The organism is Pseudomonas sp. NPDC087612 (genome assembly GCF_044743505.1).
GTDB lineage: Bacteria > Pseudomonadota > Gammaproteobacteria > Pseudomonadales > Pseudomonadaceae > Aquipseudomonas.
On the sequence record NZ_JBIUWO010000017.1, the window covers coordinates 4,700 to 60,007 of the forward strand.

Below are 55,308 nucleotides of genomic sequence, written 5' to 3' on the forward strand. Positions count from 1 at the left end.
CACCCCCCCCCGCTGCGCTTAAAACTATGGGGGGGCAACGTCGTGCGGGCCCCCCCCCCCCCCCCCGGGGGGGGGGGGGGGGCGGCGACCCGACTTGCCCCGCGATAGGGTCTCAGCCGCGCTGGAACGCCTGGTGCAGTTGCGCCAAGGTCGCAAAGTGGTAGGCCGGCTGCTCCGCCGTCAGCTCTTCATGGCTACCAAAGCCATACCCCACCGCTACCGCTTCCAGGCCGTTGCTGCGGGCGCCGATCAGGTCGTGCTTGCGGTCGCCGATCATCAGGGTGTGGGCCGGGTCCAGGGCTTCTTCGGCCAGCAGGTGGCGAATCAGCTCGACCTTGTTGGTACGGGTGCCATCCAGCTCGCTGCCGTAGATCACCTTGAAGTGCTTGGCGAAGTCGAAATGGCGGGCGATCTTGCGGGCAAACTCCCAAGGTTTGGAGGTGGCGATATACAGGGTGCGGCCCTGCCCTTGCAGGGTTTCGAGCATTTCGCTGACGCCGTCGAACACCTGGTTTTCGTATAGGCCGGTGACCTTGAAGCGTTCGCGATAGAAATTCACCGCGTCCCAGGCCTTGGCCTCATCAAAATCATAGAACTGCATGAAGGCCTGCAGCAGCGGCGGGCCGATGAAGTGTTCCAGGCGCGTCCGGTCCGGCTCGTCGATGCCCAGCTTGGCCAGTGCGTACTGGATCGAGCGGGTGATACCCAGGCGCGGGTCGGTCAGGGTACCGTCGAGGTCAAAGAGGATGTTTTGCTGGTGCATGGCGGTCTCGAATAAGGCGGTGGACAGGTTCACTCGGGCAGGTGATAGCCTTCGGCCAGGTGTTGGTCCTTGAGTTTGACGTAGTTGCCGGCGCTGTAGGGGAAGAACGCGCGCTCCTTCTCGCTCAGGGCGCGGGCCTGCTTGACCGGGCTGCCGACGTACAGAAACCCGCTTTCCAGGCGCTTGCCCGGCGGTACCAGGCTGCCAGCGCCGATGATCACTTCGTCTTCGACGACGGCGCCATCCATGATGGTACTGCCCATGCCGACCAGGATGCGGTTGCCCAGGGTGCAGCCGTGGAGCATGACTTTGTGACCAATGGTTACCTCATCGCCGATCAGCAGCGGGAAGCCGTCCGGGTTGAACGGCCCGGCATGGGTGATGTGCAGCACGCTGCCATCCTGCACGCTGGTGCGCGCACCGATGCGGATGCGGTGCATATCGCCGCGGATCACCGTCAATGGCCACACCGAGCTGTCGGCACCGATCTCGACATCACCCAGTACCACGGCACTGCGGTCGACAAAGGCGCGTTCGCCAAGCCTGGGAGTGTGATGCTGGAAGCTACGGATGGCCATGATAGGAATTCTCTTTGGTATGGATAGGGCTGCGGTCGGCGTCGATTGTAATTAAGATGGGGAAGTGTTTCTTCTGCCAAGGTGTTTAACCGTGAGTGCGAACAACCCGCTTCTGCAGTCTTATGACTTGCCGCCCTTCTCGGCGATCCGTGCCGAGCATGTGCAGCCGGCGATTGAACAGATCCTGGCCGACAACCGTACAGCCATTGCCGACATCCTCAAGGCCCAGGGCAAGAGCCCGAGCTGGGCCGGCCTGATCCTGGCCATGGACGAACTCAACGACCGCCTGGGCGCCGCCTGGAGCCCGGTCAGCCACCTCAATGCCGTGTGCAACAGCGCCGAACTGCGCGAAGCCTACGAGGCTTGCTTGCCGGCGTTGAGCGCGTATGCCACCGAAATGGGCCAGAACCGCGAGCTGTTTCAGGCCTATGAGGCATTGATCGCCAGCCCCGAAGCTGCCGGCTTCGATGTGGCACAAAAAACTATTCTTGAACACGCCCTGCGAGACTTCCGCCTGTCGGGTATCGACCTGCCGGCCGAAAAGCAGCAGCGTTACGCGCAAGTGCAGAGCAAGCTCAGCGAGCTGGGCAGCCGTTTCTCCAACCAGCTGCTAGACGCCACCCAGGCCTGGACCAAGCATGTCAGCGACGAAGCGGCGCTTGCCGGCCTGACTGATTCGGCCAAAGCACAAATGGCCGCCGCGGCGCAGGCCAAGGGCCTCGACGGCTGGCTGATCAGCCTGGAGTTCCCCAGCTACTACGCGGTAATGACCTACGCCGAAGACCGCGCCCTGCGCGAAGAAATCTACGCCGCCTACTGCACTCGCGCCTCCGACCAGGGCCCGAATGCCGGCCAGTTCGACAACGGCCCGGTGATGGCCGAGATTCTCGACCTGCGTCAGGAGCTGGCCGAGCTGCTCGGTTACGCCAACTTCGCCGAGCTGAGCCTGGCGACCAAGATGGCCGAGTCCAGCGACCAGGTGCTGAGCTTTCTGCGTGACCTGGCCAAGCGCAGCAAGCCGTTTGCCACCCAGGACCTGGCCCAGCTCAAGGCCTATGCCGCCGAGCAGGGTTGCCCGGACCTGCAGAGTTGGGACAGCGGCTTCTACGGGGAAAAACTCCGTGAACAGCGCTACAGCGTTTCCCAGGAAACCCTGCGCGCCTACTTCCCGATCGACAAGGTGCTGAGCGGCCTGTTCACCATCGTCCAGCGCCTGTACGGCATCGAGATTGCCGAACTCAAGGGCTTCGACAGCTGGCACCCGGACGTGCGCCTGTTCGAAATCAAGGAGCACGGCCAGCACGTCGGGCGCTTCTTCTTCGACCTCTATGCCCGCGCCAACAAGCGTGGCGGTGCCTGGATGGACGGCGCCCGCGACCGTCGCCTGACCGCTGACGGCCAGCTGCAGAGCCCGGTGGCCAACCTGGTGTGCAACTTCACCCCGGCCGCCCCCGGCAAGCCGGCGTTGCTGACCCACGACGAAGTCACCACCCTGTTCCATGAATTCGGCCATGGCCTGCATCACCTGCTGACCCGCATCGAGCATGCCGGTGTCTCCGGTATCAACGGCGTGGCCTGGGACGCGGTCGAGCTGCCGAGCCAGTTCATGGAAAACTGGTGCTGGGAGCCTGAAGGCCTGGCGCTGATTTCTGGCCACTACGAAACTGGCGCAGCCCTGCCCCAGGATTTGCTGGAGAAGATGCTGGCGGCGAAGAACTTCCAGTCCGGGCTGATGATGGTTCGCCAGCTGGAATTCTCGCTGTTCGACTTCGAACTGCATGCCAGCCACGGCGACGGCCGCAGCGTGCTGCAAGTGCTCGAAGGCGTGCGCGACGAGGTTTCGGTCATGCGCCCACCGGCGTACAACCGCTTCCCTAACAGCTTTGCGCATATCTTTGCCGGTGGCTACGCAGCCGGTTACTACAGCTACAAGTGGGCGGAAGTGCTGTCGGCCGACGCCTTCTCGCGCTTCGAAGAAGAAGGCGTGCTCAATGCCGACACCGGCCGCGCCTTTCGCGAAGCGATCCTGGCCCGTGGCGGTTCCCAGGAGCCGATGCTGCTGTTCGTCGACTTCCGTGGCCGCGAGCCGTCAATCGATGCACTCTTGCGCCACAGTGGCCTGAGTGAGGAAGTGGCGGCATGAGTGATGGGCCTGTGGTAACGAAAAAGCGCTTTATCGCCGGGGCGGTCTGCCCGGCGTGCAGCGAGCCGGACAAACTGATGATGTGGAGCGAAGACAGCGTTCCGCACCGGGAATGTGTGGCCTGCGGTTTTTCTGACACCCTTAACGAGCAAGGGCTGTCGGTGCCCAAGGAACTGGGTACGCGGGTCAACAAGGTCGAGGTGAAACCTGCCGCGACCACGGTGCAGACGGTGCAGTTCTTCCCCAATCCGAAGTTGAAGAAGACAACCGAGTAAACGCGCCAGCGCCAGTATTTTCGGCTGGCGCCCAGCGGTACTGGAATCGAACACTAGCCCCGTGTACTGTATATAAAAACAGTATCCGGGGTTTTTCATGTTCAATCCTCAAGGGCCGGTGCGGGGTCGTGGCACCGCGAGCAATCCCCATAACCGCTTCGCCCCGAATCGCTCGGTGGCCGAGGATGACGGTTGGTACCAGGAAGTGCCCCTGACCCAGGGTACCGAAGTACGCATCGAAACCGCCAAGACCATCATCACCCGCAACAACTCGCCCGACCTGCCCTTCGATCGCTCGATCAATCCTTATCGCGGCTGCGAGCACGGCTGTATCTACTGCTATGCCCGGCCCAGCCACGCTTATTGGGATCTGTCGCCGGGGCTCGACTTCGAAACCAAGCTGATTGCCAAGACCAACGCTGCCGCCGTGCTCGAACAGCAACTGAGCAAGCCTGGCTATGTGTGCGCACCGATCAACCTGGGCTCCAACACCGACCCCTACCAGCCCATCGAACGCGAGCAACAACTGACCCGGCGCCTGCTCGAAGTGCTGTTGCGCTACCGGCACCCGGTCACCATCGTCACCAAGGGCTCACTGATTCTGCGCGACCTGGACCTGCTCGCCGAGCTTGCCCGGCAGAATCTGGTACAGGTGATGATCAGCCTGACCACCCTGGACGACGAGCTCAAGCGTACGCTGGAGCCACGGGCAGCGGCGCCCAAGGCACGTCTGCGGGCGATCCGGGTGCTGACCGAGGCCGGTGTGCCGGTGGGTGTGCTGTGTTCGCCGATGATCCCGATGATCAACGACAGCGAGCTTGAGCACTTGCTCGAGGCGGCCAAGGCCAGCGGCGCCCTGAACGCGGCCTACATGATGCTGCGCCTGCCGCTGGAGGTGGCACCGCTGTTCGAGCAATGGCTGCTGGACCATTACCCCCAACGGGCCAATCATGTCCTTAGCCTGATTCGCCAGAGCCGCGGTGGTGAGTTGTACGACAGCCGCTTCGGTGCGCGCATGCGCGGCGAGGGGGTATTTGCCGAGTTGCTGGCGCAACGCTTCAGCAAGGCGATCCGCCGCCTGGGGCTGAATCGGCGCGAAGGCTACGCGCTTGATTGCACAGCGTTTTGTCCTCCAGGCGGGCAGATGTCGCTGCTCTGATTTCATTAATGGGTATTGGCCATTAATGTTTTTTTGCTATTATCCAGACACCTCTTTGAATCTCTGGAACGCCCGTTCTAGAGCCTCGCAATTCAGTTTGAGTTAAGTTTCGCCGAGTAGCGTAGGAATTCAGTCAACAACTGATGTGATGGTTGGCGCGCGTATTTCATCCAACTGTCATACGCCGTTTGAATCATCAACCCGGTAAAATGGACTTAACCCAAAACCGTCAAAGAGGATGAATCATGCCCGTCAAGGACCCATCCAAGGTTGTCCCGCAAGCCCCAGCCGAGAGCGCCGATGCCGCTCTGAAGCATATCGTCGACGGCTTCCTGCGCTTCCATCATGACGTTTTTCCCGAGCAGCAAGAGCTGTTCAAGAAACTCGCCACCGCGCAAAAGCCCCGTGCGATGTTCATCACCTGTGCCGATTCACGCATTGTGCCCGAGCTGATTACCCAGAGCTCCCCTGGCGACCTGTTCGTGACCCGCAACGTCGGTAACGTCGTGCCTCCTTACGGGCAGATGAACGGCGGTGTGTCCACCGCCATTGAGTATGCGGTGCTGGCCCTGGGCGTTCACCACATCATCGTCTGCGGTCACTCCGATTGCGGCGCCATGCGCGCGGTGCTCAACCCGCAGAGCCTGGAGAAAATGCCGACGGTCAAAGCCTGGCTGCGCCATGCCGAGGTCGCCCGCACGGTGGTCGAAGACAACTGCTCCTGTGGCAGCGAGCATGAAAGCATGCAGGTGCTGACCAAAGAAAACGTCATCGCCCAGCTGCACCACTTGCGCACTCACCCGTCTGTGGCTTCGCGCCTGGCAGCCGGCCAGCTGTATATCCATGGCTGGATCTACGACATCGAAACCAGCCAGATCGAGGCCTATGACGCCGCCAGCGACAGCTTCCTGCCGCTAGCCCAAGGCCAGCCGATCCCCTGCGCCACCCCAAAAGGCCGCTACTAAGCGTCCCTGACACCCCCGCGAATCGCTGATTGACGGCTGCACCTGCCTGGTGCGGCCTGGTCATCGGCTGCCTTGAATCTCCCTGATTGCCGTGCCGGCGCCCGCTGGCGGTATGCGGCTGCGCGTAAGTCAGGGGTTGTGCCAGCGGCCATTGGAATGGCCATGAAACGTGAGAGAAGGAGTAACAGGGTGAACAAGACACAAGTGAAAGCGGCCTTGCCGCGTGAATTACTGGCGTCAGTAGTCGTGTTTCTGGTCGCCCTGCCCTTGTGCATGGGCATCGCTATCGCCTCGGGCATGCCACCGGCCAAGGGCCTGATCACCGGGATCATCGGCGGTATCGTCGTTGGTTGGCTGGCCGGCTCGCCGTTGCAGGTCAGCGGTCCGGCCGCCGGCCTGGCGGTGCTGGTGTTCGAACTGGTGCGCCAGCATGGCGTGGCGATGCTCGGCCCGATCCTGCTGTTGGCCGGCCTGCTGCAACTGCTCGCCGGCCGTTTGCGCCTGGGCTGCTGGTTCCGGGTCACGGCGCCGGCGGTGGTGTACGGCATGCTCGCCGGTATCGGCGTGCTGATTGTCTTGTCCCAGGTGCATGTGATGTTCGACAGCGCCCCGCAACCTTCGGGCCTGGCCAACCTGCTGGGCTTTCCGGCGACCCTGGCCCAGGCGTTGCCGCTGGAAAATCCGGGCAACGGCTGGCAGGCCGGTGCGCTCGGGCTCGGCACCATCGCCATCATGTGGGGGTGGGAGCGCTTGCGCCCGCAGTCGCTGCGCTTCGTGCCTGGGGCTTTGCTAGGCGTGGCCTTGATGACCGCGATCAGCATCTGGCTGGCATTGCCGGTGAACCGCGTCGAAGTGCCGGCTAACCTCAGCGAAGCCATCGACTGGCTGAGCCCGGCCGACCTGCTCCACTTGGCCGACCCCAACCTGCTGGTCGCCGCCTTTGCCCTGGCCTTTATCGCCAGCGCCGAAACCTTGCTATCTGCAGCCGCTGTCGATCGCATGCACAACGGCCAGCGCTCGGACTTTGACCGCGAACTGTCGGCCCAGGGCCTGGGCAATATGCTCTGTGGCGTTCTGGGGGCACTGCCAATGACCGGGGTTATCGTGCGCAGCTCGGCCAACGTCCAGGCCGGGGCGCAAACGCGCCTGTCGGCGATCCTGCATGGGGTCTGGTTATTGGCTTTCGTGGTGGTGCTCAGCAGCGTGCTGCAGCAGATTCCGGTGGCTAGCCTGGCGGGTGTGCTGGTCTACACCGGGATCAAGCTGGTCGACTTCAAGGCCTTTCGCGGGCTGGGGCGGTATGGCCGGATGCCGATGTTCACCTATGCGGCGACAGCGTTGGCGATCATCTTCACCGACCTGCTGACCGGCGTACTGCTCGGTTTTGCCCTGACCCTGCTGAAGCTTGCGCTCAAGGCCGCACGCCTGAAAATCAGCGTGGCCAGCCTTGATCAACCGGGCCATATGCAACTGCGCCTGAGCGGTGCGGCGACCTTTCTCAAGGTGCCGGCACTGGCCCAGGTGCTGGAAGGCATTCCGCCCGGGACCACCCTGCACGTGCCGTTGGCCAACCTCAGCTACATCGACCACTCCTGCCTGGAGCTGCTCGAGGACTGGGGCCGGGCCAATTCCGGCAAGGGCTCGCGGCTGCTGATCGAGCAGCAGCGGCTCAAGCGCCGGGTCGAAGGGCGGGTGCGGACAACCGCCGGGTTGGGGGCTTGAACCGAATCAGCCTTAAGCCGACTGATCCAGCTCCAGGCCCACACCCAGCTGACGCGACAGGCACGGCCAGCGCTTCCAGGCTTCGCCGGTGTTCGGGCTGCTGAGCTTGTCGCGGTACTGCTCGACCGACTCCAGGGCAAAGCTTTCTTCGTTGAGCATCTCGTCCACCGAGTGGTGCACCACTTCATCCAGCTGGTTGGCAAACTGCTCGCCGATCAGCTGGTGGGCGATCAGGTTGGCCACAGTGGTGTCGAGCGGGATCAGCGGCTGGTTGAAGTGCTTGATGTACAAGTCGTTAACTTCTTCCACCAGGCGATGGGCCAGGTAGGCCTCATCCAGCAGGCAGCCCAGGCCGAGGTGGGTATCGGTGATGGCGGGCGGTTGCAGGAAGTACTGCTCGGCGATTTTCAGCACCGGTTTGATCTGCGACTCGATGCCGGCTTCGCGGGCAACCTCGTTGGCCGCCTCCAGCAGTTCCGGTACCTGATCGATATAGGCGTCGACGAAGCGCACCAGGGCGCCTTGGGCATCGGCCTTTGGCAGATGGATCGAAGGGTGCAGGTGGGGTAGCTGGTTTTCCAGTTGAGTTTTCAGTTGGCCGGTTTCGGTCTCATGTTGACGGGCACGGGTAATCTGCTCGCGCAAAGCGGCGATGTTCATGACAACTCCAGGGTAAAGGCGTGACAAACGGAAGACATAAGGTAGCTCGGTTCTGAAAATGCCTAAGACGCATTTGGCATAACCATTAACAACTTAATATTCGCCAATTATATCTAAATGCCATCATTGTGCCTCAAGCCAGGTAATTAGCGGCTTTGCGCGCAAACGTTCAACTTCTGCCGATGTTTTCCCTGTGCGCATTGCGGCGCCGGGGTCGCTGTCTATACTCCGGTTTGAAAGTGATTCGCTGATGAGGCCCGACTGCAGTTCGCAGGGGCTCGGTCGTCGAAGTTCGCAGTCTTGGCCGCCGTACCCTTAGCCGTAGGTCCACGCCTCCGGGATAACAAGAACGATAAGGGGAACCCGCAATGATGCGACATCCACATGTCTGGATGGGCCTCCTGTTGTGGTCGGTATTCGGTCAGGCGCACGCCGCCTGGACCGTGAACATGGCGCCAGGGGCGACTGAAGTCAGCAACGCAGTGTTCGACCTGCACATGACCATTTTCTGGATTTGCGTGATCATCGGCCTGGTGGTCTTTGGCGCAATGTTCTGGTCGATGATCATCCACCGTCGTTCCACCGGCCAGCAGCCCGCGCATTTTCACGAGCACACCTGGGTCGAGATCATGTGGACGGTGGTGCCGTTCCTGATCCTGGTGGCCATGGCCATTCCGGCGACCAAGACCCTGATCGATATCTACGATGCCAGCGAGTCGGACGTCGATATCCAGGTCACCGGCTACCAGTGGAAATGGCATTACAAATACCTGGGCCAGGATGTCGAGTTCTTCAGCAACCTGGCTACCCCCGCCGATCAAATCCACAACAAAGCGCCCAAGGACGAGCACTACCTGCTCGAAGTCGACCAGCCGCTGGTGCTGCCGGTGGGTGCCAAGGTGCGCTTCCTGGTCACCGCCGCCGACGTTATCCATTCCTGGTGGGTGCCGGCCTTTGCGGTCAAGCGCGATGCCATTCCAGGCTTCGTCAACGAAGCCTGGACCCGGGTCGAGAAGCCCGGCATCTACCGCGGCCAGTGCACCGAGCTGTGCGGCAAGGACCACGGCTTCATGCCGGTGGTGGTCGAAGTCAAGTCCAAGGCCGACTACGACACCTGGCTCGGCGAGCGCAAGGCCGAGGCGGCCAAGCTCAAGGAGCTGACCAGCAAGGAATGGACCCTGCAAGAGCTGGTCGAGCGCGGCGACAAGGTTTATCACACCACCTGCGTGGCCTGTCACCAGGCCGAAGGTCAGGGCCTGCCGCCGATGTTTCCGGCGCTCAAGGGCTCGAAAATTGCCACCGGGCCGAAGGAAGACCACCTGAGCATCGTCTTCCACGGCAAGCCGGGCACGGCCATGGCCGCTTTCGGCAAGCAGCTCTCGGAAGTCGATATCGCCGCCGTAGTGACCTACGAACGCAACGCCTGGGGCAACAACAAGGGCGATATGGTCACGCCAAAAGACGTGCTGGCGATCAAACAGGCAGAAAGCAAATGAGCCGGGTTGATGCCTATCCGCGCCCCAGCCACCGGACTGCAGGAGACAGGACATGAGCGCAGTGATCGACGACCACAGCCACGGTCATGAGCACGCCCACGGGCCGGCCAAGGGCCTGATGCGCTGGGTGCTGACGACCAACCACAAAGACATCGGCACCATGTACCTGTGGTTCAGTTTCATGATGTTCCTGCTCGGCGGCTCGTTCGCCATGGTCATCCGCGCCGAGCTGTTCCAGCCCGGGCTGCAGATCGTCCAGCCGGAGTTCTTCAACCAGATGACCACCATGCACGGCCTGGTGATGGTCTTCGGCGCGGTGATGCCGGCCTTCGTTGGCCTCGCCAACTGGATGATCCCGCTGATGATCGGCGCGCCGGACATGGCCCTGCCACGCATGAACAACTTCAGCTTCTGGCTGTTGCCGGCCGCGTTCCTGCTGCTGGTCTCGACCCTGTTCATGCCCGGTGGCGGACCGAACTTCGGCTGGACCTTCTACGCTCCGCTGTCGACCACCTACGCGCCGGAAAGCGTGACCTTCTTCATCTTCGCCATCCACCTGATGGGCATCAGCTCAATCATGGGCGCGATCAACGTCATCGCCACCATCCTCAACCTGCGTGCCCCGGGCATGACCCTGATGAAAATGCCGCTGTTCGTCTGGACCTGGCTGATCACCGCCTTCCTGCTGATCGCGGTGATGCCGGTACTGGCGGGCGTGGTGACCATGATGCTGATGGACATCCACTTTGGCACCAGCTTCTTCAGCGCTGCCGGCGGTGGTGACCCGGTATTGTTCCAGCATGTGTTCTGGTTCTTCGGCCACCCCGAGGTGTACATCATGATCCTGCCGGCCTTCGGCGCGGTCAGCTCGATCATCCCGGCGTTCTCGCGCAAGCCGCTGTTCGGCTACACCTCGATGGTCTATGCCACCGGCGCGATTGCCTTCCTGTCGTTTATCGTCTGGGCCCACCACATGTTCGTGGTCGGCATTCCGGTGGTCGGCGAGCTGTTCTTCATGTACGCGACCATGCTGATCGCGGTGCCCACCGGGGTGAAGGTGTTCAACTGGGTGAGCACCATGTGGGAAGGCTCGCTGACCTTCGAGACCCCGATGCTGTTCGCCATCGCCTTCGTCATTCTCTTCACCATCGGTGGCTTCTCCGGATTGATGCTGGCGATTGCTCCGGCGGACTTCCAGTACCACGACACCTACTTCGTGGTGGCTCACTTCCACTACGTGCTGGTGCCCGGGGCGATCTTCGGCATCTTCGCCTCGGCCTACTACTGGCTGCCGAAGTGGACCGGGCACATGTACGACGAAACCCTGGGCAAGCTGCACTTCTGGTTGTCGTTCATCGGCATGAACATGGCCTTCTTCCCCATGCACTTCGTCGGCCTGGCCGGCATGCCGCGCAGGATCCCCGACTACAACCTGCAGTTCGCCGACTTCAACATGATCTCCTCGATTGGCGCCTTCACCTTCGGCGCCACGCAGATCTTCTTCCTGTTCATCGTCATCAAGTGCATTCGCGGCGGCGCTCCGGCGCCGGCCAAACCCTGGGATGGCGCCGAAGGGCTGGAATGGTCGGTGCCGTCACCGGCGCCTTACCACACCTTCCAGACTCCACCGGAAGTGAAATGAACCGCTTCGGCCTGAGGATGCAGCCATGAGTGAAGGGACCTCGCTCAAGCGCCTGGTGTGGCGGCTGATGCTGCTGACCGTGGTGATGTTCGCCTTCGGTTTTGCCCTGGTGCCGATCTACGACGTGATGTGCAAGGCGTTCGGCATCAACGGCAAGACCGGCGGCCAGTACGAAGGCACCCAGGTCAGCGACCTGAACCGCACGGTGAAGGTGCAGTTCATGTCGACCAACGCCAGCGACATGGTCTGGGATTTTTATTCCACCGCCGACCAGATCGACGTCAACCCGGGGGCGGTCAACCAGATGGTGTTCATCGCTCGCAACCCGACCGACAAACCCATGAGCGCCCAGGCCATCCCCAGCATTACCCCGGCCGAGGCGGCGGCGTATTTCCACAAGACCGAATGCTTCTGCTTTACCCAGCAGGTGCTGCAGCCGGGGGAGCGCATCGAAATGCCGGTGCGTTTCATCGTCGACCGCGACCTGCCCAAGGATGTGAAACACCTGACGCTGGCTTACACGCTGTTCGATATCACCGCTCGCCACCCGCCGGTCGCACACCTGGCGGACCCGGTTGCACAGGGCGCCCGATAAGGAGAACACCACGATGGCTTCCCATGAGCACTATTACGTACCGGCGCAAAGCAAGTGGCCGATCATTGCCACGGTCGGCATGTTCATCACTGTGTTCGGCCTCGGCACCTGGTTCAACGACCTCAAGGCCGGGCGGCCGGAGTCCCACGGGCCGTGGATCTTTTTCTTCGGTGCCTTGTGCCTGGCCTACATGTTGTTCGGCTGGTTCGGCGCGGTGGTCAAGGAAAGCCGCGCCGGGCTCTACAGTCCGCAGTTGGACCGCTCGTTCCGCTGGGGCATGTCGTGGTTCATCTTTTCCGAGGTGATGTTTTTCATCGCCTTCTTTGGCGCGCTGTTCTACGTGCGCAACCTGGCCGGACCCTGGCTTGGTGGTGACGGCGCCAAGGGCGTGGCGCACATGCTGTGGCCGAACTTCGAGTTCTCCTGGCCGCTACTGAACACGCCAGACCCGAAACTGTTTCCGCCGCCCAAAGACATCATCGACCCCTGGCACTTGCCGCTGATCAACACCATTTTGCTGGTCAGCTCCAGTGTCACTATCACCATCGCCCACCATGCCCTGCGCAAGAACCATCGCGGGCCACTCAAGGCCTGGCTGGCGCTGACCATCCTCCTTGGCCTGGCCTTCCTGGTGCTGCAGGCCTACGAGTATCACGAAGCCTATACCGAACTGGGGCTGACCCTGGGTTCGGGTATCTATGGCGCAACCTTCTTCATGCTCACCGGGTTCCACGGCGCCCACGTGACCATGGGCACCCTGATTCTGATCGTGATGCTGGTGCGCATCCTGCGCGGGCACTTCAACGCCGACAAACACTTCGGTTTCGAGGCGGCCAGCTGGTACTGGCACTTCGTCGATGTGGTCTGGGTGGGGCTGTTTATCTTCGTTTACGTGCTGTAGCCGGGTTCAGAACGGCGCGTGAGAAACCAACTGGCCGCTGTAGAAACCCCAGGTCACCAGGGCCAGGGTCAAGGCGGCCAGGGTGACACGAATAGTCAGGGCTTTGAGCAGGCGAGTCGACTGTCCGTCGTCCTTGACCAGAAAGAACAGGCCGCTGAACAGGCTGGCAATGGTCGCCAACAGCATCAGGACAATCGCGGCTTTGAGCATGGCGAAACTCCGGGGGGATGCAGTGATGAGTACAAGTATAGCGACTGACCTTTCGAGGGCCCGGTGAAGCGCTTTCGCCCCGGCATCGTGCCGACCCTGGTGGTGCTCCTGCTGCTGCCGGGGTTGATCGCGCTGGGCTGCTGGCAGCTGGCACGCGCCGAACAGAAGCGCCAGTTGCTGCAGGTGTATGCCGAACGCAGTGCCGGCGACGCGGTGGGCAGTACGCAATTGCTGCAGATCGCCGATCCGGCCTATCGCCGGGTGCATCTCTATGGCCAATTCGATAGCCAGCACAGCCTGTTGCTGGATAACCGCATGCGCGATGGCCAGGTTGGCGTCGAGCTGCTGCAACCCTTTCTCGACCAGGCCAGCGGCCTGTGGCTGTTGATCAATCGCGGCTGGCTGCCGTGGCCGGACCGGCGCATCCCGGTGCAGTTCAGCACCCCTGGGCAAGCCTTGAGCCTGGACGCCTCGGTGTATCTCGCCCCGGGCGCCACCTTCCAGCTGCATGCCGACCCGCAAGGCGGCAGCTGGCCGCGGCTGATCACGGCGATTGACGCCGGTGCACTGTGGCCGCAACTGGGCCGCGAAGGTTTTGCCCATGAGTTACGCCTGGAACCGGGCCCGGCCAGTTACCGGCTGGACTGGCCGGTGGTCGCCTTGGGCCCGGAAAAACACTTGGGTTACGCCGTGCAGTGGTTCGCCCTGGCGTTGGCCCTGGTGCTGCTCTACCTCTACTTCGGCTGGCATAACAACAAGGAGAAACAGCATGGGAGCCGCCACAAGTCCACTCAACATGTCTGAGGGCAGGCAACCGCGTAATCGTGCGCGTGGGCGCCTGCAACTGCTGCTGATCCTGCTGGTGGTCCTCGGCCCGATGATCCTCGCCACCAGCATGTACAAACTCAAATTCTGGGTGCCCGACAGCCGCAGCTACCACGGCGAAATGATTGGCAACGGCCAGACCCTCGCCGACCTTGGCGTCAGCGCTGAGGAAGGACGCTGGCAACTGCTGGTGAGCACGCCCAAAGAGTGCGGGCTGGACTGCCAACAGTTGGTGTACCTGGCCCGGCAGATCCAGATCGGCCTGGGCCGCGATGCCAGCCGTGCCAGTCATGCCCTGGCCACCGCCCAGCCACTGACGGCGGACTACCAGGCCAAGCTCGAGCGCGAGTACCCGCAACTGCAACGCTACCCCCTGGACCTGCCGCGCTATGGCGCGCTCAGCCAGGGCAAACAGGATGCCCAGCTGTGGATCGTCGACCCGCACGGCAACCTGGTGCTGCGCTACGACGCCAGGGTCAAGGGCAAGGACTTGCTCAATGACCTGCGCCACCTGTTGAAGCTGTCCAATATCGGGTAGGACATTGCCATGGCCAGACCTGGATTTCGCCTCGCTGTCTTCGCCACCCTGCTGGCACTGGTTGTCGTGTTGCTCGGTGCCTACACCCGTCTGACCCATGCCGGCCTGGGCTGCCCTGACTGGCCGGGCTGCTATGGCTTTATCAGCGTGCCCAAGACCGAAGCGCAACTGGCTCACGCCGAGCGGCACTTCCCCGACACTCCGGTGGAAGCGCACAAGGGCCGCAACGAAATGGTCCATCGCTACTTTGCCGGCACCCTGGCCCTGGTGATCACCCTGCTCGCCCTGCAAGCCTGGCGCCGCCATGGTCGCGACGGCCAGCCCTATCGCCTGCCGCTGCTGTTGCTCGGCGTGGTGTTCGCCCAAGCGGCCTTCGGCATGTGGACGGTGACCCTCAAGCTCTGGCCGCAGGTGGTCACGGCACATCTATTGGGCGGTTTTGCCACCTTGAGCCTGTTGTTTTTGCTCAGCCTGCGCCTGTCACGGGCCTTTGCGCCGTTGCCCAAGCTGCCTTTGAGCGTGCGCCGGGTGGCGGCGCTGGGCTTGCTGGTGGTGATCGGCCAGATTGCCCTGGGCGGCTGGGTCAGCGCCAACTACGCAGCTGTGGCCTGTATCGACCTGCCGACCTGCCATGGCCAGTGGTGGCCGCAAGCGGACTTCGCCAACGGCTTTCACCTGACTCAACATATCGGCCCCAATTACCTCGGTGGCCAGCTCGACAGCGACGCGCGCACGGCGATCCACATGAGTCACCGCCTGGGCGCCCTGCTGGTGACGGCGGTGATGCTGATCCTCAGCTGGAAGCTGCACCGTCATGGCTTGAGCAGGCTGGCCGGGTTGGTGCTGGCGGCGCTGGCCGTGCAGGTGAGCCTGGGCATCAGCAATGTGCTGTTCCATCTGCCGCTGGCCGTGGCCGTAGCCCACAACGCCGGTGGCGCCCTGCTGTTGCTGAGCATGGTGCTGGTCAATTACCGCATTCGCCTGGTTGCCCAGGCCAAAGTCCGCCGGGTCAGCCAGGGCTGGCGCCTGACCCCGCTGGCGAGTGGCGGGGTCGTTCATTATCTGGGAGATAATTCATGGCGACGCTTCTGAGCGAGCGCAGGTTGCAGGCAGGCTGGCGTGATTACCTGGAACTGACCAAACCCAAGGTGGTGGTGCTGATGCTGATCACCTCGCTGGTCGGCATGTTCCTCGCCACCCGTGCCGGGGTGCCGTGGACCATCTTGCTGTTCGGCAACCTGGGCATTGCCTGTTGCGCCGGGGGGGCGGCGGTGGTCAACCATGTGGTCGACCGGCGCATCGATGCTTTGATGGCGCGCACCCATAAGCGCCCGATTGCCGAGGGCCGCGTGGCTCCGGCGGCGGCGCTGACCTTTGCCCTGTTGCTGGCGAGCCTGGGCATGGCTTTGCTGCTGGTGTTCACCAACGCCCTGACCGCCTGGCTGACCCTGGCCTCGCTGCTTGGCTACGCGGTGATCTACACCGGCTTTCTCAAGCGCGCCACACCGCAGAACATCGTCATTGGCGGCCTGGCCGGCGCTGCGCCGCCGTTGCTGGGCTGGGTGGCGATCAGCGGGCATATCAGCGCCGAGCCATTGCTGCTGGTGCTGATCATCTTCGCCTGGACCCCGCCGCACTTCTGGGCCCTGGCCATTCACCGCAAGCAAGAGTACGCCAAGGCTGATATTCCGATGCTGCCGGTGACCCACGGCGAGCACTACACCAAGGTGCATATCCTCCTGTACACCCTGATTCTGCTGGCGGTCAGCCTGTTGCCCTACGCCATCCACATGAGCGGGCCGTTGTACCTGGCCTGCGCCCTGGCCCTGGGCGGGCGCTTCCTGCAGTGGGCCTGGGTGTTGTACCGTGGCAGTCGGCCGCACGCGGCGATCAAGACCTTCAAGTACTCTATCTGGTACCTGTTGCTGCTGTTCATCGCGCTGCTTGTTGACCACTACCTACTGTTGAACCTATGACTCGAACCCAGAAAACCGTCTTTATTCTCGTTGCCCTGGTCGCCGTGATCCTCGGGCTTACCGTCAACAAGGTGCTCAATGGCCGCAGCGAAGGCAACCCGACCGAGCTGATCGATGCCGGCATTATCCTGCTGCCGCAGAGCCGCACCGTGCCTGCCGTGCAAATGACCGACGAACAGGGCCAGCCTGTGGTGATGGACGAGCTCAAGGGCAAGTGGTCGCTGCTGTTCTTCGGCTACACCTTTTGCCCGGACATCTGCCCGACCACCCTCGCCCAGCTGCGTCAGGTGAAAAGCGAGCTGCCCAAGGAAGCGGTAGACCGTTTGCAGGTGGTGTTGGTCAGCGTCGACCCGAACCGCGACACCCCGGCACAGCTGAAGCAGTACCTGGGTTATTTCGACAAGGATTTTCGCGGGGTGACCGGCTCGCTGGAAAACATCCAGAAGCTGGCCAATGCGGTGAGCATTCCGTTCATTCCGGCCGATACCAGCAAGCCGAACTACACGGTCGATCACAGCGGCAACCTGGCGCTGCTGGGGCCGGACGGCAAGCAGCGCGGGTTTATCCGCGCGCCGTTCAACAACCAGAAGCTGGTTGCGCAGTTGCCTGGGCTGGTTAAGCGCGACTGAAAAGCATCGCTGGCAAGCCAGCTCCCACAAGGTCCGGCTTCGCACCTGAACCTGTGGGAGCTGGCTTGCCAGCGATGAGGGCGATGCGGCTTATCAGAACGCCGGCTTGACCGCGCCCTTGTACTTCTCTTCGATGAACTTCTTCACCTCAGGCGAGTGCAGCGCAGCCGCCAGCTTCTTCATGTCTTCCGAGTCCTTGTTGTCCGGGCGGGCAACAAGGATGTTCACGTAAGGCGAATCGCTGCCTTCGATGACCAGTGCGTCCTTCTCAGGGCTGAGCTTGGCTTCCAGCGCGTAGTTGGTGTTGATCAGCGCCAGGTCGACCTGGGTCAGCACCCGCGGGATGGTTGCCGCTTCCAGTTCACGGAACTTCAGGTTCTTAGGGTTCTCAACGATGTCTTTGACGCTCGAGAGGATGTTGCTGTTGTCTTTGAGCTTGATCACACCGGCCTTGTCCAGCAGCAGCAAGGCGCGACCGCCGTTGGTGGCGTCGTTGGGGATGACCACGGTAGCGGTCGATGGCAGCTCGTCGAGCTTCTTGTACTTGCTCGAGTAGGCGCCCAGCGGCTCCAGGTGCACGCCGGCAACGCTGACCAGATGGGTGCCCTTGGCCTTGTTGAACTCATCCAGGTACGGCTGGTGCTGGAAGAAGTTGGCGTCCAGGCGCTTCTCGGCCACTTGCACGTTCGGCTGGATGTAGTCGGTGAACACCTTCACCTTCAAGTCCACGCCTTCTTTGGCCAGGGCCGGTTTGACGAACTCGAGGATCTCGGCGTGCGGCACCGGGGTGGCGGCGACGGTCAGGGTCTCGGCCTGGGCCGAGAAGGCCGCGACGGCGGCGACAACAGCAAGCAGCTTTTTCATCAAATCACTCCTTGTGAGGGCCAGTCCGGCCCCCGGTGCGTCGGCAGTGCCGACCCATGGGGTTACTTACGGGAAAAATGCACAACCAGTTTGTCGCCCACGCTCTGCAGGACTTGAACCAGTACCAGCAGCAGGACCACGGTGACCACCATCACGTCGGTCTGGAAACGTTGGTAACCGAAGCGGATCGCCAGGTCACCGAGGCCGCCAGCGCCCACCACACCGGCCATCGCGGTGTACGACACCAGGGTAATGGCGGTGACGGTAATGGCCGCGAAGATGCCCGGACGGGCCTCGGGCAGCAAGGCATTGGTGATGATCTGGCGAGTGGTGGCGCCCATCGACTGGGTGGCTTCGATGATGCCGCGGTCGACTTCACGCAGCGCGGTTTCCACCAGGCGCGCGAAGAACGGCGTGGCTCCGACCACCAGGGGCGGGATGGCCCCGGCGACGCCCAGCGAGGTGCCGGTGATCAGCACGGTGAACGGAATCATCACGATCAGCAGGATGATGAACGGCAGCGAGCGCAGGACGTTTACCACCAGCGACAGCAGCGCGTACACGCCCTTCTGCTCGAACAGCTGGCGCGGGCCGCAAAGAAACAGCAACACGCCCAGCGGCAGGCCGAGCAGCACGGTGAAGAACAGCGAGCCGAACAGCATGATCATGGTGTCGATGGTAGCCAGCCAGATTTCGGCCCAGTCGACGTTGGCAAAGAAACTCAAGGCGTCCATCAACGCAGTACCTCCATATGAACATCAGCCGCAGTGAAGCGGGCGAACGCCGCTTCCATGTCGCCGCCAGTGACGGCCAGGGTCAGCTGCCCATACGGGGTGTCCTTGATGCGATCGATGCGGCCAGCGAGGATGCTGTAGTCCACACCGGTTTCCCGGGCGACGGTGCCCAGCAGCGGCGCGTAGGTCGAATCGCCCTGGAAGGTCAGGCGCACGATGCGTCCTGGCACATGGGCGAAGTCGTCGCGCTGTTCGTTTTCGTCGATCTGCTCGTCTTCCTGGACGAAGCGCTTGGTGGTCGGGTGCTGCGGGTGCAGGAATACATCGGCCACCGGGCCGTGCTCGACAATCTGCCCGGCATCCATCACCGCCACGCGGTCGCAGACCCGGCGGATCACGTCCATCTCGTGGGTGATCAGCACGATGGTCAGCATCAGTTCGCGGTTGATCTCGGCCAGCAGTTGCAACACCGAGGCGGTGGTCTGCGGGTCGAGGGCGCTGGTGGCTTCGTCACACAGCAGGATTTTCGGCTTGGTGGCCAGGGCGCGGGCAATGCCGACGCGCTGTTTCTGGCCGCCGGAAAGCTGTGCCGGGTATTTCTTCGCGTGATCGGCCAGGCCGACGCGGGCCAGCAGCTCGTTGACGCGGGTGTCGATTTCCTTGCGTGACAGCTCGCCGGCCAGGGTCAGCGGCAAGGCCACGTTATCGGCAACGGTCTTGGAGGCCAGCAGGTTGAAGTGCTGGAAGATCATCCCGACTTGCTGGCGGAATCGACGCAGGTCGTTAGCGTTGAACGCAGTGACGTCTTCGCCGTCGACGATGATCTTGCCGCCGCTCGGCGCTTCCAGGCGGTTGATCAGGCGCAGCAGGGTACTTTTACCGGCGCCGGAATGGCCGATCAGCCCGAACACCTGGCCGTCTTCGACGCTCAGGTTGGTCGGGTGCAGTGCGGGGATATCCCTACCGGCTACGCGGTAGGTTTTATGAACATTTTGAAACTCGATCACGTAGCGAACCTTGTGGGGCGCATGGGAATGGGGTCAGCGGTTAGCCGGGCGCGCATTTTAGCCTGTTCGTATAGAGGTTCTTAGCATTTATTTCGCAATTGACCAATGCTACTGGAATAACGCGATCAGTGGTCAATCCGAAGGAACGCCTGCGGGGGCCATCAGTCACTACTGAATAGGGCCCGCCGTGGGGTCGAACCGTAGGACTGATTGAGTGAGGAGAGCACACTGATGCCCAGCAAGAAGAACCCACCCAAGGAAAGCCAACTCGCCGGTACCCAGACCCCGGACCGCGCCAATACCAACGCCAAGCTGCAAAGCCTGGAAACATTTCGCAGTGACGCCACCGGCCAGGCGCTGCGCACCAACCAGGGGGTCAAGGTTGCCGACAACCAGAACACCCTGAAAGCCGGTGACCGTGGCCCGTCGCTGCTGGAAGACTTCATCATGCGTGAAAAGATCACGCATTTTGACCATGAGCGCATCCCCGAGCGCATCGTCCATGCCCGCGGTACCGGGGCCCATGGCTATTTCCAGGCCTATGAATCGCATGCCGCGCTGACCAAGGCCGGTTTTCTCCAGGACCCGGAGAAAATCACCCCGGTGTTCGTGCGCTTTTCCACCGTTCAGGGCCCGCGTGGCTCGGGTGATACCGTGCGCGATGTGCGCGGTTTTGCCGTGAAGTTCTTCACCGACGAAGGCAACTTCGACCTGGTCGGCAATAACATGCCAGTGTTTTTCATCCAGGATGCGATCAAGTTCCCCGACTTCGTCCATGCAGTAAAACCTGAACCGCACAACGAAATGCCCACCGGCGGCTCGGCCCACGACACCTTCTGGGACTTCGTCTCGCTGGTGCCGGAGTCGGCGCACATGGTGATCTGGGCGATGTCCGACCGCGCCATTCCTAAAAGCCTGCGGACCATGCAGGGCTTCGGCGTGCATACCTTTCGCCTAATCAATGCCGAGGGCAAATCCAGCTTCGTCAAATTCCACTGGAAGCCCAAGGCCGGCGTGTGTTCGCTGTTGTGGGACGAAGCGCAGAAGCTGGCGGGCAAAGACACCGATTACCACCGCCGCGATCTGTGGGAAGCGATTGAAACCGGTAATTACCCGGAATGGGAGTTCGGCGTGCAGATCGTCGCCGAAGAGGACGAGCACAAGTTCGACTTCGACCTGCTCGACCCGACCAAGATCATCCCCGAAGAGCTGGTACCGGTGACGCCGCTGGGCAAGATGGTGCTTAACCGCAACCCGGACAATTTCTTTGCTGAAACCGAACAGGTTGCCTTCTGCCCTGGGCATATCGTCCCCGGCATCGACTTCTCCAACGACCCGCTGCTGCAGGGCCGGTTGTTTTCCTACACCGATACCCAAATCAGCCGGCTAGGCGGGCCGAACTTTCACGAGATCCCGATTAACCGTCCGCTAGCCCCTAACCACAACGGCCAGCGCGATGCGCAGCACCGCACCACGCTGGACAAGGGCCGTGCCTCTTACGAGCCCAACTCGATCGACGGTGGCTGGCCCAAGGAGACTGCGCCGGCAGCCAGCGATGGTGGTTTCGAGTCGTATCCGGAGCGCATCGAGGCGCACAAAGTGCGCCAGCGCAGCCCGTCGTTCGCCGACCATTTCTCCCAGGCGCGATTGTTCTTCCAGAGCATGAGCCCGACCGAGCAGGAGCACATCATCAGCGCCTACAGCTTCGAACTGGGCAAAGTTGAGCGGGAGTTCATCCGCGCCCGTGAGGTCAATGAAATTCTTGCCAACATCGACCTTAAGCTGGCGGCGCGGGTGGCCGCCAACCTTGGCCTGCCGGCGCCGAAGAAAGGTACGGTGGATGTGCCCCAAACCAGCCTCAAGGAGTCACCGGCGTTGAGCCAGATGAACCTGCTCGGCGAAGGCATCAAGGGCCGCAAGGTTGCAGTGCTGGTGGCTGATGGCGTGGATGGCGACAGTGTCGATAGCCTGGTCAAGGCGCTGGAAGCCGAGAGCGCGCAGATCAAGATCCTTGGCCCGAGCTCGGCGCCGGTAAAAACCGCCCAGGGCAAGGCGCTGGCCGTGGATGCCTCGATGGAAGGCATGCCGTCGGTGATCTTCGATGCGGCCTGGGTGCCGGGCGGCAAGGCTTCGCTACAGGCCCTGGCCGGTGACGGCGTGGCGCTGCACTTTCTGCTTGAAGCCTACAAGCACCTCAAGCCGATTGGCCTGGCCAGCGAGGCGCAAGCCGTGCTCGACAAGCTGGGGCTCAAGGCCGACAGCGGCTTGCTGCTGGGCAATGATGACAAAGCCTACAAGGCCTTCATCACGGCAATCAGCAAGCATCGGGTGTGGGAGCGTGAGGCCGCGGCGAAAGCCATTCCGGCGTGATGCACAAACAGGGTGCCCATCAGGGCACCCTGTTTCGTCATGGGCGGCGTGGGATCAGCACCGCCTGGGCAGGTTGGTTGCGGTGTATCTCGTGGCTTTGCTGCAAGGCAAAATCACCGTCGAGTTTTTTAACGCGTTTGCCCAGCAAGGTTTGCAGCCAGGGTGCGTCCTGCTTGCGCGGCACCTGGAACACCACATCGCACTGGTAATTGATCACATCACTGGCGATGTCATCGAGTTGCTTGCGCATTTCGCGAATATTGGTGGTTTTCAACGCAACCACGGTGCTTGGCGCGGTCGGGTCGATCAGCTTGGCGGCAGGGCGGGCTTCGGCGGCTTTCAGGGCGGCCTCGGCTTTGTCGAGCTCGGCCTTGCGCGCCTGGGCGATAGCACCGTTGACGCCGCCCGTCAGCGCCGGCGCCTTGGGCATCAGCGCACGGGCGCGGGCCAGGGCGGTGGCCGCCGCGTTCACATCGCCCTTTTGCAGGACGATCTGGCTGCGTTGCAGATAGGCTTCGGCCAATTGACGCTGGTACTGCTCGATCCGGCTGTCATTCGGCGCCTGGCTTTGCAGGGTGGCGAGTTGATCTTCGGCAGTGGCCAGCTCGCTGCTGGCGATGCTTTGCTCCAACTGCTGCCAGGCATCAGGCTGGGCAGGCACGGCAGCGTTGTCGGCCGGGGTGCTGGAGCACGCGGCGAGGATCAGTGAAAACGCGGCAAGGAGCAGATAACGGGAGGCGAACGGCTTCATTCCTGCGACTCTCTATTTGCGCAAAAAGCGAGCAAGTCTACACCCAGTCCGCAGACTCGAAAATAACTCTTCAGGACCCCGCGCGTTTTTAAATGTCGCAGGGTGCAACCGCTTTGGCTGCACCCCACGTCTTCAGCGCCGGGGCAGTGCCAGGCTCAGCAAGAATAGCACTGCGGCGCAGACCACGATGGACGGCCCGGCCGGCGTGTCCTTGAACCACGACAACGCCAGGCCGCCGCACACCGCGGTAACCCCCAGCAGGCTGGCGCCCAGGGCCATTTGTTCCGGCGAGCGGGCGTGACGTTGCGCCGCAGCGGCGGGAATAATCAATAGCGAGGTAATCAGCAGGACGCCGACGATCTTCATCGCCACGGCAATCACCACCGCGATCAGCAGCATCAGCGCCAGGCGCAGCGCGGCAACCGGCAAGCCTTCGACCATGGCCAGCTCTTCGTGCACGGTGACTGCCAATAGCGGGCGCCACAGCACCACCAGCAACAGCAGCACCGCAGCGCTGCCGCCGAGAATCCAGGCCAGATCCCCCGGGCTGATCGCCAGCAGGTCGCCGAACAGGTAGGCCATCAGGTCGATGCGCACATCGTGCATGAAGCTCAGCACCACCAGGCCAAGGGAAAGCGTGCTCGGTGCCAGAATCCCCAGCAGAGTGTCGGAGGCCAGCGGCTGGCGTTGTTGCAAGGTCACCAGCAAGATCGCCAGCAACAGGCAGCCGACAGTCACCGCCAGCGCCGGGCTGACATCCAGCACGAAACCCAGGGCGACGCCGAGCAACGCAGCGTGGGACAGGGTGTCGCCAAAATAGGCCATGCGCCGCCAGACCACGAAGGATCCCAGAGGGCCGGCGACCAGTGCCAGGGCCAAACCTGCGAGCAGGGCGTAAAGCAGAAAATCAGCCATGCTTGCAGTGATCTCCATGAACGTGGCCGCCTTTGGCCGGGGCAACCACCGAGCCGTGCAGGTCGTGGGCGTGGTCGTGATGGTGGTGATAGATCGCCAGGCTCGGCGCGTTGCTGCCGAACAGCTCGACGAACGCCGGGTCGCCGCTGACCTGCTCGGGGTGGCCGGAGCAGCAGACATGGCGGTTGAGGCAGACCACCTGGTCGGTGGTGCTCATGACCAGATGCAGGTCATGGGAAACCATCAGCACGCCGCAGCCATGGCGGTCGCGCAGACGGGTGATCAGGCTGTACAGCTCGGACTGGCCGGCGACGTCGACGCCCTGCACCGGCTCATCGAGCACCAGCAGCTCGGGCTCGCGCAGCAGTGCGCGGGCCAGCAGCACGCGCTGCATCTCGCCGCCGGAAATCCCCTGGATCGGGCTGTCGATGACCTTTTCGGCGCCGACTTCCATGAGTGCCGACAACGCTGCGGCGCGATCAACACCGGGCACCAGGCGCAAGAAGCGCAGTACCGAAAGCGGCAAGGTGGCATCGACCTGAAGCTTTTGCGGCATGTAGCCGATGCGCAGCCGCGGCTTGCGCCAGACCGTACCGGTATGCGGCTTGAGCAGGCCGAGCACGGCGCGTACCAAGGTGGTCTTGCCGGCGCCGTTGGGGCCGATCAGGGTGACGATCTGCCCCGGTTCCACGGCCAGGTCGATGCTGTCGAGCACCGCTTGGCCGGCGAAACTCACGCCCACCTGCTCGAGGCGAATCAGCGCATTGCTCATCAGGCGCTCCGGCAGTTGCTGCACAGGCCGACCACTTCGACCGTTTGTGCTTCGACGCTGAAGCCGACGTCTTTAGCGCTGGCGACGATGGCGTCGCTGATGCTGCGCTGCTCAAGCTCGATGGCCACGTGGCATTCGCGGCAAATCAGGAACTGGCCCTGGTGCGCGTGCTCGGGGTGGCTGCAGCCGATAAAGGCGTTGAGCGAGGCAATGCGGTGCACCAGGCTGTTTTCCAGGAGGAAATCCAGCGCCCGGTACACGGTCGGCGGCGCGGCCCGGCGACCGTCCTGCTCGCTCAGCACGGCGAGGATGTCGTAGGCGCCCAGCGGCTTGTGGCTCTGCCACACCAGCTCCAGCACGCGGCGGCGCAAAGCGGTCAGGCGCACACCCTGGCGTGCGCACAGCGCATCGGCCTCGGCCAGGGCGCTGTGTACGCAATGGGAGTGGTCGTGGGGGCGGTTGGCCAGCGGGGTTTTAGGCATGAGCGGCGACGGTTCTGATTGGAGACGTTATTATGTTACCTGTTTCAGCCCCTGTGAGTGGTCATCGTGTCCCGAATTTTTGCCCTTTTTGTCGCTTTTATCGCCACTCTGGTGATGGCCCAGGCACAGGCCGAAGTGCGTGTGCTGACCAGCATCAAGCCCCTGCAACAGATCGCTGCGGCGGTTCAGGACGGCGTCGGTACGCCTGAAGTGCTGCTGCCGCCAGGCGCCTCGCCGCACCATTACGCCCTGCGTCCTTCCGACGTACGGCGGGTGGCCGACGTCGACCTGCTGTACTGGATCGGCCCGGACATGGAGGGCTTTCTGCCGCGTGTGCTCAAAGGCCGCAGCAAGCCAAGCGTTGCCGTGCAGGAACTGCCCGGCCTGCACCTGCGCCATTTTGGCGAAGATAGCCACTCCCATGACGAAGATGGCGACGATCATGACCATGATCACCGCCCCGGCAGTCTCGATGCCCACCTCTGGCTGTCATCGGTCAACGCCCGGGTGATCGCCGCCAGGATCGCCGCAGACCTCAGCACTGCCGATCCGGCCAATGCCGCGCGCTACCAGAGCAACCTCAAGGCCTTCGGCGAGCGTCTGGATGCGCTGGACGGGCGCCTGAAAAAGCGCTTGAGCGGTGTCAGCGGCAAACCGTTCTTCGTTTTTCACGAGGCATTTGACTACTTCGAGTCGGCCTATGGTCTGAAACACACCGGGGTGTTCAGCGTGGCCGCCGAAGTGCAGCCGGGTGCCCAACACGTGGCGGCGATGCGCAAGCGCCTGCAGGAAGTGGGCAAGACCTGTGTGTTCAGCGAGCCGCCACTGCGCCCACGTTTGGCTGAGACGCTGACGGCGGGGCTGCCGGTGACCCTGGCGGAGCTGGACGCGCTGGGTGGTACGGCGCCGGCCAGTGCCCAGGGCTACGAGCAGTTGCTGGAGACGCTGGGGAATGATCTGGCGGGGTGCCTGGAGAAGTTGTGACGCCCCGATCGCAGGGGCAAGCCCGCTCCAACCTATTGTAGGAGCGGGCTTGCCCCGCGATGTTTCACAGCGCGAACGGCAACGCTATCTCTACCTGCTGGCGCGCCGCCAGGCGTACTTCGAAGTCGGCCGGGTCGTGAATCAGCACGTCCATCCCGGCAAACGATTCGGCGGCAATCAGGCGCGACAGCCAGAAGCGCACGCAGGCAATGCGCAGCATCACCGGCCACAGGTTGGCCTCGGCCGAGGTGAACGGTCGCAGCGCTGCATAAGCGCCGAGCAACGCCCGCGCCCGTGGGCCGTCGATGATGCCGGCGTCGTCGCAGCACCAGTCGTTCAGGGTAATCGCCAGGTCGTAGAGCATCGGCCCCGAGCAGGCGTTGTAGAAGTCGATCAGGCCGGTCAGGTGGGTGCCTTCGAACAGCACGTTGTCGCGGAACAGGTCGGCATGCAGGTTGGCCCGCGGCAGGGCCATGATCTGCGCCTTGTGCTCGACAACTTCGTCCAGGCACGCCTGCAGCAACTGGCGTTGTTCGGCGTTCAGGCGCGGCATCAGTTCGGCGCCGGTTTCCAGCATCCAGTCCAGGCCGCGGTCGGTCTTGCGTTCCAGGACCTTGTCGCGGGTGGCCAGGTGCAGGTGCCCGAGCAGTTCGCCAACCTGTACGCAGTGCTGATTATTGGCGCTCTTGATGTGCTTGCCCGGCAGCCGTGGTTGCAGCAGCGCAGGTTTGCCGGCCAGTTCGCGCAGGGCTACGCCGTCGTTGCCACGCAAGGCGTAGGGCACCGGCAGGTCGGCCTCATGCAGTACGTCGAGCAGTTCGATGAAGAACGGCAGGTCCTGGATCGGCCCGCGTTCGACCAGCGTCAGCACGTACTCGCCCTGTTCCAGACTGACAAAGAAGTTGCTGTTCTCGGTACCGGCGGCAATGCCCTGGAAGTCCCGCAGGCGGCCCAGGCCGTACGGCGCCAGAAAGGTTTCCAGCTCAGGCCGGGTCAGGGGGGTGAAGACTGACATGATCAAAAATTGCCCATACGGGCACTTCAGCAGGGAAGTGCCAGGTTGATGTAAAGGGTACGGCCTACTTCCACTCGAAGATTTTCCACGACGGGATCAGCATGTCCGGCTGGTCGGAGCGGACGAAATTGCCGTCCGAGCCATCGGCACGTACCAGGAAATAAGGTTTGCCGCCTTTGGGCGTCACCTTGATTGCATACAGGAAGCCATTTTGCCGGTATTCCTGGATGGTTTTGTCGCCTTCCGTGCGAATGGTTACCTCTGGATCAGCCGATGGCGCGTCATCCGCTGCCACGGCGACGACCGGAGTGACTGCCAACAGGCTGAGCAGCAACAGGCGATTTAGTGTACGCATGATAACCTTGTCCCTTTGTCGTCAATGTTCCGGACATTCTAGCGCCGGGCCCGTCGAAAAGGTTGATTCTGCACATGAGCCAAGCTCCCCTCGTCCTGGTGGACGGTTCCTCGTACCTGTACCGCGCCTTTCACGCGCTGCCACCACTGACTACCTCCAAGGGCCTGCCGACCGGCGCGGTCAAGGGCGTGCTGAACATGCTCAAGAGCCTGCGCAAGCAGTATCCGGACAGCCTGTTCGCGGTGGTCTTCGACGCCAAGGGCGGCACTTTCCGCGACGAAATGTTTGCCGAGTACAAGGCCAACCGGCCGAGCATGCCCGACGACCTGCGCGTGCAGATCGAGCCGCTGCACGCCAGCGTGCGAGCCCTGGGCTATCCGCTGCTGTGCGTCGAAGGCGTAGAAGCCGACGACGTGATTGGCACCCTGGCGCGCAGCAGCGCCGCGGCCGGGCGCCCGGTGATCATCTCCACCGGCGACAAGGACATGGCCCAGCTGGTCGACGGCCACATTACGCTGGTCAACACCATGACCGGTACCGTGCTCGACGTCGCTGGCGTGCACGAGAAATTCGGCGTCGGTCCTGAACACATCATCGACTTCCTCGCCCTGATGGGCGACAAGGTCGACAACATCCCAGGCGTACCGGGCGTGGGTGAAAAGACCGCGGTGGGCCTGCTGACCGGTATCGGTGGCGGCCTGAGCGACCTGTACCAGAACCTCGACAAGGTGCCGACCCTGGCCATTCGCGGCGCCAAGACCCTGCCGGCCAAGCTGGAAGAACACCGCGACGCGGCGTTCCTGTCCTACGAGCTGGCCACCATCAAGATCGACGTGCCCCTGGACGTCGAAGTCGATGCGCTGGTGTGCGGCGAGCCTGATCGTGACGCGCTGCTGGCGCTGTACACCGAGATGGAGTTCAAGAGCTGGGTCGACGAAGTTCAGCGCGACGCCAAGCGCGCCGGCCAGGAAGTGGTGGTCGAAGCGCCGCAGGAAGTGGTCGAGGCCCGGTACGAAACCATCCTCGACCAGGCCCGTTTCGATGCCTGGCTGAAAAAGCTGCGCCAGGCGCCGCTGTTTGCCTTCGACACCGAAACCACCGGCCTCGATGCCCAGCAGGCGCAACTGGTCGGTGTGTCGTTCGCGGTCCAGGCCCATGAAGGCGCTTATGTGCCGCTGACTCACTCCTACATGGGCGTGCCCGAGCAGCTTGACCGCGACAGCGTGCTGCTGGCGCTCAAGCCGCTGCTGGAAGACCCGGCCAAGGTCAAGGTGGCGCAGAACGCCAAGTACGACATGAACATCCTGGCCAACTGCGCCATCGGTGGCGACATTGCCAATGGCATCCAGATGCAGGGCGTGGCCTACGACACCATGCTCGAGTCCTACGTGCTTGACTCCACCGCCACCCGTCACGACATGGACAGCCTGGCGCTCAAGTACCTGAACCACACCACCATCGGCTTTACCGACATCGCCGGCAAAGGTGCCAAGCAACTGACCTTCGATCAGATCAGCCTGGAACAGGCCGGCCCGTATGCCGCCGAAGACGCTGATGTCACCCTGCGCCTGCATCAGACCCTGCAGCAGAAGCTGGCGAGCATTCCGAGCCTGCAGTCGGTACTGACCGACATCGAAATGCCGCTGGTGCCGGTGCTGGCCAAGATCGAGCGCCAGGGTGCGCTGGTCGATGCCAAGCTGCTGGGCGTGCAGAGCATCGAGTTGGGCGAGAAAATGGCCGAGCTGGAGCGCCAGGCCTTCGAAATCGCTGGCGAAGAATTCAACCTCGGTTCGCCCAAGCAGCTTGGTGTGATCCTCTACGACAAGCTCGGCATGCCGGTGCTCAACAAGACCGCCAAGGGCCAGGCTTCCACTGCCGAAGCGGTGCTGGCGGAACTGGCCGACATGGACTTCCCGCTGCCCAAGGTGCTGATGCAGTACCGCTCCCTGAGCAAGCTCAAGAGCACCTACACCGACCGCCTGCCGGAGCAGATCAACCCGCGCACCGGGCGTATCCACACCTCCTACCACCAGGCGGTGGCGGCCACCGGGCGCCTGTCGTCCAGCGACCCGAACCTGCAGAACATCCCGATCCGTACCGCTGAAGGCCGGCGTATTCGCCAGGCCTTCGTCGCTGCGCCGGGCTACAAACTGCTGGCGGCGGACTATTCGCAGATCGAACTGCGGATCATGGCCCACCTGGCCCAGGACGAAGGCCTGCTGCACGCGTTTCGCAACGACCTGGACGTGCACCGCGCCACCGCTGCCGAGGTTTTCGGCGTCGAGCTGGAGCAGGTCACTACTGATCAGCGCCGCAGTGCCAAGGCCATCAACTTTGGCCTGATCTACGGCATGAGCGCCTTTGGCCTGGCCAAGCAGATCGGCGTCGACCGCAAACAGTCCCAAGCCTACATCGATCGTTACTTCGCCCGTTACCCGGGCGTGCTGGCCTATATGGAGCGCACCCGCGCCCAGGCTGCCGAGCAAGGCTATGTCGAAACCCTGTTTGGCCGGCGCCTGTACCTGCCGGAGATCAACGCCAAGAACCCGGCCCTGCGCAAAGGTGCCGAGCGCACGGCGATCAACGCGCCGATGCAGGGCACGGCAGCCGACATCATCAAGCGCGCGATGGTCGCTGTGGATAACTGGCTGAGCGATTCGGGGCTGGATGCCCGGGTGATCCTCCAGGTGCACGACGAATTGGTGCTAGAGGTGCGCGAAGACCTGATCGAGCAAGTGCGCGAGCAAATTCGTCCACACATGAGCGGTGCCGCGCAGTTGGACGTTCCGCTGCTGGTTGAGGCCGGTGTGGGGTCAAATTGGGACGAAGCACACTAAAAATGCGCTGAAATTCGGGGAAAAGCTGCGGCATATCGTCGCGGCTTTTTAGCTGGCCTGATGCCATTAGCGCCGGAAATTTCCCATCTATCGCAAATAGTTTTTAAACGTCAGGAACTAAACCGGTGAACCGCGACTCAGAGTAACTGAATGGCTGGTGAAGCCCTTCGATGCTCCTATGTTGTGTTAAGTGTTGGCAGATATCTGGACCCCGCCCTAGCGGTCCGGAACTTGGACCCCGAACTTCCCCCTCCCCATACGAAGTCCGGGGTTTTTTTTGCCCGGCGTTTGCCGGGCAGCCCTTATTCTGCGGGCTTGTCCGCCAGTTCCATCCAGCGTGCCAAAACGCCGTAAGCCTCTTCCAGGCCCTGGCGCTTGGGCGCCGAGAACAGCTGGATCGAGACGCTGTCGCCCCAGCCTTTGCGAATTTCCGCCTGCACCTTGAGCAGGGTGTTCTTGGCCGCGCCGAAGGTCAGTTTGTCGGCCTTGGTCAGCAGGATGTGCATCGGCATGCCCGAAGCGCGCGACCAGTCGAGCATCATCATGTCGAAGTCGGTCATCGGATGGCGCACGTCCATCATCAAGATCAAGCCCTTCAAGGCCTCGCGGCTGCCCAGGTAGGCCTCCAGGTGGCGCTGCCAGTGCTGCTTGAGCGGGATCGGCACCTTGGCATAACCGTAGCCCGGCAAGTCGACCAAACGCCGTTCATCGTCCAGACTGAAGAAGTTCAACAGCTGGGTGCGCCCCGGGGTTTTCGAGGTGCGCGCCAGGCTGGCGTGGGTCAGGGTGTTCAGGGCACTGGACTTGCCAGCGTTGGAGCGGCCGGCGAAAGCCACTTCATAGCCCTGGTCGGGCGGACACTGGTCGACCTTGGCAGCACTGATGGCGAATTTGGCCTGTTGGCAGAGGCCGAGGATGGGGTTTTTGACTTGCATGGGATATCCGGTGTGGGCGTTGCCAGAGGCGGGCTCGGCAAGCGGTGTCGTTTCCGTTTCAGTAACGGGAGTATATAATGCCCCAGATTTTGTGTGCGCATTATCCCAGCGTAGGAGGATGTGCACGGGGGCATCGGATTCAAGCTTGCGCATTAGAACGCAGTGCAGCCCCCAACCCTGAAAGGTCGTTCGCATGACGAAATGGATGCTTGTTGTCGGTGTCTTGATACCGTTATTCAGCGCTCAGGCTACACAGGATCCCGAGGCGTTGTACAACCGCACGTGTGCGGCTTGTCACGCCGGGCAGCTGCCACAGGCACCGAAAGCGGGTGATCGTGCGGCTTGGGAGCCAAGACTGGCGAAGGGTATGGAGATACTGGTGGTGCATGTCACCCAGGGTTTCAAGGCTATGCCAATGCGTGGATTGTGCATGGACTGCAGTGCCGAGGACTACCAGGCGATCATCCAGTGGATGAGCCGGAGTCCCGATACATAACTCTTTCACCCTTAGCCGTAGTTGGATTAGCTGATGAACAAACTACTCGTGAGTCTGCTGTTGACCTTGGGCATCACCGGTGCAGCCAATGCCGCAGAGCCTATCAAAGGGGATGCCGCTGCTGGTCAGGCCAAAACTGCTGTATGTGGCGCTTGTCACAATCCGGACGGCAATAGCCTGGCGCCGAACTTCCCGAAACTTGCAGGCCAGGGTGAGAAGTACCTGGAAAAACAATTGCACGACATCAAGTCGGGCAAGCGCACCGTGCTGGAAATGACCGGCATGCTGGCCGCCTTCAGCGACCAGGACCTGGCCGACATCGCCGCCTACTTCTCCAGTCAGAAAGGCAGCGTTGGCGCGGCTGATCCGAAGCTGGTCGAGCGCGGTCGCGCGCTGTTCAATGGCGGCGACGTCGAAAAAGGCCTGCCGGCCTGCACCGGCTGCCATTCGCCTAATGGCGCAGGCATCGCCCTGGCCGGTTTCCCGCACCTGGGTGGCCAGCACGCCAGCTATGTAGCCAAGCAGCTGACCGACTTCCGCGAAGGCAACCGCACCAACGATGGCGATGCCACGACCATGCGCACCATCGCCGCCAAACTGAGCAACAAGGACATCGAAGCACTGTCCAGCTACATCCAGGGTCTGCACTGATCCGCGCTTTAACGCTGGGTTAATACTGCGGCGCAAAGATGAAAAGGGTGGCTTCGGCCGCCCTTTTTTGTGCCCGCTGCCGTTACACTAACGAACTCGGGCCAGCCTCGGCCTGTCCTACGACCGGTCGCGCCAAGGCGACTCAATAGACTGCTCAGGAGTAAAGCATGCGTAATCTGATTCTCGGCGCCGCGCTGGTCACCGCCAGCCTCTTCGGCATGACTGCCCAGGCCGCCGAACCGGTAGCCTTTGACCAGTATACCGAGCTGAGCAACCCGGTTCCGGTGTCGGTCCCTGGCAAAATCGAGGTGGTCGAGCTGTTCTGGTATGGCTGCCCGCACTGCTACAGCTTCGAGCCAGTGGTCAACCCGTGGGTCGAGAAGCTGCCGAAAGACGTCAACTTCAAGCGTATCCCGGCCATGTTCGGCGGCCCTTGGGATGCTCACGGGCAGATGTTCCTGACTCTCGAAGCCATGGGTGTCGAACACAAGGTTCATGCTGCCGTGTTCGAGGCGATCCAGGTTCAGCGCAAGCGCCTGACCAAGCCGGAAGAGATGGCTGACTTCCTCGAAACCCAAGGCGTTGATCGCGCCAAGTTCCTCGCCACCTTCAACTCTTTTGCCATCAAGGGCCAGGTGAAGCAGGCCAAAGAGCTGGCGAAGAAGTACGGCATCACCGGCGTTCCGAGCATGGTCGTCAACGGCAAGTACCGCTTTGACCTGGGCACCGCCAAAGGTCCGCAGGGCGTGCTGAATGTCGCTGACTACCTGATCAAGAAGGAGCGCGCCGCTAAGTAAGCGGCGCCAGCCATGCGCCGCTGGAGAACCGAGCGAGGCGTTGGCCTGTGTGATCCGCAGGTCAATGAACATCACCTGCAGGCTAACGGCCTGCCAGAGGACGGCCGGCTGCGGCTGCTCAGTTTCAACATCCAGGTCGGCATCAGCACCGAGCGTTACCGCCATTACCTGACCCGTGGCTGGCAGCACCTGCTGCCGCACACCGGGCGGGCCGGCAACCTGCAAAAGATCGGCGACCTGCTCGCCGACTTCGACCTGGTTGCCCTGCAAGAGGCCGATGGCGGCAGCCTGCGCTCAGGCTACGTCAATCAGGTTGAGCACCTGGCCCAGCTTGGCGCCTTCCCCTACTGGTACCAGCAGCTCAACCGCAACCTCGGGCGCCTGGCCCAGCACAGCAACGGTGTGCTCAGCCGCCTGAAGCCGCAACTGCTTGAAGACCACCCGCTACCCGGCCCGGCTGGCCGCGGGGCGATCCTGGTGCGTTTCGGCGAGGGTGAAGACGCCCTGGTGGTGGTAATGATGCACCTGGCCCTGGGGTCCAAGACCCGCGCCCGGCAGCTTGCCTACATTCGCGAACTGATCGGCGGCTACCGCCATCAGGTTTTGATGGGCGACATGAACACCCATGCCACCGACCTGCTAGAGCACTCGCCGCTGCGCGACCTGGGCCTGATCGCGCCCCAGGTTCAAGCCACCTTCCCCAGTTGGCGGCCGCAACGCTGCCTTGATCATATTCTGCTCAGCCCGAGCCTGACCCTGGAGCGGGTCGAGGTTCTGGCCCAGCCTATTTCCGATCATCTACCGGTCGCGGTTGAGATTCGTTTGCCTGATGCCCTTGCTGTGGATACGCTGCCCGCTTTGAGCTAATTGCCATTACCCTCTGCGGACCCAGGCATGACCGACGAAGCCCAGCGCTGGAAAGAAAAATACCTCAAGAGTATCGAACAGCAAGAGAAGCTGGAGCGCCGTTGGGAGGCTCGTCTCGACCTGTTGCGCCGTGGCCTTGTGCGCAGCACGCTGGCCGCCGAAGGCAGCGACCGCGCGGTTGACCAGTGCATGAAGGAAATGCGCGAGGTGATCCGCACCGACAACATGGACGCCGCCCTCGCCGGTTTGATTCCGCGCCTGGAAAAGGCCGTGCTCGATTCCGAGCAGCGCCGGGAAACCCGGATCGCCCAGGTCACCACCGCCCTCACCTCACTGGTCAGCCAACTGCAGACCCTGCCCTTGCCCAGCGACGTCAGCCGGCCGCTGAAAAAGTTCGCCAAGCAGGTCGAGGCCCGCGCCAGCCAGTCGCGCGAGATGCCCCTGCTGCTGGGAGAGTTGAGCGGCTTGCAGGGCCAGGCGCTGTCGGCGCTGGAGCGGCCTGAAGAAGCGCAACGCCCGGGTTTGTTGCAGCGCCTGTTCGGTAATCGCGACGGCGAGCCGGAAGAAGCCCTGCAACCGGCTCTCGCCGTTGCGGTACCGGCGGCAACTGAGGTCAGAGAACAGCCCGTGGCCGTGGCGCCCGAACCCGCCGCTGTCGATGTTGATGAGCTGCAGCCCTTGCCGGTTGCTGCAGAGGTCGTTGCCGAGGCGTATGAGTCTGCAGCCGTGGAGCCCCAAGCCAGCGCGCAGCCGCAGTTTGAAGGTACATCCGAGCCTGAGCCGGTTGCCGAGCTGCCAATCGAGCCAGCAGCTGAAGCTGAACTGCCAGCGCTAGCCGAGCCGGTCACACTGGACTCCGAGCAGGATGTACTGGCCTTGCTCGAGCACAGCCCGGACGAGCCGCAGGCTGACCTGGCAGAAGCAGAGCCGGTAGATGACGAAGAGGCCCAGTTCGCCCTGCCCGACGGCACCGAGCCCACCTATAGCTCGGTCGCGGCGCATATCGAAGACACCCTGCTCGGCCTGCTCGACGACCTGACCCTGCCCGAACGCCACAAGGCCCAGGCGCAGTCGATGCGCGAGCGCCTGGAGCACGGCCTGAACTGGTACGAGCTGCTGCCGGTGCTGGATGACCTGGCGGTGCTGATGCTGGCAATCAACGACAGCGGCCAGCACGAGTTCGAAGCCTACCTGCAGCAACTCAACGAACGCCTGGAGTCATTCCAGAGCCACCTGCACGAAGCCAGCGCAGGCCATGCCGACAACACCTCGGCCGCCCGCGACCTCGACAGCCAGCTGCGCGAACAGGTCGATGGCCTGCAAAGCAGTGTGCAGGGCGCGGCCGACCTGGGCAGCCTCAAGCACATCCTGGAAAACCGCCTCGAAGGTTTGCTCGGCACCATGGACGAGCACCAGCAGCAGCGTGACCAGCGCGAGCAGGACATGGCCAGCCGTCTGCAAGGCCTGGCCGAGCGGGTGGCGAGCATGGAGCAGGAAGCCCTGGGCTACCGCGAGCACCTTGAAGAGCAGCGCCAGAAAGCCCTGATTGATCCGCTCACCGGGCTGCCCAACCGCGCCGCCTGGTCGGAGCGGGTTGATCAGGAAGTACTGCAATGGCAGGAAAGCGGCGGCCATCTGTTGATGGCGATCCTCGACCTCGACCATTTCAAGCGTATCAACGACAGCTATGGCCACCTGGCCGGTGACAAGGTTTTGAAAATAGTCGCCAGCGTGCTGCGCAAGCGCCTGCGCGGTCAGGATTTCATCGCCCGCTTTGGTGGTGAGGAGTTTGTCCTGCTGATCCCGCAAACCTCGCTGCCAGCTGGCTGTCAGCTGGCGGAAGCTCTGCGGGCAGCCATCGAAGCCTGCCCGTTCCACTTCAAGGGCGAGCGGGTGACCATTACCCTGTCGATCGGCATCAGCGCGTTTCGCAGCGGTGAGCGCAGCGAGGTGGTGCTCAAGCGGGCAGACGAAGCGCTGTACCGGGCGAAACATCTTGGTCGAAATCGCGTCGAACAGGGCTGAGTGGCAAGGGCGAGGATACGTTAAGCTTACGCTTTGCAGACTCTCATCACAGTGCCCTCTTCATGAAAGCGTTTTTCACCGCCCTCCTGCTGCTGACGCTGGCAGGTTGCACCAGCGGTTTGCGGATCGACCGCAGCCATACTTCGGTCAACCAGGACGAACGTATCCAGTTCGTCGTCCTGCATTACACCAATGCTTCGCTGGAGCGTTCGCTGAACTTGCTCACCCACGGCGAAGTCAGCAGCCACTACCTGATCGGCGACTCGCCGGCGACCGTCTACCAGCTGGTGGACGAGAGCCGTCGTGCCTGGCACGCCGGTGACAGCCAGTGGGATGGCCGCACCTGGCTCAACTCCACCTCTATCGGCATCGAGATCGTCAACCCCGGCTATACCGACACGCCGACCGGGCGGGTCTGGCACCCCTACACCGAGGCGCAGGTCGAGGCGCTGATCGTCCTGCTCAAGGACATCGTCAAGCGCAACAACATCAAGCCGCGCTACATCATCGGCCACAGCGACATCGCCCCGCTGCGCAAGCTCGACCCGGGGCCGATGTTCCCCTGGAAGCGTCTGGCGGACGCAGGCCTTGGGGTCTGGCCGAATGCCCAGGCCGTGGCCCAGCAGCAGGCGTACTTCAGCGTCAATCCACCGAGCATCAGCTGGTATCAGCAGCAGTTGAAGCGCTTCGGCTACGCCATCGAGCAAACCGGCGAGAATGATGTCAGCACCAAGCACGTGCTGGCAGCCTTCCAGATGCGCTTTCGCCCGCAGCGTTTCGATGGCGTGCCCGATGCCCAGACGGCGGCCATGTTGCAGGTGCTCAACAGCCGTCGTTGAGCCCCCACCGCCCAGCGGGCAGGCTGACTTGACTGGCAGTTGCTATACCTCTTGGTATTCAACTGGATAATTATTGATGTCAGCTGCCCTCTCGGTGTTGCGCCATTTGCTCTATCGTCCCTGGTTACTGGCCACACTCGCGGCTACGGCCAGCGCGATCCTGCTGCTCATGGCCAGCGTCGGTGTGGCCATGCACCAGATGCAGCAAAGCGAAATCGAGCAGATGAACGCCAAGGGCGAGCGCTTTCTGGTGCGCCTGGAGCAGATCTTCGGTCAGCTGCGCGAAGGCGTCGATCAATTGCAGTCGCAACCCGTGCGCGGGTGCGATGCCAGCATGCTGACGGCTTTGCAGCAGGTCGCCTTCAATTATCGCTTCGTCTACGAAGCCGCTTACGTCGATGGTAATGTTGCCTGTTCCAACCGGGTTGGCGAGCGCACCATCAACCCGCTGCGGCCTGCGGATATCCAGGGCCCGACCTATAGCTACTGGCTTAACACTACCACCGAGCCGGATGACAACCTGGCGGCGCTGATGCTGGGCCGGGGCAAGTTCCTGGTCGCCACCTCACGCGGGCACATCACCGACGTGGTTGACCTGCCGCCCGAAGGCAGCCTGCTGGTGGTGCTCGACAACGGCACACGGGCGGTACCGGTGCTGGGCCCGCCGCAGGTCTGGCCGCCGTCCGCCGATTGGCCGCCGGCTTCAAGTGGTTCGCTGCTGGAGCTCCCGGATCGGCTGATCTACCGCATGCCGACCAAGTCACCGGACTATCAACTGGTGCTGATCGCGCCCAGGGCCAGTATGCCGCTGAAGATGAACGGCATTCTCTGGCTGTTGTTCCCCGGTAGCCTGGTACTGGCCTGGTGCATTGGCTGGCTGGTGTTACAGCTGATTCGCCAACGTCGCTCGATGAGTTCGGAGCTGCAGGGCGCGCTGCGCCGGGGCGAATTGCAGGTGCTTTACCAGCCTATTTTCGAGCTCAACAGCCGCCGCTGTGTCGGAGCCGAAGCACTGGTGCGCTGGCGTCGCTCGGATGGCACGCTAACCAGCCCGGACCTGTTCATCCCGTTGGCGGAGAACACCGGGCAGATCCGCCAGATCACCGATTTCGTCCTGCAGCGGGTGCTCGAGCAACTCGGCCAGTTGCTGCGCGCCAACCGCCAGCTGTACATCTCGGTCAACCTTGCCGCTTGCGATGTGATGGTGCCGAGAATCGGCCGGGTGGCGGCACGCCTGCTGGCCATGCACCACGTGGCGGCCAGCCAGATTGCCTTCGAAGTTACCGAGCGTGGGTTGATCGATGTGGTGGTGGCCCGGGACAACCTGCAAGCCTTGCGCGCGGTCGGGCACCAGGTGTTGATCGATGACTTTGGTACTGGCTACTGCAGCCTGGCCTACCTGCAAACCTTGCCGGTCGACTGCCTGAAGATCGACAAGGCCTTTATCGATGCTCTGGGCCATGACGCAGCCAGCAGCGGCGTGGCCCCGCACATCATCCGCATGGCCCATGCCCTGCAGCTAAGGGTGATTGCCGAAGGCATCGAGTACGAAGACCAGGCCCTGCTGCTCAATAGCGAAGGGGTCAATTATGGCCAGGGCTGGTTGTTCGCCCATCCGCTCAATGCACGCCAGTTCATCGAGCTGATCACCCGCGGCCGGCGGCTCGGGCCCCGGCGCATCGACGACGAAGCCTGAGCCGCAGGCGATTCAGACTGGCAAGGCCATATAGAACTGAGTGCCTTGCCCGGGCCGCGAGTACACACCCATGCGCCCGCCGTGCAACTGGACAATCTCCTTGCACAGCGCCAGGCCCAGGCCGGCACCGCCCTTTTTGCGTCCGACCTGGACGAAAGGTTCGAAGATTCTGCCCTGCTGGCCGTAGGCAATGCCCTCGCCGTTGTCTTCGATGCTGATAATCACCCGCTCGGCGTGGCGGCGTGCATGCAAGCGGATGCGCCCGGCGGTTGGCGTATGGCGCACGGCGTTGTCGAGCAGGTTGTCCATGACCCGGTCCAATTGCGCCGGATCGGCCTGGATACGCGGTAGCGGCGCAGTCAGCTCGACCTGCAGCTCGATCTGTTTGTCGTTGGCCGCGGCGGCAAAGCGTTCGCAGGCCCGGCCGAGCAGTTCGTCGATGGCGCAGGGGGTCAGGTCGAGTTTTTGCAGGCCGCTCTGGTAACGAGAGAAGTTCAGCAGGTCGTTGATTAGCTGGTTCAGGCGCTGCATCTCTTCGCCGATGGTGTCGGACAGATCGGCTTCCCGCGAGCCGGGGGCAAACTTCAGACGTTCGCGCAGCAGGCCGAAGGCCATGTGCATGCCGGTCACTGGCGTGCGCAGTTCATGAGACGCGCGCAGGACGAACTCGCTGCGTACCCGTTCGAAGGCACGTTGCTCGGTGACATCGTGCAGCACCATCACCGCGCCGAGGATTTGCCCTTGTGGGTGGCATACCGGCGTCAGGCTGTAGGAAAGCAGCCGGGTTTCTTCATCTATTTCCAGGCTGAGGTCGTCAGGCACGCGGTCGAGGGTGCCGCCGCGCAGTACCAGGCGCAGTTGCTCGTCCAGCTCCGGGCGTTGCAGGGCATCGCCAAGGCCTGTGCCCAGACGCGCATCTTCCCAGCCCAGTTGGCGCTGGGCGACCGGGTTGAGATGCTCCAGATGACCCTGGCGATCGATGATCAGCAGGCCGTCGTCGATACTGTCGAGCACCGCCTGCAAGCGCTGCTGGCCGGCCAGCACTTCGTCGATGTTGGTTGCCTGATGCTTGCGCAAAGCCTCGGCCATCAGGCCAAAGCGGCGGGTCAGCTGGTTCAGCTCCAGGGCGTGGGACACCGGCAGGGTGACCTCGAAGTTACCTTGGCCGATCTGGTCGGCCGCCTTGGCCAATGCTTCGATCGGCTGGCCGACCCGGCGGGCGATACCATGGGCGGTGACAAAACCGAGAATCAATACTGTCAGGCCCACCAGGCCGAGCAAACCGCCAATCAGCAGGGCGCGGTCATGGGCTTTCTGCTCGCTTTCATTAATGTGCTGCAAAGCGCGCTTGTGCGATTCGACCAGGTCGCTGCGCAACAGGTTGAAGGCATGGCCCAGGGGCTGGTCGGCGCCCAGGCTTTTCGAGGTGGCAGCACTGTTGCGGTAAGCCTGCAAAAAGGCCTGGTAGTCGAGGTTGGCCTTGGCAAAACCCTGGTCGCCCGGGCTTTCGTCGTCATGGTTGATGCCTTCGTCCAGTAGTTGCTGGAACTGGCGTTGCAAGGTTTCGAGGGCCGGCTTGTCCGGGGCGTCATCCAGCAGCAGGGTCAACTGCTCGCCCAGGTTCTGCCGCAGCTTCAGGCCCAGGTCGAGGGTTATCGAGTTTTCCCGCACCAGCGCCTGTTGCGCGCTGGCCATCTGCAGCACGCTGACCAGGCCCAGCAGCAAGCCGAACAGGGCGACGGTGATCAGCGCCGAAATGCTGAGGAAAAGCCGCGTGCGCAGCTTCATCGCCAGTTTCATAAGTTGTACTGCTTGCGCTTGCGGTACAGGGTCGAGGCGTCGATTCCGAGGGTCTTGGCGGCCTGGTCGAGGGTTTCGCTGGTGGCCAGCACCGCACCGATATGGGCGCGTTCCAGTTCATCCAGGCTCAGCGCCGCGCCAATGCGCGGAGCGTTGCTGGCCGGTTGTTCGGCCATGCCCAGGTGGCTGATCTCGACGCGCTCCTGGGCACAGATGATGCTCGCCCGCTCGACCACGTTGCGCAGTTCGCGGATGTTGCCCGGCCAGCGGTAGTTGAGCAGCGCGGCGCGGGCCTCGTCGCTGAAGGCGCGGGCCGGGCGCGAGTATTCCTTGACGAAGCGGGCAAGGAAGCGATCGGCCAGGGTGAGGATATCTTCACTGCGCTCGCGCAGGGGCGGCAGGTGCAGGGTGATGACGTTCAGGCGGTACAGCAGGTCTTCGCGAAAGCGCCCTTCGCGGACCATGTCCTCGAGGTTGAGGTTGGTCGCGGCGAGAATTCGCACATCGGCGCGGCGGGTCACCGGGTCGCCGACGCGCTCGTATTCCTTGTCCTGGATAAAACGCAGCAGCTTGGGCTGCAGGGTCAGCGGGAAATCGCCGATTTCATCGAGGAACAAGGTCCCGCCGTCAGCCTGGTTGACCCGCCCCAGGGTGCTTTCGCTGGCGCCGGTAAAGGCCCCGCGGCTGTGGCCGAACAGCTCGCTTTCCATCAGCTCGGCAGTCAGCGACGGGCAGTTGATGGTCACGCAGGCCTTACGCGCGCGTTTGCTCCAGCCGTGAATGGCGCGGGCCAGTTCGCCCTTACCGGTACCGGACTCACCGAGAATGAGGATGTTGGCGTCGGTGGTGGCAACCTGGCGAGCGGTTTCCAGCACCACCATCATGGCCGGGCTGTGTGAGTCGAGGCCGTCCTTGGGCTTACGCACTTCGCCTTCCAGCGCTTCGAGGCGCGCCGACAGCTGACGGACTTCCAGTTGCTTGGCCGTGGCCAGGCGCAACTGGTCCGGGCTGCAGGGCTTGACCAGGTAATCGGCGGCGCCGGCCTGGATCGCATCCACCGCCGTGTCGACCGCCGAATGCGCGGTGACGATCACCACGCGCATCCATGGCGCCTGGATACGCATCTGCGCCAAAACATCCAGGCCGTTGTCTTCGCCCAGGCGCAGGTCGAGGAAACACAAGTCGAAGACTTGCCGTTGCAGCAGGGTTTCGGCCTGCGCCGCGCTGTTGGCGGTGGCAACGCTGTAGCCTTCATCTTCAAGACAGTAACGAAAGGTTCGCAGGATGGCGGACTCATCGTCGACCAGCAGAATACGGCCTTGATGTTCCTGGGCTGACTCCATTTCCTACGCTCCTTTGAGAATGATCTAGGTTAGTGTCGGAAAAATCGGGCAAGTTGCATGGTTCATTCTGATTCATTCCGTTGCCTGCATGGTAGCCGTTCGCCCAATACTTATCTAACTCACTGAAAAATCAGCGGTTGTTTATCCGAAAGGAACTGGCACGAGTACTGCGAAGACAAAAGACTCTGAGCCCTCGGAGGTTTTCTCATGTTCGCGCCCTATCCGTTGGCAGTCGCCACTGCCCTGTTCCTGCTGCTGCCGATGGCCAGCAGCGCCGCCGAATCACCGGCTTCCAGCGTGCAGCAGGCGCGCCAGGAAGGCGCCTTGCAAACCGCCCTGGCGCTCAACCGCTTGCTCAACCCATACAAGATCGAGGTCAGGGTCGAGGGCAGTACGGCGCATTTGCGCGGCGAGGTCGAAAACCAGGTCGAGCGCCAGCTGGCCGAAGCCGTTGCTCTGGCCACCCGCGGCATCGAAGCGGTGCAGAACGACCTCAAAGTCAATGCCGAATTGGTCGAGCAACCTTTGGAGCGGCGCGCCTATGCCCAGCGCCTGGAAGACGCGACCCTCGCCTCGATCATTCGCGCGCGTCTGCTGTGGAGCACCCACACCCAGGCAGCACCTATAGAAGTCGACAGCCGTGAGGGCGTGGTGACCCTGCGCGGCCAGGTCAGTAGCGCCGAAGCCAAAGAGCTGGCGGGGGTACTGGCCGGCTCCACCGAGGGCGTTTACCTGGTCAACAACCTCATCAGCCTGAGTGCGGCCGATCTGGCCAGGCAGCGTGAAGAGCGCCAGCAACAGGTGACCGAACCGCAGCTCAGCGACGCCTGGATCAATGCCAAGGTGCAGACCAGCTTCATGTACAGCCGCAACCTCGATGGCCCGAACATCAAAGTGGCGACCCAGGATGGCGTGGTGCGGTTGTCCGGCGAGGTGGTCAGCAGCGAACAGAAGACCATCGCCATCGAGGTCGCCCGGCAGATTCGCGGCGTGCGCGGGGTGGATGCCGACATGCTCAAGGTAGCAACCAAGGTGCAGGGCTGATCATGCAAAACGCACGAACGCTTGAGCCCGATCGTGCAGGATACGTTTTAGGCTGAACCGATGTGTGTACTTAAGTTGTTGATTTATAAGGATAAAAAATAGTTCCAAAGGCTGGCATGCAGGCTGCAATGACTACATCAAGTCAACAATAAAAGCAGCAGGAGGAGCACGGCATGAACCGCCAAACCGCCACCCTAGTGCAGGTTTCTTCGCTTCAGCTGCGCCAGGGTCTGTTTTTCAGCCTGGCGCTGCTGCTGACCCTGATTGCCGGCCAGCTCTACAACAGCTGGGAAACCGCGCGCAGTGCCGAGCAGCTGGCTGCCCAGGCCGCGCTGGTGGCGCAGGTTCAGGCACAACGCCCGGTAGCTGCGCTGCAGGCCAGGGTCGCACTGTCTACGCCGGTGACCACTCCTGCCGTTGTCGACACTGCTGCACCACGTGATCGCTGGGTGTTTTAACCGAGCACCCAAGGACCTCTTCCAAAAACGGTAAGGAGAATCACCATGTTGAGTTGGGCCATCACCTTCCTGATTATCGCCATTGTCGCTGCCGTGCTGGGCTTCGGTGGTATCGCCGGCGCCGCTACCGGTATCGCGAAGATTCTGTTCATTATCTTCCTGGTGCTGTTCGTGGTGTCCTTCTTCTTTGGTCGCCGCGGTAGGGGCTGAGTATGAGCACAACGCTAGGCAGAGCCCTGGTTGCCGTCCTGATCATGGGCGGCAGCGCAGCGGCAATGGCGGCCAATGACGGCCAGGTCCGGGCCAACCAGATTCTTGGCTCGGACCCCGAATACCGGGAAACCTGGCAGGACGTGGTCAAAAACGAAGAACGCTTGCCCGACTGGGTCCTCAACCTGAGTGGTACTTCCGAGCAACAGATGTCGGCGGTTGAGGAAGATGGCGACAAGTATCTGGTCGGACCGTTGTGCGAATCCGAGCAGAAGTGCCTGAACAAGCGTCTGATTGTCGCCTTCAGTTGGGACAAGGACGAAGCCTACGGAATGCTGGTAGAAGTGCCCGAAGGCCTGCCGTCCGACAAGTCGCCCACACGCCACGCCGACTACCGTTGGCTGGGCAAGCCGGACGAAGGCATGCAGGCCCTGCTCAAGGAGCAGCTCAAGCGTGATCCGAACTGGTACTGAGGTGTTGCTCACACTTCTGTACATATATAGAAGCTGAACCTTTTTTCATTTCAGGCTTCTATGCTGCGCCGCCCGAGGAAGGCAGGCGCATGACCAGGGGGCCGGGCTGCTCTGATTGTTTCAGGATCGGAGGGGCCTAGGGGTACAGGGAGTACCTCCGATGAGGGCCGGGTCAGGTGAAGCGGTAGCGGAAGTTGCGGGTCGGACAACTGCCTTCAGGCAGAGGTGTCCGACCGGACTTCCGTAGCGCTCTTTACGGCGATCGCTTTTTCCCCCGCAACAAATTCGTTTTTCCTACCGAAGCTGTCGACGCATATTTTTGCCCGACCGTACATCGATATTTTTTCGCCCCGCCGTCCTGGCAAAGTCGCTGCGATTTCACCCATTCGGATTGTCGAACAAAGCCCTTTGTCACTCGGGCGCATACCTCTATATCGGCCGGATTATGGCGCTTTGGCCATCGTCGGATTTCCGAACGGTAGGCGAATAACCCATTGTGACGTACGTTTTGGCCGATAAACCTCATGCCGATTCGGCATGGGGTAGTCGTTTACGGCATTAGACGGAGCCCCCCCACGTGGGAATAGTTGCGCCTTTTTTCGCTGGCCTGAGCGTTCCTACGCTCGCTTGCGGTGACCTTTTACGGTGCCATCGGTAGATAACAAGAAACGATACGGATTGCTGGCAACAGCTCTGGGTCGCGGTTATCAGCCTGGTGGCCGTTTCCACTTGAAGAAAAGGTAACGACATGAAGAAGGCAAAGCTAAGCCTCGCCTGGCAGATCCTCATCGGTCTGGTACTGGGGATTGCAATCGGCGCTTTACTGAACCATTTCAGTGCAGAAAAGGCATGGTGGATCAGTAACGTCCTTCAACCTGCCGGTGACATCTTCATTCGCCTGATCAAGATGATCGTCATCCCGATCGTGATTTCGTCGCTGATCGTGGGTATCGCCGGGGTTGGCGATGCGAAAAAACTCGGCAGTATCGGCCTCAAGACCATTATCTACTTCGAGGTGGTGACCACCATCGCCATCGTCGTCGGCCTGGTCCTGGCCAACCTGTTCCACCCGGGCGCCGGCATCGACATGAGTACCCTGGGTACCGTCGATATCTCCAAGTACCAGGCCACGGCGGCCGAGGTTCAGCATGAGCATGCGTTCATCGAAACCATCCTCAACCTGATCCCGTCGAACATCTTCGCAGCGCTGATGCGCGGTGAGATGCTGCCGATCATCTTCTTCTCGGTGCTGTTCGGCCTGGGCCTGTCGAGCCTGCAGGCAGACATCCGCGACCCGCTGGTGAAAACCTTCCAGGGCGTCTCCGAAGCCATGTTCAAGGTCACTCACATGATCATGAACTACGCGCCAATCGGTGTGTTCGCGCTGATCGCGGTGACCGTCGCCAACTTCGGCTTCGCCTCGCTGCTGCCGCTGGCCAAGCTGGTGCTGCTGGTGTACTTCGCCATCGCCTTCTTCGCCTTCATGGTCCTTGGCCTGATCGCCCGCCTGTTCGGCTTCTCGGTGATCAAGCTGATGCGCATCTTCAAGGACGAACTGGTCCTGGCCTACTCCACCGCCAGCTCCGAGACCGTGCTGCCGCGCGTGATCGAGAAGATGGAAGCCTACGGTGCGCCGAAAGCCATCTGCAGCTTCGTGGTACCGACCGGCTACTCGTTCAACCTTGACGGTTCGACTCTGTACCAGAGCATCGCGGCGATCTTCATCGCCCAGCTGTACGGCATTGACCTGTCGCTGAGCCAGCAGCTGCTGCTGGTGCTGACCCTGATGGTCACCTCCAAAGGCATCGCCGGTGTACCGGGCGTGTCCTTCGTGGTCCTGCTGGCCACCCTGGGCAGCGTCGGTATCCCGCTGGAAGGCCTGGCGTTCATCGCCGGTGTCGACCGCATCATGGACATGGCCCGTACTGCCCTGAACGTAATCGGCAACGCCCTGGCGGTACTGGTTATCGCCCGTTGGGAAGGCATGTACGACGATGCCAAAGGCCAGCGCTACTGGAACTCGCTGCCGCACTGGCGCAGCAAGGAAGCCGTACCGGCTGGCAAGCCTGCCAGCAAGTAAGCGCTAACCTGGCTGTACGAAAAGCCCCGACCTGGTCGGGGCTTTTTTGTTGGTCTGGGCTGGGTACGTCGACGTTTATGGCGCGAAGCCAACCCGGCCCGCTATCATTTGCGCCATCTTTGGGGGGAACAACGGATGCTCAACGGCCTTTGGCTTGGTTTTTTCATTGTCGCGGCCATTTCGGCCATGGCCCAATGGCTGGTGGGCGGTAACGCCGGGATCTTCGCGGCAATGGTCGAAAGCATCTTCGCCATGGCCAAGCTCTCGGTCGAGGTCATGGTCCTGCTGTTCGGCACCCTGACCCTGTGGCTGGGCTTTTTGAAGATTGCCGAAAAGGCCGGCATCGTCGAATGGCTGGCCAAGGTTCTCGGCCCGCTGTTCGCCCGGTTGATGCCAGAAGTCCCGCCCGGCCACCCCGCCCTGGGCCTGATCACCCTCAACTTCGCCGCCAACGGCCTGGGCCTGGACAACGCCGCCACGCCCATCGGCCTCAAGGCCATGCGCGCGCTGCAGGAGCTCAACCCCAGCTCGACCACCGCCAGCAACGCGCAGATCCTCTTTCTGGTGCTCAACGCCTCGTCGCTGACCCTGCTGCCGGTGACCATCTTCATGTACCGCGCCCAGCAGGGGGCGATGGACCCGACCCTGGTGTTCCTGCCGATCCTGCTCGCCACCAGCGCCTCGACCCTGGTCGGCCTGCTGTCGGTGGCGGTAATGCAGCGCCTGCGCCTGTGGGACCCGGTGGTGCTGGCGTACCTGATTCCCGGTGCGTTGCTGCTGGGCGGTTTCATGGCGTTTCTCGGCACCCTGTCGGCTACCGCGCTGGCGGGGCTGTCGTCGATTCTCGGCAACCTGACCCTGTTCGGCCTGATCATCCTGTTTTTGGTGGTCGGCGCGCTGAAGCGGGTGAAGGTCTATGAAACCTTCGTGGAAGGCGCCAAGGAGGGCTTTGACGTCGCCAAAAGCCTGTTGCCCTACCTGGTTGCCATGCTCTGCGCCGTCGGCGTGCTGCGCGCCTCAGGGGCGCTGGAACTGGCTCTGGATGGTATCCGTCATGCAGTCGCGTGGCTGGGCTGGGACACGCGCTTTGTCGAGGGCCTGCCCACCGCGCTGGTCAAGCCGTTCTCCGGCAGTGCGGCGCGGGCAATGCTGATCGAAACCATGCAGACCCACGGCGTCGACAGCTTCCCGGCCCTGGTGGCAGCGACCATCCAGGGCAGCACCGAAACCACCTTCTACGTGCTGGCAGTGTATTTCGGCGCCGTCGGCATCCAGCGCGCCCGCCATGCGGTGGGTTGTGCGCTGCTGGCCGAGCTGTCCGGGGTGATCGCGGCGATCTTCGTCTGCTACTGGTTCTTCGCCTGAAGCTGAGCGGCCTGGTTTACCGTCCAGTCGACCAGTTGCTTCATCAACTGGTCGCTGGCTGAGCCGAAGCCGCTGACTACCGCGGCTACCTGCTTGTCGCTCAACGGCTGGCGTACTTCGAAGCGCTGGCTGGCAAGGATGCGCTGGCTACGGCCCTGCACCAGGCGGGCGTCGTAGCGGATCACCACGGCCAGGCCATCGGCGCTGTACTCGCTCTGGAAGGCCTGCAGTTCGCCGGCAATTTCATAATCGCTTTGCAGGTTGCTGTCGTCGGCGCTCAGGCGCTGCACGCGGCCGTCACGCTGGAAGGCATCGAGCATGCGGTTACGTAGCAACGTCGGCGCCGGGTCGCTCCAGCGCGCGCCCTTGTAGCTGCTGATCAGGTTGCCCTGCGGCACCACGGCGATGCGCGGGCTGTTCAGGGCATCACTGGCGATTGGCTTGTTGATCCGCAGCGACCACGGCGCGCTCTGTGTCAGCGAGCGGGTGCTTTGCGCCGAAGGCAGGCGATAAACATCGGCAGGCTCGGCCTGCGGCAGGATCGAGCAGGCGCTGCCCAGGCTCAGTGCAGTGGCCAGGGCCAGGTAGCGACAGGTACGGCTCATGGCTCGAACTCCTTGTTTTTGTCACGGCCCAGCAGGTAGCCGCTGGGGTTGGCTTCCAGGCGCTGGGAAATGCCCTTGAGCGAGGTCAGGGTGTCGCGTAGCTCGCGGATGGCCGGCGCCAGCTGGTTGAAGCCCTGGGCGCCGCCATCGATGGCTTCGCGGTTGTCATTGAGCAGCTTGTTGATGGTTTCGGTGCTTTGCGCCAGCGACTGCATGGCTTGTTCGGCACTGCCGAACATCTGCTTGCCCTGGCTGCTGAGCAGGCCATTGGCGTTGCGCATCAGTTCGCTGGTCTGTTCGAGCATGGCGCCAGCCTGCTTGCCGACCTGGGCCAGTTGCTGGATACCCTCGCGGATGTCACCACGCTGGTCGTTGAAGGCGCCGGTGGTCTGTTCAAGGTTGCTCAGGGTGTTGCTCAGGCGGGTGACGTTGTCTTCGGAGAACAGCTGGTTGGCGTTGTGCACCAGGGCGTTGATGTTGGTCATCAGGTCGCTGCTGTCGTCCAGCAGGCGGGCAATCGGCGACGGTGAGGCGACGATTACCGGCAGTTTGCCGTCCTTGCCCTTGAGCTCCGGGCTTTGCGGCGTGCCGCCACTGAGCTGGATGAACGAGGTGCCGGTGATGCCGGTCAGGGTCAGCTTGGCCAGGGTGTCTTCCTTGACCGGCGTATCGGCGCTCAGGCGCACCTGGGCCAGGACCCGGCGCGGGTCGTTGGGGTCCAGGCGCAGGCTGGTGACGTCGCCGACCTTGATACCGCTGTACTGCACCGAGCTGCCCCGGGACAAACCGGACACGGCCTCGTTGAATACCACCTGGTAATCCTTGAAGGTGCTGTCGACGCTCGACTTGGTCAGCCACAGGCCGAACAGCATGGCGCCGGCCACCACCAGCACGGTGACCAGGCCGATCAGGACATGATGTGCACGGGTTTCCATCTCAGAGCTCCTTGGGCGCTGTAGCGGCCTGATACGCCGCGCGGCCACGCGGGCCATGAAAATAATCGTGAATCCAGGTGTCGTCGGTGTCTTCAACCTCGGCGATAGGCCCGGCCACCAGCACCTTCTTCTGCGACAGTACGGCGACGCGGTCGGTGATGGTGTAGAGCGTATCGAGGTCGTGGGTGATCAGGAACACGCTCAAGCCCAGGGCGTCGCGCAGGGTCAGGATCAACTGGTCGAAGGCCGCTGCGCCAATCGGGTCGAGGCCGGCGGTGGGTTCGTCGAGGAACAGGATGTCCGGATCCAGCGCCAGCGCCCGGGCCAGGGCCGCGCGCTTGATCATGCCGCCGGACAGCGACGAGGGGTATTTGTCTGCCGCCGAAATCGGCAAGCCGGCCAGCGCCAGCTTGACCCCGGCCAGGTGCTCGGCATCGGCGCGGCTCAGGCCTGCGTGTTCGATCAGCGGCAAGGCGACGTTCTCGGTGACAGTCAGCGACGAGAACAACGCGCCCTTCTGGAACAGCACGCCGAAACGCCGCTCGACCAGCGAGCGTTGCTCGTCGCTGGCATTGCTCAAGTCCTGGCCGAACACTCGCACCTGGCCTTCGTTGGGTCGGCGCAGGCCGACGATGCTGCGCAGCAACACCGACTTGCCGCTGCCCGAGCCACCGACCACGGCGAGGATCTCGCCGCGGTAAAGGTCCAGGTCGAGCTGCTCGTGCACGCTCTGGGTACCGAAGCGGTTGCAGATGCCGCGGGCCTCGATCACCGCTTCACGTGGCTTTGTGTGGATCTCGCTCACCAGCCCATCTCCATGAAGAACAGCGCCGCCACGGCATCCAGGACTATGACCACGAAGATCGACTGGACCACGCTGGAGGTGGTGTGGGCGCCGACCGATTCGGCGCTGCCACTGACCTTGAAGCCCTCAAGGCAGCCGATGGCGGCGATCAGGAAGGCGAAGAACGGGGCTTTGACCAGGCCGACCAGAAAGTGCTGCACGCCGATATCGCTTTGCAGCAGCGACAGGAACATCGCCGGCGAGATACCCAGTGACAGCGCGCAGACCACCGCGCCGCCGATAATGCCGCAGAGCATGGCGACAAAGGTCAGCAACGGCAGTGCGATCAGCAGTGCAAGCACCCGCGGCACCACCAGCAATTCAACCGGGTCGAGGCCCAGGGTACGGATGGCGTCGATCTCTTCGTTGGCCTTCATCGAGCCAATTTGCGCGGTGAAGGCACTGGCGGTGCGCCCGGCCATCAGGATGGCGGTCAGCAGCACGCCGAATTCCCGCAGGAACGAGAATGCCACCAGATCGACGGTAAAGATGCTCGCGCCAAAGCTGGCCAGCACCGTGGCGCCAAGAAAGGCCACCACCGCCCCCACCAGAAAGGTCAGCAAGGCAACAATGGGCGCGGCGTCCAGGCCAGTCTGCTCGATATGCGCAACCACCGAGGTGACCCGCCAGCGCTTGGGCTGGAACAGGCGCAGGAACAGGGTTTGCAGGATCAGGCCGACGAAGCCGAGGATCTGCAGGGTGTCTTGCCACAGGGTGTCAACTGCGCGGCCGATGCGGGTGAGCAGCTGGATCAGTACCGAGCGCTCGGGTTGTTTTTCCGGGATGCAGAAGTCTTGCACCGAGCAATACACGGTCTTGAGCAGCGCCTGGCTGGCGGCGGGCAAGTGCGTGGCGGTTTCGGTCAGCCGCGCCAGGCGTTCGGCGCCCAGCAGCTCGACCAGCAACGCCGCACCGGCGGTGTCGAGCTTGCCGAGCTGGTCGAGGTCGACCTCGGTAGAGGCGTCGTACTGGCCGGCCAGGCTGTCGCTGCTGCGCTTGAGGCTGGTGTAGTTGGCCAGGGTCCAGTCACCGACGATCCGCAGCCGTGGCGGGCTGCTTGCAGTGTCCAGGGTGGCGCTGGCGTGTGTAGTCATAGGCTCCATGCAGTCCGACCAACGGTTCGCAGCCTCAGAGCATAGCGTTACTCGGCCGCGGGTGCTTGACCATCGTCAACCACCTTGAAGCGCAGTACACCGATGACCTGGCCGTCTTCGGTGAGCACCCGCACCTGCCAGCGCCCCACCGGGTTGCCGGGGAAGTTCTGCTTGTGGGTCCAGGCGCGGTAGCCTTCCTTGCGCCCGCCATGGATGTCCAGGGCGATGCGGTCAACCTCTTTGCCCTCGAATTGCCAGACGTGGTAAATCCGCTCGTTCAGCCCGCGTGGGGCGTTGATCGCGGTGAAGGCATAGAGGCCTGCGCGTATTTCACTGGCTTTGATCTGCTCCAGGCTCTTGCCCGGGGTGCGGTTCTCGACCTGGGTGCTGACTGCCACTTCGGTCATCCACAGGGTTGCCGGCGGCACCCAGGAACGCAGCATCCAGCCGCCGGCGCCGACGGCCAGGGTCATCACCACCAGCATGATCCCCCGGCGCCAGTGGCTGATCGGGAAGCTGCTGGCCAGGCTTGGGAACGACAGCAGCATGGCGATGCCCAGGGCCAGCTTGAAGCTCTGCGAGGTGGTCAGGTGGAGGATGATCGGCAGCGCGGTGAGCAACGCGGCAAACAGCGTCAGGGTATGCAGCGCCAGGTACAGCCAGCGCCGCGGCGCCAGCCACTTGTAGTACAGCGGGTCGATGATCGAGATCAGCCCGGCGGCGGCGAGAATGCCGGTGAACACCAGTTGGCCGCTGTTCCAGGTGGTGGTGACGAAGAAAAACGGCAGGACGAAGAACAGGCTTTCCTGGTGGATCATCTGCGTTGCGTAGCGCAACAGCGGCTGGGGGATTTCGCGCTTGAAGACTTTGGCGAAGACCTTGGTGAAGGTGTTCTCGAGCATCAGCCAGATCCAGCTGATGAGCATGACGATGGCAATCCAGCTGGCCAGGCTTTCCTGGCGATCGACCAGGATGAAGCTGCCGACACCGGAGATGAAACCGCCGAGGGCGATGACCCCGGGGTAGCGCTTGATCAGCTCGATCAAGCGCTGGAGGTAAAGAGGCATGAAGGTGTTCGCAAGGTCAGGTAAAAACCATCACAGGATACTCTGTAGGAGCGGGCTTGCCCCGCGATGATTTCAGCGCGAACGCCGCCGCCCCCAGATAAGCACCCCGGCCAGCAATACCCCCACTGCCAGCGCCACCCAGCCATACAACTCGTCGTAACTGAGCAGTGGCTTCTCGATCCGCACATAGCCGGGCTCGGCCAGCAACTGCTGCAGGGCCTGGTTGGCATCTGCCAGGCTGATCCGGCGCAAGGCCCGCGCCGGATCGGCAAAGCGCCCTTCGTCAAAGTCGTTCAAGGCGCCCCAGTAGTAATCGGCCAGGGCGCTATTGCCCTGGGTCGACCAGGCTTCGCGGTCGATGGCGGCCTGCTTGATACGCTGGAAGGTCGCCGGGTCCAGGCCGTTCTTGCGCAGGCGCTCGAGCATGGCCGCCAGGGCTTGCTCGGCGGCATCGACATCGGCGCGGTCGAGGTCGGCGTTGAGCACCATCAGCCCGGTATCGCCGAAGCTCTCGCGTTGGCTGAACGGGCCGTAGGAAAACCCGTGCTTGAGCCGCAGTTCGTCGTAGAGCGCCCAATCCAGGTAGCGCTGGAGCAGGTCCCAGGTCTGGCCATGGTCGTTGTCCAGTACCGGCTCGAGGAACAGCCAGTGCAGACGCGCGCTGTCGCCCAGCCAGCCGCGAACCAACTCCCGGCGTGCCTCGGCTTTGTGGGTGACGCCGTCCAGTACCCGGCGCTCGCCTGGTTCGACCGCTGGCAGCTCGCCATAGGTGCGTTCCAGATAAGCCGGCAGCAGGCGGTCGAGGCCGCCAACCACGATCAGGGTCATGTTGTTGGCCGCGTACCAGTGCTGGCGCAGGTCGTTGACCTGCTCCAGGGTCATGTCCTCGATCGACGAGCGTTCGGCGCATTTGAGCCCCAACTCCACGGCCAGCTGGTCACTGGCCGGGTGGCCGAGGTCCTGGCGGTCGAGCCAGCGCTGCAGGTGCGAGTAATGGCCACCGTCTTCGCGCTCGACGATGCGCTTGGACAGCTCCAGGGCCTTTTCATCGATCTGGGTGTCGTTGATCACCGCCAGCAGCAGGTCGAGCACCTTGCGCTGGTTGCGTGCCGGCGCCTCGATGACGAAGGTGGTATCGGCGCTGCTGGTATAAGCGTTCCACTCCCCGCCCAGCGCTTGCATGCGCTCTTCCAGGCCGCCCTCACCGCCCTCGTCGATACCGCTGAACAGCAAGTGTTCGAGCAGGTGCGGCAGCTCCTGGCGCTCGCAGGGAAAATCATCGAAGCCGACACCGACCACCAGGCGGATCGAAACATGGTTGCGCTCGTAACCTGACTTGAGCACCACCTGCAGACCGTTGGGCAGCAGGTAGCCCTCGACCTGGGAGCGGTCGAGGGCAAAGCCGGGCGCGCAGCCCAGCAGCAGGCAAATGAACATCAGGCAACGCATGGCGAGCTTCCTTGCGGGAGTTCTTGGGGTGTCGCGATCACGGTGAATGAGCGTCGTCCGGCACGCTGTCGAGCAGCAGGCCGCCAGTATCGGCGCCGCCCAATACCACATAGGCACTGCTGCAGAACAAGGAGTTCAATCGTTTCATGTCGGCGATCAGCTCCAGGTGCAACGAACTGGTCTCGATACTTTGCACCACTTTACGTTGCAACCGGCTGACATGGGCATGGGCCAGGCGCCGCTCCTGGGCGCGGAAGCGGCGTTTTTCCCGCAGCAGCTGGCGGGCGCTTTCCGGGTCGGCGCTGAGAAACACCGACAGGCCCAGGCGCAGATTGGACAGCAACTGGCTGTGCAGGCCGGTCAGTTCTTCCAGGCCCACCTCGGAAAACTCGCGGCGCTGCGAAGTCTTCTGCTGCTGGACCTTGCGCAGCATGCGCTCGATGAGGTCGGCAGCCAGCTTGAGGTTGATCGCCAGCTCAATGATCTCGGCCCAGCGCCGGCTGTCCTGCTCGCTGAGGTCTTCGCGGGGCATTTGCGCCAGGTACAGCTTGATGGCGTTGTACAGCGCCTCGACGTCCTCGCCCAGGCCGCGCATCTGCTGGGTCATGGCGGTCTGGGTACCGCGCAACACGTTGAGCATGGCATCGAGCATGCTGTCGACCAGGTCGCCCATGCGCAGGGTTTCGCGCACCGCGTTGGCCAGGGCCAGGCTTGGCGTGGTCAGTGCGGTCGCGTCGAGGTGACGCGGACGGGCGCGGCCGTTGGCTTCTTCGCGCTCGGGCAGCAACCATCTGCACAGGCGGCCCATGGGCGTCACCGTCGGCAACAGGATCAGACAGCGCAGGGTGTTGTAGAGCAGGTGAAAGCCGATCACCAGCTCCTGGGGGCTGAAACTCAGGCTGTCCATCCACGCCACCAGCGGATGCAGCACGGGAATGATCAGCACCAGGCCGATCAGCTTGTACAGCAAGCTGCCCAGTGCCACCTGGCGCCCGGCGGCGTTTTGCATGCTGGTGCTAAGAAAGGCCAGCAGGCCGCTGCCGATGTTGGCGCCAATGACCAGGCCGATGGCCACCGGCAGGCTGATCAGCTCGGCGCCGGCCAGGGTGGCGGTGAGCAGCACGGCGGCAAGGCTGGAGTAGGAAATCAATGCGAACAGGGCGCCGACCAGGGCATCGAGGAGGATATCGCCGGTCAGCGAGGCGAACAGTACCTTCACCCCCTGGGCATGGGTGATCGGCGCCGCCGCTTCGACGATCAGCTGCAGGGCGAGGATGATCAGGCCCAGGCCGATACCGACGCGGCCCAGTTGCCCGGCGCGGGTCTGCTTGCGGGAAAGAAAGAAGATTACCCCGAGAAAGATCAGCAGCGGCGACAGCCATGACAGGTCAAAGGTCAGCACCCGCGCCATCAGCGCGGTACCGACATCGGCGCCGAGCATGATCGCCAGCGCCGGGGTCAGGCCCATCAGGCTCTGGCCGACGAACGAGGTCACCAGCATCGCCGTGGCGTTGCTGCTTTGCACCATCGCCGTCACCAGGATGCCGGCGATAAACGCAAGCGGGCGCTTGGACATGTTCTGGCTCAGCACCCGGCGCAGGTTCGAGCCGTACACCCGCAGGATACCGGTACGCACGATGTGCGTGCCCCAGATCAGCAACGCCACGGCGGAAAGCAGATTGAGCAGGGTCAGCATTGAAAAGGCCCCCTGTTGTGCGCCCCAGCGGGGCAAATGGATGATGCCGTGAGCCTGTCCTGCTGCCAGGCGGTTTTTCCCAGTGCTCACTTAAGCTGTAGTCGGCCAATGGCCGTGGCGCCAGCATCGCATAGCCACGCCAGCCTTTGAAACAAAACTGTCATGACGCAAGATGAAAAAAGGGCCCTGCGCAGGGCCCTTTTCACCAGCACCGGGATTACTGACCCGGGATGTCCTTGCGAAGTTTCACCGGATCGCTCTGTTGCTTCTTCTTGGCCATGGCCGTGCGCATCTTGATGTTGATCGCCTCGACCGCCAGCGAGAACGCCATGGCGAAGTAGACGTAGCCTTTGGGTACGTGAACGTCGAAGGATTC

The 55,308-nt window shown here is 62.7% G+C and carries 54 protein-coding genes (1 of these 54 running past the window's edge); 30 read left to right on the top strand and 24 right to left on the bottom strand.

Features of this window, described 5'->3' with window-relative positions; all coding sequences use genetic code 11:
* Positions 1 to 112: 112 nt before the first annotated feature.
* Together ACIOVF_RS26690 and ACIOVF_RS26695 are read right to left on the bottom strand one after the other, a co-directional pair.
* Complete coding sequence (locus ACIOVF_RS26690; RefSeq protein WP_045200773.1) at positions 113 to 763, bottom strand: HAD family hydrolase; 651 nt, start codon at positions 761 to 763, stop codon at positions 113 to 115.
* Between the two features lie 29 nt (positions 764 to 792).
* A complete protein-coding gene (locus ACIOVF_RS26695) occupies positions 793 to 1,341 on the bottom strand; it encodes a gamma carbonic anhydrase family protein (protein ID WP_045200720.1) in 549 nt (182 codons plus the stop codon).
* Positions 1,342 to 1,432: 91 nt separating this feature from the next.
* Between ACIOVF_RS26695 and prlC the strand changes: the two genes are divergently transcribed.
* The 5 genes from prlC (at position 1,433) to ACIOVF_RS26720 (ending at position 7,605) form a co-directional block, all read left to right on the top strand.
* On the top strand, positions 1,433 to 3,484 hold the full coding sequence (prlC, locus tag ACIOVF_RS26700) for an oligopeptidase A (protein ID WP_045200718.1): 2,052 nt from the start codon (positions 1,433 to 1,435) through the stop codon (positions 3,482 to 3,484).
* The gene (locus ACIOVF_RS26705) at positions 3,481 to 3,759 is read left to right on the top strand and encodes a YheV family putative zinc ribbon protein (protein WP_045200716.1); all 279 of its coding nucleotides are present in this window, start codon (positions 3,481 to 3,483) and stop codon (positions 3,757 to 3,759) included. The genes prlC and ACIOVF_RS26705 overlap by 4 nt, the downstream gene beginning before the upstream one ends.
* A 97-nt stretch (positions 3,760 to 3,856) precedes the next feature.
* A complete protein-coding gene (locus ACIOVF_RS26710; protein ID WP_258608730.1) occupies positions 3,857 to 4,918 on the top strand; it encodes a PA0069 family radical SAM protein in 1,062 nt (353 codons plus the stop codon).
* Between the two features lie 245 nt (positions 4,919 to 5,163).
* Positions 5,164 to 5,883 (top strand): carbonic anhydrase, encoded by a 720-nt coding sequence (locus ACIOVF_RS26715; RefSeq protein WP_045200712.1) that lies wholly within the window; start codon positions 5,164 to 5,166, stop codon positions 5,881 to 5,883.
* 162 nt (positions 5,884 to 6,045) lie between these two features.
* A complete protein-coding gene (locus ACIOVF_RS26720; protein WP_401293814.1) occupies positions 6,046 to 7,605 on the top strand; it encodes a SulP family inorganic anion transporter in 1,560 nt (519 codons plus the stop codon).
* A 12-nt stretch (positions 7,606 to 7,617) separates the two neighbouring features.
* Here the strand turns inward: ACIOVF_RS26720 and ACIOVF_RS26725 are convergent, their stop codons facing one another.
* Positions 7,618 to 8,265 carry a hypothetical protein gene (locus ACIOVF_RS26725; RefSeq protein WP_045200708.1) on the bottom strand — a complete coding sequence of 216 codons (648 nt, stop codon included), beginning with the start codon at positions 8,263 to 8,265 and terminating at the stop codon, positions 7,618 to 7,620.
* Positions 8,266 to 8,633: 368 nt separating this feature from the next.
* Here ACIOVF_RS26725 and coxB point away from each other — a divergent pair, with 368 nt between their 5' ends.
* The 4 genes from coxB to ACIOVF_RS26745 are packed head-to-tail and all read left to right on the top strand — an operon-like array spanning position 8,634 to position 12,899.
* Positions 8,634 to 9,761: a cytochrome c oxidase subunit II gene (gene coxB, locus ACIOVF_RS26730; protein ID WP_038997844.1), complete on the top strand. Its 1,128-nt coding sequence runs from the start codon at positions 8,634 to 8,636 to the stop codon at positions 9,759 to 9,761.
* A 52-nt stretch (positions 9,762 to 9,813) separates the two neighbouring features.
* Positions 9,814 to 11,403: a cytochrome c oxidase subunit I gene (gene ctaD / locus ACIOVF_RS26735; RefSeq protein WP_045200704.1), complete on the top strand. Its 1,590-nt coding sequence runs from the start codon at positions 9,814 to 9,816 to the stop codon at positions 11,401 to 11,403.
* Positions 11,404 to 11,428: 25 nt separating this feature from the next.
* Complete coding sequence (locus ACIOVF_RS26740; protein WP_038997842.1) at positions 11,429 to 11,998, top strand: cytochrome c oxidase assembly protein; 570 nt, start codon at positions 11,429 to 11,431, stop codon at positions 11,996 to 11,998.
* Between the two features lie 13 nt (positions 11,999 to 12,011).
* Positions 12,012 to 12,899, top strand: a complete 888-nt coding sequence (locus ACIOVF_RS26745) for a cytochrome c oxidase subunit 3 (RefSeq protein ID WP_401293819.1) — start codon at positions 12,012 to 12,014, stop codon at positions 12,897 to 12,899.
* Positions 12,900 to 12,905: 6 nt separating this feature from the next.
* Here the strand turns inward: ACIOVF_RS26745 and ACIOVF_RS26750 are convergent, their stop codons facing one another.
* The gene (locus tag ACIOVF_RS26750) at positions 12,906 to 13,109 is read right to left on the bottom strand and encodes a twin transmembrane helix small protein (protein ID WP_045200700.1); all 204 of its coding nucleotides are present in this window, start codon (positions 13,107 to 13,109) and stop codon (positions 12,906 to 12,908) included.
* A gap of 63 nt (positions 13,110 to 13,172) precedes the next feature.
* Here ACIOVF_RS26750 and ACIOVF_RS26755 point away from each other — a divergent pair, with 63 nt between their 5' ends.
* Genes ACIOVF_RS26755 through ACIOVF_RS26775 form a run of 5 tightly spaced genes read left to right on the top strand, consistent with a single transcriptional unit; the run spans position 13,173 to position 17,077 of the window.
* The gene (locus tag ACIOVF_RS26755) at positions 13,173 to 13,913 is read left to right on the top strand and encodes an SURF1 family protein (RefSeq protein ID WP_401293823.1); all 741 of its coding nucleotides are present in this window, start codon (positions 13,173 to 13,175) and stop codon (positions 13,911 to 13,913) included.
* A complete protein-coding gene (locus ACIOVF_RS26760) occupies positions 13,879 to 14,472 on the top strand; it encodes a hypothetical protein (protein ID WP_401293826.1) in 594 nt (197 codons plus the stop codon). The genes ACIOVF_RS26755 and ACIOVF_RS26760 overlap by 35 nt, the downstream gene beginning before the upstream one ends.
* A gap of 9 nt (positions 14,473 to 14,481) precedes the next feature.
* Entirely contained in the window at positions 14,482 to 15,564 is a 1,083-nt protein-coding gene (locus ACIOVF_RS26765) for a heme A synthase (RefSeq protein ID WP_401293829.1), read from the top strand.
* The gene (cyoE, locus tag ACIOVF_RS26770) at positions 15,549 to 16,448 is read left to right on the top strand and encodes a heme o synthase (RefSeq protein WP_401293832.1); all 900 of its coding nucleotides are present in this window, start codon (positions 15,549 to 15,551) and stop codon (positions 16,446 to 16,448) included. The genes ACIOVF_RS26765 and cyoE overlap by 16 nt, the downstream gene beginning before the upstream one ends.
* Positions 16,445 to 17,077 carry an SCO family protein gene (locus tag ACIOVF_RS26775; RefSeq protein ID WP_045200691.1) on the top strand — a complete coding sequence of 211 codons (633 nt, stop codon included), beginning with the start codon at positions 16,445 to 16,447 and terminating at the stop codon, positions 17,075 to 17,077. Before cyoE ends, ACIOVF_RS26775 begins: the two co-directional genes overlap by 4 nt.
* A gap of 93 nt (positions 17,078 to 17,170) precedes the next feature.
* Here ACIOVF_RS26775 and ACIOVF_RS26780 read toward each other — a convergent pair whose 3' ends face one another.
* From ACIOVF_RS26780 to ACIOVF_RS26790, 3 genes are all read right to left on the bottom strand, one after another.
* A complete protein-coding gene (locus ACIOVF_RS26780) occupies positions 17,171 to 17,941 on the bottom strand; it encodes a MetQ/NlpA family ABC transporter substrate-binding protein (RefSeq protein WP_195885380.1) in 771 nt (256 codons plus the stop codon).
* A 62-nt stretch (positions 17,942 to 18,003) separates the two neighbouring features.
* Entirely contained in the window at positions 18,004 to 18,675 is a 672-nt protein-coding gene (locus ACIOVF_RS26785) for a methionine ABC transporter permease (protein WP_045200686.1), read from the bottom strand.
* On the bottom strand, positions 18,675 to 19,682 hold the full coding sequence (locus ACIOVF_RS26790) for a methionine ABC transporter ATP-binding protein (RefSeq protein WP_401293837.1): 1,008 nt from the start codon (positions 19,680 to 19,682) through the stop codon (positions 18,675 to 18,677). Before ACIOVF_RS26790 ends, ACIOVF_RS26785 begins: the two co-directional genes overlap by 1 nt.
* Before the next feature lie 231 nt (positions 19,683 to 19,913).
* Here ACIOVF_RS26790 and katE point away from each other — a divergent pair, with 231 nt between their 5' ends.
* Entirely contained in the window at positions 19,914 to 22,052 is a 2,139-nt protein-coding gene (gene katE, locus ACIOVF_RS26795; RefSeq protein ID WP_258608742.1) for a catalase HPII, read from the top strand.
* 37 nt (positions 22,053 to 22,089) lie between these two features.
* Here katE and ACIOVF_RS26800 read toward each other — a convergent pair whose 3' ends face one another.
* From ACIOVF_RS26800 to zur, 4 genes are all read right to left on the bottom strand, one after another.
* Positions 22,090 to 22,803, bottom strand: coding sequence for a PA5502 family lipoprotein (locus ACIOVF_RS26800; protein ID WP_045200680.1), 714 nt, complete (start codon positions 22,801 to 22,803; stop codon positions 22,090 to 22,092).
* A gap of 132 nt (positions 22,804 to 22,935) precedes the next feature.
* On the bottom strand, positions 22,936 to 23,718 hold the full coding sequence (znuB, locus tag ACIOVF_RS26805; protein ID WP_038997827.1) for a zinc ABC transporter permease subunit ZnuB: 783 nt from the start codon (positions 23,716 to 23,718) through the stop codon (positions 22,936 to 22,938).
* Positions 23,711 to 24,490: a zinc ABC transporter ATP-binding protein ZnuC gene (gene znuC, locus ACIOVF_RS26810; RefSeq protein ID WP_045200677.1), complete on the bottom strand. Its 780-nt coding sequence runs from the start codon at positions 24,488 to 24,490 to the stop codon at positions 23,711 to 23,713. The genes znuB and znuC overlap by 8 nt, the downstream gene beginning before the upstream one ends.
* Entirely contained in the window at positions 24,490 to 24,972 is a 483-nt protein-coding gene (zur, locus tag ACIOVF_RS26815) for a zinc uptake transcriptional repressor Zur (protein WP_045200675.1), read from the bottom strand. The genes znuC and zur overlap by 1 nt, the downstream gene beginning before the upstream one ends.
* Before the next feature lie 66 nt (positions 24,973 to 25,038).
* Between zur and ACIOVF_RS26820 the strand changes: the two genes are divergently transcribed.
* Positions 25,039 to 25,956 carry a zinc ABC transporter substrate-binding protein gene (locus ACIOVF_RS26820; RefSeq protein ID WP_045200771.1) on the top strand — a complete coding sequence of 306 codons (918 nt, stop codon included), beginning with the start codon at positions 25,039 to 25,041 and terminating at the stop codon, positions 25,954 to 25,956.
* Positions 25,957 to 26,020: 64 nt separating this feature from the next.
* On the opposite strand, the gene ACIOVF_RS26825 is transcribed toward ACIOVF_RS26820, so the two are convergent.
* Together ACIOVF_RS26825 and ACIOVF_RS26830 are read right to left on the bottom strand one after the other, a co-directional pair.
* On the bottom strand, positions 26,021 to 26,971 hold the full coding sequence (locus tag ACIOVF_RS26825; protein WP_045200673.1) for a homoserine kinase: 951 nt from the start codon (positions 26,969 to 26,971) through the stop codon (positions 26,021 to 26,023).
* Between the two features lie 64 nt (positions 26,972 to 27,035).
* A complete protein-coding gene (locus tag ACIOVF_RS26830) occupies positions 27,036 to 27,326 on the bottom strand; it encodes a DUF2782 domain-containing protein (RefSeq protein WP_045200671.1) in 291 nt (96 codons plus the stop codon).
* 74 nt (positions 27,327 to 27,400) lie between these two features.
* Here ACIOVF_RS26830 and polA point away from each other — a divergent pair, with 74 nt between their 5' ends.
* Complete coding sequence (gene polA, locus ACIOVF_RS26835) at positions 27,401 to 30,163, top strand: DNA polymerase I (RefSeq protein WP_401293845.1); 2,763 nt, start codon at positions 27,401 to 27,403, stop codon at positions 30,161 to 30,163.
* Positions 30,164 to 30,465: 302 nt separating this feature from the next.
* Here polA and yihA read toward each other — a convergent pair whose 3' ends face one another.
* On the bottom strand, positions 30,466 to 31,098 hold the full coding sequence (gene yihA / locus ACIOVF_RS26840) for a ribosome biogenesis GTP-binding protein YihA/YsxC (RefSeq protein WP_045200667.1): 633 nt from the start codon (positions 31,096 to 31,098) through the stop codon (positions 30,466 to 30,468).
* A 193-nt stretch (positions 31,099 to 31,291) separates the two neighbouring features.
* On the opposite strand from yihA, the gene ACIOVF_RS26845 reads away from it, so the two are divergent.
* From ACIOVF_RS26845 to ACIOVF_RS26875, 7 genes are all read left to right on the top strand, one after another.
* Complete coding sequence (locus ACIOVF_RS26845) at positions 31,292 to 31,594, top strand: c-type cytochrome (RefSeq protein ID WP_401293848.1); 303 nt, start codon at positions 31,292 to 31,294, stop codon at positions 31,592 to 31,594.
* A 33-nt stretch (positions 31,595 to 31,627) separates the two neighbouring features.
* The gene (locus tag ACIOVF_RS26850; RefSeq protein WP_401293850.1) at positions 31,628 to 32,245 is read left to right on the top strand and encodes a c-type cytochrome; all 618 of its coding nucleotides are present in this window, start codon (positions 31,628 to 31,630) and stop codon (positions 32,243 to 32,245) included.
* 167 nt (positions 32,246 to 32,412) lie between these two features.
* Positions 32,413 to 33,042 (top strand): thiol:disulfide interchange protein DsbA, encoded by a 630-nt coding sequence (gene dsbA, locus ACIOVF_RS26855; RefSeq protein WP_401293853.1) that lies wholly within the window; start codon positions 32,413 to 32,415, stop codon positions 33,040 to 33,042.
* A 12-nt stretch (positions 33,043 to 33,054) separates the two neighbouring features.
* A complete protein-coding gene (locus ACIOVF_RS26860) occupies positions 33,055 to 33,909 on the top strand; it encodes an endonuclease/exonuclease/phosphatase family protein (protein ID WP_045200657.1) in 855 nt (284 codons plus the stop codon).
* A 27-nt stretch (positions 33,910 to 33,936) separates the two neighbouring features.
* Entirely contained in the window at positions 33,937 to 35,934 is a 1,998-nt protein-coding gene (locus tag ACIOVF_RS26865; RefSeq protein ID WP_401293855.1) for a diguanylate cyclase, read from the top strand.
* 62 nt (positions 35,935 to 35,996) lie between these two features.
* Entirely contained in the window at positions 35,997 to 36,773 is a 777-nt protein-coding gene (locus tag ACIOVF_RS26870) for an N-acetylmuramoyl-L-alanine amidase (protein ID WP_401293857.1), read from the top strand.
* 76 nt (positions 36,774 to 36,849) lie between these two features.
* Positions 36,850 to 38,469: an EAL domain-containing protein gene (locus tag ACIOVF_RS26875; RefSeq protein WP_045200651.1), complete on the top strand. Its 1,620-nt coding sequence runs from the start codon at positions 36,850 to 36,852 to the stop codon at positions 38,467 to 38,469.
* Between the two features lie 12 nt (positions 38,470 to 38,481).
* On the opposite strand, the gene ACIOVF_RS26880 is transcribed toward ACIOVF_RS26875, so the two are convergent.
* Positions 38,482 to 40,269 carry a KinB sensor domain-containing domain gene (locus ACIOVF_RS26880; RefSeq protein ID WP_045200649.1) on the bottom strand — a complete coding sequence of 596 codons (1,788 nt, stop codon included), beginning with the start codon at positions 40,267 to 40,269 and terminating at the stop codon, positions 38,482 to 38,484.
* Positions 40,266 to 41,612, bottom strand: a complete 1,347-nt coding sequence (gene algB / locus ACIOVF_RS26885; protein ID WP_038997810.1) for a sigma-54-dependent response regulator transcription factor AlgB — start codon at positions 41,610 to 41,612, stop codon at positions 40,266 to 40,268. The genes ACIOVF_RS26880 and algB overlap by 4 nt, the downstream gene beginning before the upstream one ends.
* Positions 41,613 to 41,819: 207 nt before the next feature.
* Here algB and ACIOVF_RS26890 point away from each other — a divergent pair, with 207 nt between their 5' ends.
* The 6 genes from ACIOVF_RS26890 (at position 41,820) to ACIOVF_RS26915 (ending at position 47,242) form a co-directional block, all read left to right on the top strand.
* Entirely contained in the window at positions 41,820 to 42,656 is an 837-nt protein-coding gene (locus ACIOVF_RS26890) for a BON domain-containing protein (RefSeq protein WP_401293862.1), read from the top strand.
* 173 nt (positions 42,657 to 42,829) lie between these two features.
* Entirely contained in the window at positions 42,830 to 43,114 is a 285-nt protein-coding gene (locus tag ACIOVF_RS26895; RefSeq protein ID WP_093377582.1) for a hypothetical protein, read from the top strand.
* A 45-nt stretch (positions 43,115 to 43,159) separates the two neighbouring features.
* Positions 43,160 to 43,324: a DUF1328 domain-containing protein gene (locus tag ACIOVF_RS26900; RefSeq protein WP_010222609.1), complete on the top strand. Its 165-nt coding sequence runs from the start codon at positions 43,160 to 43,162 to the stop codon at positions 43,322 to 43,324.
* A gap of 2 nt (positions 43,325 to 43,326) precedes the next feature.
* Positions 43,327 to 43,797 carry an inhibitor of vertebrate lysozyme family protein gene (locus ACIOVF_RS26905; RefSeq protein WP_401293866.1) on the top strand — a complete coding sequence of 157 codons (471 nt, stop codon included), beginning with the start codon at positions 43,327 to 43,329 and terminating at the stop codon, positions 43,795 to 43,797.
* A gap of 748 nt (positions 43,798 to 44,545) precedes the next feature.
* Positions 44,546 to 45,877: a glutamate/aspartate:proton symporter GltP gene (gene gltP, locus ACIOVF_RS26910; RefSeq protein ID WP_038997805.1), complete on the top strand. Its 1,332-nt coding sequence runs from the start codon at positions 44,546 to 44,548 to the stop codon at positions 45,875 to 45,877.
* Between the two features lie 135 nt (positions 45,878 to 46,012).
* The gene (locus ACIOVF_RS26915) at positions 46,013 to 47,242 is read left to right on the top strand and encodes a nucleoside recognition domain-containing protein (protein ID WP_045200636.1); all 1,230 of its coding nucleotides are present in this window, start codon (positions 46,013 to 46,015) and stop codon (positions 47,240 to 47,242) included.
* On the opposite strand, the gene ACIOVF_RS26920 is transcribed toward ACIOVF_RS26915, so the two are convergent.
* From ACIOVF_RS26920 to ACIOVF_RS26955, 8 genes are all read right to left on the bottom strand, one after another.
* Positions 47,224 to 47,847 carry an ABC-type transport auxiliary lipoprotein family protein gene (locus tag ACIOVF_RS26920; RefSeq protein WP_401293870.1) on the bottom strand — a complete coding sequence of 208 codons (624 nt, stop codon included), beginning with the start codon at positions 47,845 to 47,847 and terminating at the stop codon, positions 47,224 to 47,226. The two genes, ACIOVF_RS26915 and ACIOVF_RS26920, sit on opposite strands and share 19 nt — an antisense overlap.
* Complete coding sequence (locus tag ACIOVF_RS26925) at positions 47,844 to 48,782, bottom strand: MlaD family protein (protein WP_045200632.1); 939 nt, start codon at positions 48,780 to 48,782, stop codon at positions 47,844 to 47,846. The genes ACIOVF_RS26920 and ACIOVF_RS26925 overlap by 4 nt, the downstream gene beginning before the upstream one ends.
* 1 nt (position 48,783) lies before the next feature.
* Positions 48,784 to 49,578 carry an ABC transporter ATP-binding protein gene (locus tag ACIOVF_RS26930; protein WP_401293899.1) on the bottom strand — a complete coding sequence of 265 codons (795 nt, stop codon included), beginning with the start codon at positions 49,576 to 49,578 and terminating at the stop codon, positions 48,784 to 48,786.
* 5 nt (positions 49,579 to 49,583) lie between these two features.
* Positions 49,584 to 50,729: an ABC transporter permease gene (locus ACIOVF_RS26935; RefSeq protein ID WP_045200628.1), complete on the bottom strand. Its 1,146-nt coding sequence runs from the start codon at positions 50,727 to 50,729 to the stop codon at positions 49,584 to 49,586.
* Positions 50,730 to 50,767: 38 nt separating this feature from the next.
* Positions 50,768 to 51,787 carry a DUF5924 family protein gene (locus tag ACIOVF_RS26940; protein ID WP_045200627.1) on the bottom strand — a complete coding sequence of 340 codons (1,020 nt, stop codon included), beginning with the start codon at positions 51,785 to 51,787 and terminating at the stop codon, positions 50,768 to 50,770.
* A 72-nt stretch (positions 51,788 to 51,859) separates the two neighbouring features.
* Positions 51,860 to 53,236: a M16 family metallopeptidase gene (locus ACIOVF_RS26945; protein WP_401293874.1), complete on the bottom strand. Its 1,377-nt coding sequence runs from the start codon at positions 53,234 to 53,236 to the stop codon at positions 51,860 to 51,862.
* Positions 53,237 to 53,273: 37 nt separating this feature from the next.
* A complete protein-coding gene (locus tag ACIOVF_RS26950; RefSeq protein WP_195885389.1) occupies positions 53,274 to 54,932 on the bottom strand; it encodes a Na/Pi cotransporter family protein in 1,659 nt (552 codons plus the stop codon).
* 217 nt (positions 54,933 to 55,149) lie between these two features.
* Positions 55,150 to 55,308: the 3' portion of a TerC family protein gene (locus ACIOVF_RS26955; protein ID WP_045200621.1), read on the bottom strand. 609 nt of this gene lie beyond the right edge of the window; the window shows 159 of its 768 coding nt (coding positions 610–768); its start codon lies off the right edge, out of view — the gene reads right to left on this strand; it ends in the stop codon at positions 55,150 to 55,152.

Excerpts from the sequence above, each read along its gene's own strand:
- ACIOVF_RS26745 (WP_401293819.1), top strand. The coding sequence starts at position 12,012 with ATGGCTTCCCATGAGCACTATTACGTACCGGCGCAAAGCAAGTGGCCG.
- znuC (WP_045200677.1), bottom strand. The coding sequence starts at position 24,490 with ATGAGCAATGCGCTGATTCGCCTCGAGCAGGTGGGCGTGAGTTTCGCC.
- ACIOVF_RS26760 (WP_401293826.1), top strand. The coding sequence starts at position 13,879 with ATGGGAGCCGCCACAAGTCCACTCAACATGTCTGAGGGCAGGCAACCG.
- ACIOVF_RS26870 (WP_401293857.1), top strand. The coding sequence starts at position 35,997 with ATGAAAGCGTTTTTCACCGCCCTCCTGCTGCTGACGCTGGCAGGTTGC.
- ACIOVF_RS26780 (WP_195885380.1), bottom strand. The coding sequence starts at position 17,941 with ATGAAAAAGCTGCTTGCTGTTGTCGCCGCCGTCGCGGCCTTCTCGGCC.
- ACIOVF_RS26880 (WP_045200649.1), bottom strand. The coding sequence starts at position 40,269 with ATGAAACTGGCGATGAAGCTGCGCACGCGGCTTTTCCTCAGCATTTCG.
- ACIOVF_RS26915 (WP_045200636.1), top strand. The coding sequence starts at position 46,013 with ATGCTCAACGGCCTTTGGCTTGGTTTTTTCATTGTCGCGGCCATTTCG.
- ACIOVF_RS26920 (WP_401293870.1), bottom strand. The coding sequence starts at position 47,847 with ATGAGCCGTACCTGTCGCTACCTGGCCCTGGCCACTGCACTGAGCCTG.
- algB (WP_038997810.1), bottom strand. The coding sequence starts at position 41,612 with ATGGAGTCAGCCCAGGAACATCAAGGCCGTATTCTGCTGGTCGACGAT.
- ACIOVF_RS26740 (WP_038997842.1), top strand. The coding sequence starts at position 11,429 with ATGAGTGAAGGGACCTCGCTCAAGCGCCTGGTGTGGCGGCTGATGCTG.
- ACIOVF_RS26905 (WP_401293866.1), top strand. The coding sequence starts at position 43,327 with ATGAGCACAACGCTAGGCAGAGCCCTGGTTGCCGTCCTGATCATGGGC.
- gltP (WP_038997805.1), top strand. The coding sequence starts at position 44,546 with ATGAAGAAGGCAAAGCTAAGCCTCGCCTGGCAGATCCTCATCGGTCTG.
- ACIOVF_RS26935 (WP_045200628.1), bottom strand. The coding sequence starts at position 50,729 with ATGGAGCCTATGACTACACACGCCAGCGCCACCCTGGACACTGCAAGC.
- ACIOVF_RS26690 (WP_045200773.1), bottom strand. The coding sequence starts at position 763 with ATGCACCAGCAAAACATCCTCTTTGACCTCGACGGTACCCTGACCGAC.
- ACIOVF_RS26845 (WP_401293848.1), top strand. The coding sequence starts at position 31,292 with ATGACGAAATGGATGCTTGTTGTCGGTGTCTTGATACCGTTATTCAGC.
- ACIOVF_RS26925 (WP_045200632.1), bottom strand. The coding sequence starts at position 48,782 with ATGGAAACCCGTGCACATCATGTCCTGATCGGCCTGGTCACCGTGCTG.
- katE (WP_258608742.1), top strand. The coding sequence starts at position 19,914 with ATGCCCAGCAAGAAGAACCCACCCAAGGAAAGCCAACTCGCCGGTACC.
- ACIOVF_RS26800 (WP_045200680.1), bottom strand. The coding sequence starts at position 22,803 with ATGAAGCCGTTCGCCTCCCGTTATCTGCTCCTTGCCGCGTTTTCACTG.
- zur (WP_045200675.1), bottom strand. The coding sequence starts at position 24,972 with ATGCCTAAAACCCCGCTGGCCAACCGCCCCCACGACCACTCCCATTGC.
- ACIOVF_RS26710 (WP_258608730.1), top strand. The coding sequence starts at position 3,857 with ATGTTCAATCCTCAAGGGCCGGTGCGGGGTCGTGGCACCGCGAGCAAT.
- ACIOVF_RS26830 (WP_045200671.1), bottom strand. The coding sequence starts at position 27,326 with ATGCGTACACTAAATCGCCTGTTGCTGCTCAGCCTGTTGGCAGTCACT.
- ACIOVF_RS26890 (WP_401293862.1), top strand. The coding sequence starts at position 41,820 with ATGTTCGCGCCCTATCCGTTGGCAGTCGCCACTGCCCTGTTCCTGCTG.
- ACIOVF_RS26715 (WP_045200712.1), top strand. The coding sequence starts at position 5,164 with ATGCCCGTCAAGGACCCATCCAAGGTTGTCCCGCAAGCCCCAGCCGAG.
- ACIOVF_RS26950 (WP_195885389.1), bottom strand. The coding sequence starts at position 54,932 with ATGCTGACCCTGCTCAATCTGCTTTCCGCCGTGGCGTTGCTGATCTGG.
- ACIOVF_RS26860 (WP_045200657.1), top strand. The coding sequence starts at position 33,055 with ATGCGCCGCTGGAGAACCGAGCGAGGCGTTGGCCTGTGTGATCCGCAG.
- ACIOVF_RS26750 (WP_045200700.1), bottom strand. The coding sequence starts at position 13,109 with ATGCTCAAAGCCGCGATTGTCCTGATGCTGTTGGCGACCATTGCCAGC.
- cyoE (WP_401293832.1), top strand. The coding sequence starts at position 15,549 with ATGGCGACGCTTCTGAGCGAGCGCAGGTTGCAGGCAGGCTGGCGTGAT.
- ACIOVF_RS26775 (WP_045200691.1), top strand. The coding sequence starts at position 16,445 with ATGACTCGAACCCAGAAAACCGTCTTTATTCTCGTTGCCCTGGTCGCC.
- polA (WP_401293845.1), top strand. The coding sequence starts at position 27,401 with ATGAGCCAAGCTCCCCTCGTCCTGGTGGACGGTTCCTCGTACCTGTAC.
- znuB (WP_038997827.1), bottom strand. The coding sequence starts at position 23,718 with ATGGCTGATTTTCTGCTTTACGCCCTGCTCGCAGGTTTGGCCCTGGCA.
- coxB (WP_038997844.1), top strand. The coding sequence starts at position 8,634 with ATGATGCGACATCCACATGTCTGGATGGGCCTCCTGTTGTGGTCGGTA.
- dsbA (WP_401293853.1), top strand. The coding sequence starts at position 32,413 with ATGCGTAATCTGATTCTCGGCGCCGCGCTGGTCACCGCCAGCCTCTTC.
- ACIOVF_RS26725 (WP_045200708.1), bottom strand. The coding sequence starts at position 8,265 with ATGAACATCGCCGCTTTGCGCGAGCAGATTACCCGTGCCCGTCAACAT.
- ACIOVF_RS26785 (WP_045200686.1), bottom strand. The coding sequence starts at position 18,675 with ATGGACGCCTTGAGTTTCTTTGCCAACGTCGACTGGGCCGAAATCTGG.
- ctaD (WP_045200704.1), top strand. The coding sequence starts at position 9,814 with ATGAGCGCAGTGATCGACGACCACAGCCACGGTCATGAGCACGCCCAC.
- ACIOVF_RS26940 (WP_045200627.1), bottom strand. The coding sequence starts at position 51,787 with ATGCCTCTTTACCTCCAGCGCTTGATCGAGCTGATCAAGCGCTACCCC.
- ACIOVF_RS26850 (WP_401293850.1), top strand. The coding sequence starts at position 31,628 with ATGAACAAACTACTCGTGAGTCTGCTGTTGACCTTGGGCATCACCGGT.
- ACIOVF_RS26895 (WP_093377582.1), top strand. The coding sequence starts at position 42,830 with ATGAACCGCCAAACCGCCACCCTAGTGCAGGTTTCTTCGCTTCAGCTG.
- ACIOVF_RS26900 (WP_010222609.1), top strand. The coding sequence starts at position 43,160 with ATGTTGAGTTGGGCCATCACCTTCCTGATTATCGCCATTGTCGCTGCC.
- ACIOVF_RS26945 (WP_401293874.1), bottom strand. The coding sequence starts at position 53,236 with ATGCGTTGCCTGATGTTCATTTGCCTGCTGCTGGGCTGCGCGCCCGGC.
- ACIOVF_RS26825 (WP_045200673.1), bottom strand. The coding sequence starts at position 26,971 with ATGTCAGTCTTCACCCCCCTGACCCGGCCTGAGCTGGAAACCTTTCTG.
- yihA (WP_045200667.1), bottom strand. The coding sequence starts at position 31,098 with ATGCAAGTCAAAAACCCCATCCTCGGCCTCTGCCAACAGGCCAAATTC.
- ACIOVF_RS26865 (WP_401293855.1), top strand. The coding sequence starts at position 33,937 with ATGACCGACGAAGCCCAGCGCTGGAAAGAAAAATACCTCAAGAGTATC.
- ACIOVF_RS26765 (WP_401293829.1), top strand. The coding sequence starts at position 14,482 with ATGGCCAGACCTGGATTTCGCCTCGCTGTCTTCGCCACCCTGCTGGCA.
- ACIOVF_RS26705 (WP_045200716.1), top strand. The coding sequence starts at position 3,481 with ATGAGTGATGGGCCTGTGGTAACGAAAAAGCGCTTTATCGCCGGGGCG.
- ACIOVF_RS26875 (WP_045200651.1), top strand. The coding sequence starts at position 36,850 with ATGTCAGCTGCCCTCTCGGTGTTGCGCCATTTGCTCTATCGTCCCTGG.
- ACIOVF_RS26695 (WP_045200720.1), bottom strand. The coding sequence starts at position 1,341 with ATGGCCATCCGTAGCTTCCAGCATCACACTCCCAGGCTTGGCGAACGC.
- ACIOVF_RS26720 (WP_401293814.1), top strand. The coding sequence starts at position 6,046 with ATGAAACGTGAGAGAAGGAGTAACAGGGTGAACAAGACACAAGTGAAA.